The organism is Lichenicoccus roseus (assembly GCF_005844085.1).
Classification (GTDB): domain Bacteria; phylum Pseudomonadota; class Alphaproteobacteria; order Acetobacterales; family Acetobacteraceae; genus Lichenicoccus; species Lichenicoccus roseus.
On the sequence record NZ_VCDI01000010.1, the window covers coordinates 56,161 to 113,831 of the forward strand.

Consider the following 57,671-nt stretch of genomic DNA (forward strand, 5'->3'; position numbering starts at 1 on the left):
TTCGAGGAACTGAACGGGATATTGTTCTATCCGGTGCAGTACGAAGGTCAGGAATGCAGCCGCAACGTGTTCTACACCGGGGCCGCGCCCAACCAGCAGGCAATTCCCGCCGTCGACTACCTGATGAGCGAGGAGAAGGTGCAGCGCTGGGTGCTGGCCGGCACCGACTACGTGTATCCGCGCACCACCAACCAGATCCTGCAGGCCTACCTCGCGACCAAGGGCGTCGCACCCGCCGACATCATGGTGAACTACACGCCGTTCGGCCAGTCCGACTGGCAGAACATCGTCGCCAGCATCAAGAACTTCGGCTCATCGGGCAAGAAGACCGCGGTGGTGTCCACCATCAACGGCGACGCCAACGTTCCGTTCTACAAGGAGCTCGGCAACCAGGGCATCAAGGCGACCGACATTCCGGTGGTGGCCTTCAGCGTCGGCGAGGAGGAGCTTGCCGGCATGGATACGCATCCCCTGGTCGGGCAGCTCGCCGCCTGGAATTATTTCGAGAGCATCGACACGCCGGCGAACAAGGCGTTCATCGAATCCTGGCACAAATTCACCGGCAATTCGAAGCGCACCACCAACGACCCGATGGAGGCGCACTATATCGGCTTCAACATGTGGGTGCAGGCGGTCGAGAAGACGAAGTCCGTCGACCACGACACCATCATCGACGCGATGATCGGGATAAGGCAGCCGAACCTCACCGGCAGCATCGCCACCCTGCTCCCGAACCACCATCTCACCAAGCCGGTTTTCATCGGCGAGATCCAGGACGACGGCCAGTTCAACGTGGTGTGGAACTCGCCGGCGCCGATTCCCGCGCAGGCCTGGTCGCCCTATGTCGCCGAGACACGCAACCTGATCGGCGACTGGAGCAAGCCGATCTCGTGCGGCAACTTCAACACCGTCACCAAGAGCTGCGTCGGCCAGCGGCATGCCTGACATCCCGGCATGGCTGCGTCGGGTGGCAGCCGGTCTGGTAGTGGCCTGCTGCCTGCTGGGAGCAAGCGCTTCGGCGCAGGTTCCGGATCCCTTCGCCGGCCTGTCGCAGACCAGCTTCAATGCGGTGGCGGCTTCGGTCACCACGCTTGCCGCCTCCGGTGCGCCGCGTGCGCAGGCGGTGATCACCGCACTCGGCGAACGGCGCCTCTACGCCGCGCGCACCGGCGACGCGCTGTATATCCGCAACGGCAGCGATTACGTCGATGCGCGCAGCGGCGCGCCCGCCAGGCCCGATCCGGATACGATCCGCTCCGTGCGGGTCAACAACCGCATCCGGGAGGCCGTCGCCGGGGCGCTCGCCCTGTTCGGCCTGACCTCGTCCGATCCGGCGATACGTCTTCGATCCGCCGATGCCGCCTACGATTCGCACGATCCCGCCGCCCTGCCGGTGCTCGACCGCGCGCTGGCGCACGAGGCGGATGCAGGCGTCGTCCACCGCTTGCGCGAGGCACGCGCGGCGGCCCTGCTGTCGGCTCCGGGGCAGGCTGGCAAGCCCGGCGATGCCGGCGCGGTGCAGGAGCGGATCGATGCCGTCCGCATTCTTGCCGCCAGTGGCGGCCTCCCGGCGCGCGCCATCCTCGCCGGCCTGCACGACCAGCCCGCCGCGGTGCAGGCCGCGGTGGCGCAGGCACTGTCCTCGATCGACCTGCGGCTGCGTCTGTGGAGCGTCGCGCAGGACCTGTTCTACGGCCTCAGCCTGGGCTCGGTCCTGCTGCTCGCGGCCATGGGCCTCGCCATCACCTTCGGCGTCATGGGCGTCATCAACATGGCGCATGGCGAGGTCATGATGATCGGCGCCTACACCACCTGGATGGTGCAGCAGGCGGTCGCCGCCGCCATGCCCGCGCTGGCTCCGGTCAGTATCCTGCTCGCCATACCGGCCGCCTTTCTCGTGTGCGGCGCCATCGGGGTGGCCATCGAGCGCGGCCTGATCCGCTTCCTGTACGGCCGCCCGCTGGAGACCCTGCTCGCCACCTGGGGCCTGTCGCTGGTGCTGCAGCAGGCGATCCGCTCGCTGTTCGGTCCGACCAACATCTCCGTCGTCACCCCCGGCTGGCTCTCCGGCTCGCTGCACTGGGGCGGGCTGGTGATCACGCTGAACCGGCTCGCCATCATGATCTTCGCGGTGCTGGTGATGGGTGCGTTGAGCCTGGTGCTGCGCCGCACGTCGCTGGGCCTGGAGATGCGCGCAGTGACGCAGAACCGGCGCATGGCGGCGCTGATGGGCATACGCACGCCACGCGTGGATGCGCTCACCTTCGGGCTCGGCTCGGGTGTTGCCGGCCTGGCCGGTGTTGCGATCAGCCAGATCGACAATGTCAGTCCCAATCTCGGCCAGGGCTACATCATCGACAGCTTCATGGTGGTGGTGTTCGGCGGCGTCGGCAACCTGTGGGGGACGCTGGCGGGCGCCACCACCCTGGGGATCGCCAACAAGATCCTGGAGCCGGTGGCGGGCGCCGTGCTCGGCAAGATCGTGGTGCTGGTGCTGCTGATCCTGTTCATCCAGCGACGGCCGCGCGGCATGTTCCCGCTCAAGGGCCGCGGGGTGGAGTCTTGAGGCTCCCGGCCTACCTGCCCGGCACCGTCGTCACCGCGGCGATCGTCGTGGCCGGCGCGCTGCTGATGGCGCTGCTGAACCTGCTGCCGGCCTCGTTCCCGCTGCACGTGCCCGATTTCGCCGTCTCGCTCACCGCGAAATACCTGTCCTACGCGCTGCTCGCGCTGGCGGTCGATCTGGTCTGGGGATTTGCCGGCATCCTGACGCTCGGCCACGCCGCCTTCTTCGCGCTCGGCGGCTACGCGATGGGCATGTACCTGATGCGCGAGATCGGCACCCGCGGCGTGTATGCCAATGCCGACCTGCCGGACTTCATGGTGTTCCTGTCCTGGACCCACCTGCCCTGGTACTGGTACGGGTTCTCGTTCTTCCCCTTCGCGCTGCTGATGGCCCTGCTCGTGCCTGGCGCGCTGGCCGCCGGGTTCGGCGCGCTGACCTTCCGCTCGCGCGTATCGGGCGTGTATCTCTCGATCATCACCCAGGCGCTGACCTACGCGCTGATGCTGGCGTTCTTCCGCAACGACATGGGCTTCGGCGGCAATAACGGCCTCACCGACTTCAAGGACATCCTCGGCGCCGACCTGCACGCACCGCTCACCCACGCGGTGCTGCTGCTGGTCACCGCGCTCAGCGTCGCCGGCGCCCTGCTGCTGACACGCGCGGTACTGGCGGGCCGGTTCGGGCGGCTGCTTACGGCCGTGCGCGACGCCGAGAACCGCACCCGGTTCCTCGGCTACCGGCCGGAACATGCCAAGCTGCTGGTCTGGGTGCTGTCGGCGCTGATCGCAGGGCTCGGCGGCGCGCTCTATGTCATCCAGGTCGGCATCATCAATCCGGGCGAGTTCGCGCCCGGCAACTCCATCGAGGCGGTGATCTGGGTCGCCGTCGGCGGTCGCGGCACGCTGTCCGGGGCGGTGCTTGGCGCGGTGCTGGTCAATCTCGGCAAGACGCTGTTCACCGGGCTGCTGCCCGAGCTCTGGCTGTATGCCCTCGGCGCGCTGTTCATCCTGACCACGCTGTTCCTGCCGCGCGGCCTGATGGGCCTGAGGCGCGCGCCGGAGGCCGCCGCCATCGCCGGCGAGCCGGCACCGGTGACACCCGAGATGGCGGTGCCGGAAGACGCCTCATGAGCACGCCGAGCCTGCTCTATCTCGACAACGTCACCGTCAGCTTCGACGGCTTCCGGGCCCTGAACGAGTTGTCGCTGCTGCTGGTGCCAGGAGAGATGCGCGCCATCATCGGCCCGAACGGCGCCGGCAAGACCACCATGATGGACGTCATCACCGGCAAGACCCGCCCGGACAAGGGCGACGTGCTGTTCCACAACACCATCGACCTGACCAGACTGGACGAGCCGTCGATCGCCCGCCTCGGCATCGGCCGCAAGTTCCAGAAACCGACGGTGTTCGAGCAGCTCAGCGTCCGCGACAACCTGCTGCTCTCGCTTGCCGGCCACCGCCGCCCGTTCGGCGTGCTGTTCGCGCGCCAGACCGGCGAGGAACGCGACCGCATCGAGGGTATCCTGCGCACCACACGCCTCGGGCAGCATGCCGACCGCCTGGCCGGAGCGCTCAGCCACGGCCAGAAGCAGTGGCTGGAAATCGGCATGCTGCTCGGCCAGGAGCCGGAACTGCTGCTGGTGGACGAGCCGGTGGCCGGCATGACCGATGCCGAGACCGCGCAGACCGCCGACCTGCTGCGCGACATCAACCGCACCCGCAGCGTGGTGGTGGTCGAGCACGACATGGAATTCGTGCGGGCACTCGGCGTCGGGGTGACGGTGCTGCACGAGGGCAGCGTGCTGGCCGAGGGCAGCCTCGACGATGTCAGCCGCGACCCGAGCGTGATCGAGGTCTATCTCGGCCGGTGAGGACATAGCCATGCTCGATGTCGAGACCATCGACCTGCACTACGGCGCCGCCATCGCGTTGCGCGGGGTGTCGATCAATGCGCGCGCCGGCGACGTGACCTGCCTGCTCGGGCGCAACGGCGTCGGCAAGACCAGCCTGCTGCGCGCGGTGACCGGCGTGCATCCGGTGACGCGCGGCACGATACGCTGGAACGGCGACGACATCACCCGGCTGCCGGCCTACGAGCGGGCGCGGCGCGGCATCGCCTCGGTGCCGCAGGGGCGCGACATCTTCCCGCTGCTGACCGTGCGCGACAACCTGGAAACCGGCTTCGGGCTCCTGCCACGACGGCAGCGCCGCATCCCGGACGAGATCTTCGAGCTGTTCCCGATCCTGGGCAGCATGCTCAGGCGCCGCGGCGGCGACCTGTCCGGCGGCCAGCAGCAGCAGCTCGCGATCGGGCGCGCCCTGGTCACGCGGCCGAAGCTGCTGGTGCTGGACGAGCCGACCGAGGGCATCCAGCCCAGCATCATCAAGGATATCGGCCGCGTGATCGAGTTGCTGCGCAGCCGCGGCGAGATGGCGATCCTGCTGGTCGAGCAGTACTACGAGTTCGCCCGCTCGCTCGCCCAGCAGATCACCGTGCTCGATCGCGGCCAGGTGGTGATGGCGGGCGCTGCCGAGACGCTGGACGAAACCGTCCTGCGCGGACACGTCACGATCTGACGGACCCGCCAGCCGGTCACAAGCCATAGGCTGCGACCGGCAGAGACCGCTGCGCGTCCGGCAGCGCCGTGCCCGATCAGGCAATATGGCGGCCGAAGCGGCGTGCGACCGCTTCCCTTGACAGTCCGCCGATAGCAGACTTCAGCGCATCACGCCGGAGCCGGGTGCCGGGTGCCGACGGCACGACCCCGAGCCGGCGCAGGTGCCGGTTGACCCTGCAGATCCGGGCGCGCCTGGCTACCGACTTGAGGTCGAAGTTCAGGCTGAGGGCGATCGAGACCTCGCTGCCATTCTCCGCCCAGTGCGGCGCGAAGCAGGGGACGTGGATGCCCTGGCCCGGCTTGAACGCATGCACCGTCGCCCTGTCGTAGAACTCCGGCTTGTGGCGCATCGCGCTCGGCTCCCCGGCCAGCAGGTGCTCGATCTCGGTTTCCGGAACCACGTCGCGGTCGGTCTGGCCAAGAACGCCGAACCGCTTGTCGCCGGCGATCTGCATCAGGAAGTTGGTGTCGAGGTCGGCGTGATAAGGCGTCAGCCGCCCGGGCGACGCGATCAGGATGGTGGCCCGCGCTTCCAGCATATCGTCGCGCAGCGGAGCCCCGCATAGTGCCACGATCTGCCGAACGACGCCGCTGAACAGGGACCCGAACAGCGGGTCGTGAATGACGTTCCTAAGCATGATGAGGGAACTGCTCCCGGCGATCGACGCGACCGCGTCGGCGAGGCCACGATGGCGGGAGCGGCCCGCTCCCCACCCATCGCCGATCGCTGCGGCATCTTCCGACCAGTAGTAGCTGCCGAGCGGCTCGAGCCGCTCGGCCAGCGCAGCCAGGCTCGGCAGCGACAGCAATGGCTCGCGGTCAAGGTCGTGCGCGAACAGGAAGCTCTGCTGGTTGTAGCTAAGCTTGAACACCTCGTCGCAACTGTGACCGACATGCTCGAACGCGGTTACGTTTTGTGAACTTTGCTTCAGTAACGCAATGCTGGACATGGTCATGCCGCTTTGTTCTGAGCCCGGCGCTGATACAAATCCCGTTGTCGGCAACACGCAAGTGCACGTCTGTGTGTTGTCGATCCACCTCCGTCGGGAGGACGCCGATCAGGGTGCCGACACGCGCCCGGATCGATCCGGGCGCGTTGCGCGCCGGTAGCGATGCGGGGAAACACCGAAACGCCGGCGGAACGCCTCATGAAAACGCGATACCGAGCCGAAGCCCGACTCGAAGGCGATCGAAGCGACATCGCGCGTGCCGCCCAGCAGCATGGATTGCGCGAGATGCAGCCGGTAGCGCGTCAGGTAGTCTCCGAGCGTCATGCCAAGAGCGTTCTTGAACAGCGACATGGCGTAGTTCGGATGCAGTCCCACCGCACCGGCGACCTGGCCGGCGCTGACCCGCCCGGTGGCGTTCGAGGTCAGGAACTGGGCCATGGCGCACACCTTGGCATGCCGCCCGGCGCCACCCGGCGGCACTGCCTGGGATGCGGCGCGGTTTATCCAGCCGGTCACGTCCAGGCGGCGCAGGCGGAGCTCGATCTCCAGACGGTCAAGCTCCGCCAGCCCAGGGTCGCCGGACATCAACTCCCGGTGCAGCCGCATCGGCCAATCCAGCTCGATAGGGTCGCGCGCCGCGATCATGCCGCCGCCGAGCACGGTCTCGCGCAGGGCGGCAGAGAGCGGCAGGGCGAGGAACATCTCGATCGGGACGTAAAGGCAAACGAAATTTGTCGCCGGCGCCACCTCCATGGTGCGGTGCGGCACAGCACCCCAGAACAGCAGGAACTCGCCCGCCCGGGCCTCGATCTCCAGCCCGCCGAACGAATAGATGGCGGCCCCCTCCAGCATCAGGTTGAGCTCGACCTGGCTGTGCGCATGCACCGCCGCCATCGGCAGCATCGTGGTGCTGCGTCCCGCCCAGAAGACGTGGAGCGGCGGCTCGGACGCACCCTGGGTAATCAAGCTCTGGGTCATGAAGCCTTCGGCACTCGTTCCTGCTCGCCGATCTTAGGATCCAGGAGATTGCTATCGTCAAACCGGACGACAGGCCAGCCCGGCGGGGCCATAGTCGCCTGCAACGGCCTCGACACCATGAAGGCCAGGCGAACGTTCGGGAGTGATCGAGGAATGTCCATGTCAGCCAGGCTCGGCAGCCTGTCGTCGACGGTTGCGGTTGCGGCTGCATCTGCCCTACTGGCGGCCATGCTGGCCACCGCCGGGCCGGCGAAGGCCGACAGCATCACGGTCAACTCCGACCAGTCCGACCCGCAACCGAAGGCCGCGATCCAGGAGGCGGTGCATCGCTTCGAGGCCGCGAACCCCGGCACCCAGGTGACGCTGAACACCTACGACCACGAGAGCTACAAGCAGTCGATCCGCAACTGGCTGACCTCCGAGCCGCCGGACGTGGTGCTCTGGTATACCGGCACCCGGCTGCGCCAGTTCGTGCAGCCCGGACTGCTCGCCGATGTCAGCGCGATCTGGACGGCGCCAATGAAGCAGGCGTTCGGCACCACCGCGGTCGACCTGGTCACCGATGGCGGCAAGCAATACGCGGTGCCGTATACCCAGTACCAGTGGGGCCTCTACCTCCGCAGCGACATCCTGCGGAAGGCCGGGGTCGGCCCGGTCAAGACCTTCGACGACCTGCTCGGCGCCTGCGACAAGCTGAACGCGGCAGGCGTGGCGCCGATCGCGCTGGGTTCGAAGGATCTGTGGCCGACCGCTGCGTGGTTCGACTATCTCGACCTGCGCATCAACGGATACGCCTCGCACATGCAGCTGATGTCGGGAAAGGTGCCCTACACAGACGCCAAGGTGCACGCCGTGTTCGCGCACTGGAAGCAGCTGCTCGACCATAAATGCTTCAATGCCAACCACACCGAGCTGAGCATGCAGGAGAGCCAGTCGGTGATGTACCAGGGCCGCGCCGGCATGATGCTGATGGGCAACTTCATCACCGCGAACTTCTCGCCCGAGATGCAGAAGGTGATGGTGTTCGAGCCGTTCCCGACCGTCACCGCAGGCGTCGCGCGGGCCGAGGACGCGCCGATGGACAGCGTGGCCATCCCGCAGGGCGCCCACAACAAGGCCGGCGCGATGAAATTCCTCGCCTTCATGATGCAGCCGGACATCCAGGCGATGATCAACGCCGGCGAGAAGCAGATCCCCGCCAACTCGCAGGCCAAGCTGATCGACGACCCCTACCTGATCGCGGGCCGTTCCCTCCTTGCGGCGACACCGGATCACTCGCAGTTCTTCGACCGCGACACCAACGAGGCGCTGGCGACGTTGGCGATGAAGGGCTTCCAGGAATTCATGGTGCAGCCGCAGCGGCTCGACCGCATCCTTGCCGGCATCGACCGCGCACGCCTGCGCATCTACGCCAACACGAACTGACACCGGATACCGGGCGTGTCCACGACAGTGCAGGCGGCGCCCCGCCGGACGCGCCATGCCGGCAGCCTGGCGCCGCTGGCGTTCATCGCCCCCGCCGCGCTGTTCTTCGCGGTGTTCGTGCTCTGGCCGATCGCCGACAGCATCTGGGTCTCCCTGCACGACTGGGACGGCGTGCATCCGATGCGCTGGGTCGGGATCGGCAACTATGTCGAGCTGTTCACCGACGACGTGTTCTGGACCGCGCTGGTCAACAATATCTGGTGGCTGCTCGCCTACATGCTGGCCCCGATCGGCGGCCTCGCCATCGCGCTGTTCCTCAACCAGAACGTGCTCGGAATGCGGCTCTACAAGTCGCTGTTCTTCTTTCCGTTCGTGCTCTCCCAGGTCGTCGTCGGCCTGGTGTTCTCCTGGTTCTTCAACGGCGATTTCGGCCTGCTCAATCTCGGCCTGCGCGCCATCGGGCTGCACGGCGTGTCGCTGCTCGGTGACGCCAACTGGTCGACACCGGCCACCATCGTCGCCGGGCTGTGGCCGCAGACCGCCTACTGCATGATCCTTTATCTCACCGGCCTGACCGCGGTGAACGGCGAGGTGGTCGAGGCGGCGCGCATGGACGGCGCGCGCGGCTGGGGCATGTTCTGGAACATCATCCTCCCGCAACTGCGTCCGGCAACCTTCATCGCCGTGGTGGTCTCGGTGGTGGGCGCGCTGCGCTCGTTCGACCTGGTCTCGATCATGACCAGGGGCGGCCCGTACGACAGCTCGGCGGTGCTCGCCTACTACATGTACGAGCAGACCTTCCTGTCGTTCCGCTACGGCTACGGCGCCGCCATCGCGGTGGTGCTGTTCGCCATCATGGACGTGTACATCGCCTTCTTCCTGGTCACCATGCTGCGGCGGGAGCGGCGCTGATGTTCCCGCGCCCGATCCAGACCGCCTCCCCCGGCGCGCAGGCGCTGTACCGGGTCGCGCTGCCGGTCAGCCTGGTGATCTGGCTGCTGCCGCTGGTGGCGATCTTCCTGACCTCGGCACGCACCGCGCAGGATCTCGCCGCCGGCAACTACTGGGGCTGGCCGCACGGCAGCCACCTGATCGGCAACTACGAGGCGGTCTTCACCAGCTCGCCGATGGGCCGCTATCTGCTGAACTCGGTGATGATCACCCTGCCGGCGGTGGCCGCCACGCTGGCCCTGTCCACCCTCGCCGGCTTCGGCCTGGCAAAATTCCGCTTCCCCGGCAACACGCTCGTCCTCGCGATCTTCATCGCCGGCAATTTCGTGCCGTTCCAGATCCTGATGATCCCGGTGCGGGACCTGATGATCCATGTGTTCCCGCTCTACAACACCATCTGGGCACTCGTGGTGTTCCACGCCGCCTTCCAGACCGGCTTCTGCACCCTGTTCATGCGCAACTTCATGCGCGAGCTGCCGGACAGCCTGATCGAGGCGGCGCGCATGGACGGCGCCGGCGAATTCTCGGTATTCTCGCTGATCGTGCTGCCGCTGATCCGGCCGGCCCTGGCGGCCCTCGCGGTGCTGGAATTCACCTTCATCTGGAACGACTATTTCTGGGCGCTGGTGCTGGTGCAGTCCGATAGCGCACGCCCGATCACCGCCGGGCTGCAGGCGCTGCAGGGCATGTGGCTGGCCTCGTGGCAGCTGATGTCGGCCGGCGCGATCGTCGCCGCCGCACCCTCGGTTGCGATCTTCTTCCTCATGCAGCGCCACTTCATCTCCGGACTAACCCTGGGAGCGGTCAAGGAATGAACACCCATCGCCTGGATGGCCGCGACACCACCCTGCTGCTGCTGCAGCGGGACGCCGGACTTCCGGAGATCGTCTACTGGGGCACCCGCCTGCCATCCGGCATCACGCTCGACGCGGTGGCTTCCCTGCGCGATCGCGCGACCCGGCGTAACGGTCTCGACGAGGATCATGTCGAGGCGGTGCTGATGCCGACAATCGGCACCGGGGCACTCCGGTCGCCCGGCCTGGTCGCCAGCCGCGGTGCGCTCGACTGGACCGCCGAGTTCGACGGCGTCCTGGTGCGGCAGGCGCCCGGGCAGCTGCGCGTGGTCGCGATCGACAAGGTGGCGGCCCTGCGGCTCGAGATCGTGCTCGACCTGCCGCCGGATGGCGACCTGCTGTCCATGCACTCCATCCTGCACAACCAGGGTGCGGCGCCACTTCAGGTCGACCGGCTCGCCGCCGGGGTGTTCCTGGTGCCGGCGGCGTCGGACGAATTGCTCGTGTTCGACGGCCGCTGGGGCCGCGAATTTGCCGAGCAGCGCATCCGGCTGACCAGCGGCAACTGGACCTCCGAGAACCGTCGCGGCCGCTCGCACGACCGCACACCGGGCCTGATCCTCGGCGAGCCGGGTTTCGACGAGGATCGCGCCCTGGTGCATGGCGTCCATTTCGGCTGGAGCGGCAATCACCGCACCACCGCCGAGCGGCTGGAGGACGGTCGCATCCTGGTTTCCACCGGCGAGTGGCTGCATCCCGGCGAGCTGGTGCTGGCGCCGGGGCAGTCGGCGCAGACGCCGGTCGCCTATGCCGCGGTCTCGCAAAACGGTCTGCGCGGCCTGTCGCAGCATTTCCATGCCGGGGTCCGGAGCGGCGTGCTGGAATGGCCCGGAGGGGCGATGCGCCCGCGCCCGGTGACGCTGAACAGCTGGGAGGGCAACTATTTCTCGCACGACCATGACCGGCTGGTGGCGCAGGCGACCGCAGGCGCACGCATCGGCATCGAGCGTTTCGTGCTCGACGATGGCTGGATGGCCGGTCGCGACAACGACCGCGCCGGCCTCGGCGACTGGTGGCCCGATCCGCTCAAGTATCCCGATGGGCTCGGCAGGCTGATCGACGCGATCACCGGCCTCGGGCTGGAGTTCGGCCTCTGGGTCGAGCCGGAGATGGTCAACCCGGACAGCGATCTCTATCGCGCGCATCCGGACGCGGTGCTGCAGGTCGCCGGCCGCCCGCTGCGGACCTCGCGGCACCAGCTCATCCTCGACCTCACCCGGCCGGACATCGCCGGGCTGATCTTCGACCAGCTCGCCGCCCTGCTCCGCGCACACCCGATTGCCTACCTGAAATGGGACATGAACCGCGATTTCGTCGCGGCCGGCGATAGCGACGGGCGTCCGGCCTACCGCAGCCATCTGCTCGCCACCTACGCCCTGCTGGAACGGTTGCGCGAGGCGTTTCCCGCCGTCGAGATCGAGAGTTGCGCCTCGGGCGGCGGCCGTCCCGATCTCGGCATCCTGCGCCACACCCACCGGGTCTGGACCTCGGACTGCACCGATGCGCTGGAACGGCTCCCGATCCAGCGCGGGTTCTCGCGGTTCCTGCCGCCCGAACTGATGGGCGCCCACGTCGCCGCCTCGCCGAACCACCAGACCGGGCGGCGTCATACGCTGGGCTTCCGCGCCGCGGTGGCGCTGCTCGGCCACATGGGCGTCGAGCTCGACCCGACCACGCTGGCCACCGACGAGCAGGACGAGCTGGCGGGCTGGATCGCGCTGCACAAGCGGCTGCGTCCGCTGCTGCACGCCGGACTGCACCAGGCCGGCCCGATGCTGGCGGGGCGGTCGCTGCGCGGCGTGGTGGCGCCGGACCGCAGCCATGCGGTGTTCCTGGTGGCGCAGGAGCGCACCGAGGCACACCGGCCGCCGCCGCTCACCCTGCCCGGCCTCGACGCGGAACGGCACTACCGGCTGCAGGCGCCGCCGCCGCAGCGTCTCGACATCCGGCTCTCTCCGTCGCAGCGTTCGCTGTTCGAGGCGGGACTGGTCGTGTCCGGCGCGCTGCTGGCGCAGGCCGGCATTGCGCTGCCGGAGCTGCAGCCGGAAACCGCCCTGGTGCTGGAGCTGATCGGCCTTGACTGAAATCGCGACTGAAGCAGCCGCCCGGGCCCTCGGCGTCTGCTACTACCCGGAGCACTGGCCCGAGGCCTGGTGGGAAGACGATGCGCGGCAGATGCGCGAGGCCGGCATCACCTATGTCCGCATCGCCGAGTTCGCCTGGAGCCGGATCGAGCCGGAGGACGGACGCTTCGACTGGGACTGGCTCGACCGCGCCCTCGCCGTGCTGGGGGGGGCCGGCCTGCGGGTCGTGCTGTGCACGCCGACCGCGACGCCACCGAAATGGCTGATCGACCGCGAGCCGTCCATCCTGCCGGTGGCCGCGGATGGCAGCACGCGCGGCTTCGGCTCGCGCCGGCACTACAGCTTCTCGTCGGCTGCCTGGCTGCGCGAGAGCCGGCGCATCGCCGCGGCGGTGGCGGCCCGCTATGGCGCCTCCCCGCATGTCGCCGGCTGGCAGATCGACAACGAGTTCGGCTGCCATGACACGGTGACGTCATACGGCCCGGAGGATCTCGCCGCCTTCCGGGACTGGCTGCGCTCGCGCTACGGCAACGTAGACAGCCTCAACGCCGCCTGGGGCAGCGTGTTCTGGTCCGCCGAACTGCGCTCCTTCGACGAGGTGGCGTTGCCGGTCGGCGCCGTCACCGAGACCCTGCCGTCGGCGAGGCTGGATTTCCAGCGCTTCTCGTCCGACCAGGTCGCGTCCTACTGCCGGATGCAGGCGGAAATCCTGCGCCAGCACTCCCCTGGCCGCTTCGTGACGCACAACTTCATGGGCCGGTTCGTCGACTTCGACCATCACGCGGCGGCAGAGCCGCTCGATCTGGCCAGCTGGGATTCCTATCCGCTCGGCTTCACCGAGCAGTTCCCGCTCGATCCCGAGGAACGCGCGCTGTTCGCCGAGACCGCGCACCCGGACATCGCCGCCTTCCACCACGACCTGTATCGCGGTGTCGGGCGAGGTCGGTTCTGGATCATGGAGCAGCAGCCGGGACCGGTGAACTGGGCCCCGTGGAATCCGGTGCCGAAGCCCGGCATGGTGCGGCTGTGGAGCTGGGAGGCGTTCGCGCACGGCGCCGAGGTGGTCAGCTACTTCCGCTGGCGGCAGTGTCCGTTCGGCCAGGAGCAGCTGCATGCCGGGTTGCAGCGCCCGGATCGCTCGCTGTCGGCCGGAGGCGCGGAGGCGCTCCGGGTCGCCAGCGAGTTGCGCGCGCTGAGCCTGCCGGGCCCCGCCAGGCAGGCCGAAGTGGCGCTGGTGTTCGACTACGAGGCTGCCTGGATGCTGCGGATCCAGCCGCAAGGCGCCGATTTCAACTATGTCGAGCTCTGCCTGCGCTGGTACGAGGCGGCACGCCGGCTCGGCCAGGATATCGACATCGTGCCGCCAGGGCATTCGCTCGATGGCTATCGCGCGGTCCTGGTGCCGTCGCTGCCGCACATCACGAAACCGGCGCTGGCAGCCCTGCGGGCGACCCCGGCGGCAACCCTGATCGGACCACGATCCGGCTCCAGGCTGGCCGATTTCGCCATCCCCCCGACCTTGCCGCCCGGCCCGCTGCAGGCACTGCTGCCGGTGCGCGTCACCCAGGTCGCATCGCTGCGACCGGGGCTCTCGCATGCGGTGACCGGTGCGCTGCAAGGTGCCGCCTTGCGCTGGCGCGAGTGGCTGGAGGGCGAGGGCGAGGTGCTGGCACGCTTCGACGACGCGACCCCGGCTGCCATCGCCGCGCATCGCCGCGTCTACCTTGCCTGCTGGCCGGACCGGGCGCTGCTGGATGCAGCGGTGCGGCACGTGCTCGAGGCCGCCCGCCTGGACATCGTCGAGCTGCCGCCCGGCGTGCGGCTGCGGCGCTGCGGCGACCGGCGCTTCGCCTTCAACTACGGACCGTCGCCCTGGACGCTGCCTGGACCGGCGGACCGGCACTTCCATCTCGGCGGCGCGACCGTCGCGCCGCAGGACCTGGCGTGCTGGAACGCGTGACGACACCCCTCCCGTCGACCCGCCCGCCACGTCTCAGGCGCATCCAGACCACTGGACTGGTGCTGCTGGTCGCCAGCGGCGCCTTGAACTATGTCGACCGCGCGACGCTCTCGGTGGCCAATCCGCTGGTGCGGCACGATCTCGGCCTCTCCGTGCAGGGGATGGGCCTGCTGCTGTCGGCCTTCCTGTGGTCCTATGCTTTCGCGCAGTTGCCGGCCGGCATCCTGATCGACCGGCTCGGGCCGCGCCGCATGCTCTCGGCCGGGCTCGCACTCTGGTCGGTAGCGCAGGCGCTTGGCGGTCTGGTCGCAGGCTTCGGGCAGTTCTTCGCCGCACGCATGCTGCTGGGCATCGGCGAGGCGCCGCAATCGCCGGCGAGTGCCCGCATCGTGCGCGACTGGTTCCCGGTCGGCTCGCGCGGCACCGCCACCGGGATCTGGAACTGCTCGTCCACCCTTGGCTCGGCGATCGCGGTCCCGCTGCTGACGGTGCTGATGCTGCATCTCGGCTGGCGGTGGATGTTCATCTGCATGGGGCTTGCCGGCCTGTCGCTGGCAGCATTGTTCTACGCCCTGCACCGCGATCCGGCCGACCTCGTGCTGGACGAAGCGGAACGCGCCCATCTCGGTGACGCCGCCGACGCCGGCGGCCCGGTCACGCTGCGCGCCTGGCGCCGGCTGTTCGCCTATCGCACCAGCTGGGGCATGATCGCCGGGTTCTTCGGCTGCATCTACGTGCTGTGGATCTACAACGCCTGGCTGCCGGCCTACCTGGAGAGCGACCGGCACATGAGCATCGCACGCACCGGATGGGTGGCGGCGATCCCGTTCCTGTTCGGCGTGGTGGGCAGCCTGGTTGGTGGCCGGCTGGTCGACTGGCTGGTAGCGCGCGGCGTATCGCCGATCGACAGCCGGAAATACCCGATGGCGGCGTCCCTGCTCGGCACCGCCCTGTTCACCGTGCTGGCCGCGATGGTCGGCAGCAACACCGTCGCGATCCTGTGCATCTCGGTCGCGATGTTCCTGATCTATGTCTCAACCGCCACCGCCTGGGCGATGGCGCCGGTGGCGGCACCCGGCAACTGCACCGCCTCGCTGGGGGCGATGCAGAACTTCGGCGGCTATGTCGGCGGTGCGCTGGCGCCTCTGGTGACCGGTGCGATCGCACAGCGGACCGGGTCGTTCGAGGCGGCGCTGCTCACCGGGGCAGCCGTCGCGGCGGTGGCGGCATTGGCTTACGCCCTGGTCATCCGCGACCCGATCCCGCCGGATGCCGCAGACTTCCCGGCATCGTAACATTCCGAGTCAAATCGGGCTCCGCGGCAACGGTAGAGATGCTAAGCCCTGTGCATGGCATCAACACGCAGCGGCGCCTGGAAGCAGGCAATGTCGCGGAGCGAGGCGATCCTCCTCGGATCCGGCATCGGAATGCTGCAATGCCTGAGCCCGTTCCAGGCCTCCAATCTAGGGGGCTGGGTCGGACGAACGTTGGGTCCGCACCTGCGCGCCTCGCGCACCGCCGACCGCAACCTGCGTCGCGCGCTGCCAGCGCTGGATGCAGAGGCGCGCGCCAGGATCATCACCGCGGTGTGGGACAATCTCGGTCGCAACATCGCCGAGTTGCCGCATCTTGCCGTCCTCGGTGGCGCGACCGCGGCGGCTGGCTGGGATATCGAGGGCGAGCAGCATCTCGCCCCATGCCGCGGCGGCAAGCAGGCGCTGTTCTTCTCGGGGCATTTTGGCAACTGGGAACTGGTGCTGCCGATTGCTGCCAGCCTCGGCCTGCCGGTATCCGGGTTCTACCGGGCGGCAGCCAACCCGCGCATCGACCGCCTGATCCAGTCGCTGCGCAACGGTCCCGGGTCCGTCTCGATGTTCCCCAAGGGGGCGGCGGGTGCGCGAGCCGCCATCGCGCACCTGCAGCATGGCGGCTCGCTCGGCATGCTTGTCGACCAGAAGATGAACGATGGCATCGCCGTGCCATTCTTTGGAGAGCCGGCGATGACCGCGCCGGCGCTGGCGCAGTTCGCGCTGCGTTACAGGGTTCCGCTGATCCCGATCCGGGTCGCCCGGCTTGGCCCGGCCCGGTGCCGCATGATCGTCGAGGCGCCGCTCGAGGTGGCCGTCACCGGGCGGCGGCACGAAGACATCTATGCACTCAGCCTGGCCATCAACCAGCGGCTGGAGCAGTGGATCCGTCAGGATCCTGGTAGCTGGCTCTGGCTGCACCGACGATGGCCAGCGGAAGCCCGCAGTGGATAGACGCGCCTATTGACGTTTTCTTTATGCATCCACGGCATCCGCGCTCCCGTAGCCAAATGAGCATGGCGAAGGGACTTTGACCGATGGACGATGAGGCCTGGCACTGGCTCGCCGTCACCCAGGATGGCCGCTACTTCATCCTCGACCCGGCATCCCTGGAAGGCGACGGCTCGTTCCGTGAGTTCGTGCGCCGGCTCGAGGCCCAGCAGATCCCCGGCTGGCTGGCCACGACCGACCAGCCGCCGGATAGCGAGCGAGCGCTGACCCTCAATCTCATCTGCAAGCTGACCGAGTGCGAGGGCGACTGGAAGGCAGCCAGCGCCGCCTTCGCCCGCGAGCGTGGCCGAAGCCTGGTCAGCAGCTGATTGCGGGTCGGTCAGGCGCTACGGCGAAAAAGTCAGCCTGACCTCGGGATACGGGGAGCGCGGCTCGGCAAGCAGCTCGGAGGCCTTCCCGGTAAGCTCTCTTGCGAAGTAGGCCTCGGCATATCTGCGGATCAACGCCGAGATACGCAGCGACTGCACCGGCCCGGGCAGGCTGTGCCCGCGCAGCGAGAAGTGCGCCGGGGTATCCGAGAAGCTCTCATGGCCGGTGCCTTCGATGATCATCATGATGGCGTCGGGCCGCTGGAGCCTGCCCCGTATGCGCCGCAGGTCGTGCTCGGTAAGTCGCGCCGACTCCCGGGTAGCAGCATCCGGCGATGCCAGTTCCGCCGCGGTCGGATCCGCCTCGTCGTCGCTCATCAGGAAATATGACTGCGGGAAGTCGAGCTCGGCGCCCGGGCCGAAAAGCCAGCCGTCCATGTTGAGTACCGCCCGGAAACGACGGTCGGTGCTGGCCGCCTGGGTGGCGATCGCGCCGCCGAACGAGAAACCGAGGATGCCAACGCGGCTTGTGTCGATACGCGCGAACCGCGGGTCGCTGCCTGTAGCCAGGCGCTGCAGGGCATCGAGCAGCGCCACAGCATCCTGCGCCTGCAGCCTGACCTTGGCGTCGGCCTTCCACAGCGTGGCCTTCACCGTCGTATCGGTGGAGAGATCCATCTCCCCGGTGAGGCGAGGGTCTTCCTGCACGATCCTCACCTGCACGACGCAGAAGCCGTGGCTGGCGAGATCCTGCAGCAGTCGCGGGTTGTCGGCACGGGTGCCCGGCCAGCCCGGGAAATACAGCAGCAGCGGCACCGCGGAACCGGTCGCCGGAATGAAGAATTCCGTGCGCATGATCCGGCGATGACCGGCGGCACCCGGGCCGGCGGCCGCAGCAGGCAGTTGCGCCGCCGCCATGCCGAGCGACGCCGGATCCAGGCTGAACTGGCTTACCTTGCGGTCGCCGGCGGTCCGGTACACGTGCGGATGCGTCAGTTCGAGCCAGGACCCGACGGCGAACGCCAGCACGCCATGGAGATGGGCCAGCAGCCAGGCGCGCAAAGGCTAGGCCCGCGCCGCCCTGAGAAGATCGTCGACGATCCTCGCCATCGTCGTCACGCCCGGCTCGCGGAACATGCTGAAATGGTCTCCCGGCAGCGGATGCACCTCGATCCCGCCGGCGGCCAGATCGTCCCAGCCGAGCTGCGGATCGAGGAACCGTCCCGATGGCATTGTGTCGCGGTGGAACAGGCAGATCCGCCCGGTGAATGGACGCTGCGTGGACGTGCTCGCCGCCGCGTTGAGCAGGGCGACGCGATCCACGCTGCCCTCATGCTCGAGCATCACCGGCGCCCGGCTGACCATCCGGCCGAGACGGCCGATCCGCCGCCCGATGAAATCCTGCAGCCGGGTGCCGATGAAGGACAGCGTGCTGCCGAACGAGCCGGTGTTGTTGCGCCGGAAATCGGTTGTCAGCGTCTGCCAGCGGTAGGACCAGTCCGCCAGCCGGGCCTGCGCCGGCGGCTGGCGACGCAGGTAGCCTGGAGACCATGTATCGATCATCACCAGCAGGGGCACCTGCTCCCCCTGGTCCTGCAGCTGCTGTGCGATCTCGAAGGCCAGCACACCGGCAGTACATAGCCCGAGCAGGACATACGGACCGTCCGGCTGCTGGCGGCGGATGATCCTGATCTGGTCGGCTGCCATCTGCTGCAGCGTGAGGGTGTCGCCCTCCCGGCCGAGCTTGGCTGGCAACGCAAAGAAGGGCCGGTCCGGGCCGAGCTGCCGGGCCAGGTTGTCGTAGATCCAGGTGTGGTCGATGGCGAACACCGGCGGCAGGGTTCCCGCCGGATGCACCGCCACGATCTGCCCGTCATCCTCGCGGTCGCGATCCTCCACCAGCAGGCGGCTCAGCTCGCGCACCGTGGGGGCATGGAACAGGGTGGCGAAATCGATCTTGCGGCCGAATTCGCGCGCGATACCGGCCAGCAGCCGCGCGGCAAGCAGGGAGTGCCCGCCGAGGGCAAAGAAATCATCCGCAGGCGCGATGTCGGCACGACCGAGCAGCGCGCTCCACAAGACGATCAGCCGGTCCTCCACCGCCGCCACGTCCGGCGTACGGCCCGGGCCGGCCTCCGCCGCGGCATCGGTCCCAGCCGCTTCACCAAGACGGCTGCGATCGAAATGCCCGTCCGGCGTGAGCGGCATCTCCGGCAGCAGCGCGATGGCGTCGGGCTGCATGTAGCGCGGGAAGGCGCGCGCCAGACGGATGCGCAACGCCTCGGTCAGCAGATCCGTATCCGGCCCGGAGATGTCGCGACCGATCGGCACGACGAAGGCGGTCAGCACGTCCTGCCCGGTGTCGTCCCGGATCATCACGACACAGGCCTCGGCGACCCCTGAATGACGCAGGATCTCATCCTCGATCCAGCTCGGCTCGATCCGGAAGCCACGGGCGCGCATCGGCCGGCCCGGATGGCCACCCAGGCGCTCGATCCGGCCATCGTCACGCCACCGCACCAGCTCGCCGGTGCGACGCATCGTCCGACCCTCGCCACCGGCGGCAAGTTCGCCCACCGCCCCGATCGGCAGCAGGGCGCCATGCTGGTCGATCACCTGAAGCGCACTTCCTGGCACCGGCTGGCCAAGCGGTGGCCGGTCCGATCCCGGCTCGACACGGGCCACCGCAGTCCAGATGCTGCCAGGCTCGCCGAACAGGCTCCAGACCGGTCCCCCGGTCGCCAGCAGCCGGTCTGCCAGCGCACGGGTCATGCTCTCGTTGCCGCTGCACAGCATCTTCAGGCGTGGTTGGCCGGTCCAGCCAGCCTGCAGCAGACGCAGCCATAGAGCAGGCCGGCCCAGCAGGATCGTCGCCTTGACGTCGCGCAGCAGGCCGAGCAGCGCAGGGCCATCCGCCGTCTCCGCAGCGCCGGGCAGCACCAGCCGCGCGCCGGTCGTCAGCGGCAGCAGCATCTCGATCAGCACAGGCTCGCCATCGAGGGGACTTGCGGAGACAAGCCGGTCGGCGGCCTCGCACGGCAGCATGCCGGCCATGGTGCCGAGCAGACGAACCAGCTGGCGATGGCTTATGTTCACGAAGCTCTGGCGCTCGTTCCGCCCGGGGACATAAACCGCGCAGGCAACGGCTGCTTCCGTCTCCTCGACCTCCAGGGGCGCCGCGGACTCGTGCATGAAGGTCTTGCGCACGGCGTGCAGCGCAATCACGCGCTCAGCCTTGTCGAGGAGTTCCGAGCGGACGCCCTGGGTCAGGATGAGCGGCAGGCGGGCCTCGCGCAGCATGCGCTCCCGCTGCTCGGCTGGCGCCAGCGGATCGAACAGCACGAAGCTGGCGCCGGCCTTCAGGACAGCCAGCACGCTGACCAGCAGGTCTGCCTCGCGCGGCAGCACCAGGCCCACCCGCATGCCCTGGATCAAGCCGTTCCGGCGCAGATAGCGCGCCAGGCGGTTCGCCATGCGGTCGAGCTCGCCATAGGTCAGGCTACGGCCGGCTTGCACCAGAGCCGGCGCACGCGGATCCCGCGAGGCCTGCCGCTCGAACAGCGCATGCAAAGAGGCGCGTGGAACCGGTGCGGCACTGGCGGGGGCGCCGAGCCGTGCGATCCTGGCCTGCTCCGCGTCATCGAGGAGCGGCAGCTCGGCGATGGGATGGTCGGGATGGCGAAGGAATGCCGACAACAGGCAGCGCAGGGCTTCCAGCTGATGCAGGACAGACTCGCGCCGGTACAGGTCGCTGCTGTATTCGCAGGACAGGCGCCAACCCTCGGGGCGCTCCACCATGAAGAAGTTGAGGTCGTACAGGCCGCCGGGTGAATGTGACGGCAGGTCGACGAGGTTGAACTCCGACCGGCTCTCGTTGCTGATGAACGAGCGCTGATAGATGAAATTCACCGAGAAGAACGGGTTGCGGGTCAGGTCGCGCTTCGGCTGCAGGACCTGGATCAGCTGCTCCATCGGCAGGTTCTGATGGTCCAGCGCCGCCTGCACCATGTCCTGGGTGCGGAGCAGGAGCTCTGGCAGCGTGGGCTGGTCGGAGACGTCCTGGCGCAGCACGAGCGTGTTGATGAAGACGCCGACCATGTCCTCCAGCTCGACCTCGTCACGGCCGATCACCTGCGTGCCGATGGCGATGTCAGTCTCGCCGGACGTGCGGTTGAGCAGGATGGTGAGCGCCGCGAGCGCGGTGACGAACAGGGTGTTGCCGTGCTGCCGGCTGAACGCCTGCAGGTTGTCGGTCAAGGTGCGGTCGAGCAGCAGCCCGACGATGTCTGCACCGGTCGCCGCGGTCGGCGGATGCGGCCGATCCGGCGGAACCTCGAGATAGGCCATTCCGGCCAGCTGGCGTTGCCACCAGGCAGCATCCGACTTGAATTCGCCGCCGCGGATCCGCTCGCCATGCCAGCGCGCGTAGTCGCCATACTGGATCGGCAGCTCCGGCAATCCGGCATCCCTGCCGAAGCGGGCTGCGTCGTAGTGGAGCCCGAACTCGCGCGCGAGCACACCGATCGACCAGCCGTCGGCGACCATGTGGTGCACCGTCAGCAGCAGCAGGGTGCACTGCTCGGCGACCCGGATCAGGGTGACGCGCAGCAGCGGCGGAACCGACAGGTCGAAGCGCGTCTGGGCCTCGATCCTGCCGATCCGTTCAGCCTCCTGCAGCGCCTGGTCGGACGGCAGCGTGGTGAGGTCGAGGCTGGCAACACGGAAAGCCACCGACGGCGCGACCATCTGCATCAGCGACCCGTCGATCTCCTCGAACGACGTGCGCAGTATCTCGTGCCGCCTGATGATTGCCTCGAAGGTCCGTTCCGCCAGCTCCGCCGACACCCGCCCCTCGAGCTGCCAGCGTACGGCGATGTTCAGCGACGGGCTGCCAGGCTCAAGGCGGTCGATCGCCCAGAACCGCTCCTGCGCGATCGAGGCCGGAAACCGTAGGGGTTCCGGCGCCGACGGCGCAGCCGATCCGATCAGGACCGGCTCCTGGGTGGGGTGCTGTACGGCGGACACGAGTGGGTTTCCCTCAAGCTTAGGCGGAGCGTCCGTCCGGGCCGCCTGGCGGACGGACGCGTGCGAACTGGCTGAGCTGAGGTTTCACATAGACTGGTGCGGCCGCCGCGTCAGCCTCCGCCTCTTGCGCATAGGCTGCGCAGATCCGCGCGACCGTTCGCAGCCGGAGGAGATCCTTGGCCGCAACCGGCAGGCCCTCGCGGTTCGCACGCGCGGTGATCTGGAAGATGTGGATGGAGTCCGCGCCCAGGTCGAACAGGTCGTCATCCACGCCCACCTGATCACGCTTGAGCACCTCGGCCCAGATATCGGCCAGGAGGGTCTCGCTCGCGGTGCGCGGCGGCGCCGAGGTGCGCGAGGCAAGACGCACCGCAGGCGCCTGGTGCTGGCCGGCCATCGAGACCAGCGCCTTGCGGTCGAGCTTGCCATTGGCGGTGGTCGGCATCTCCGGCAGCCGCACCCACGCGGTCGGGATCATGTAGTCTGGCAGGTATGGTGTCAGCAGCGCGCGCAGCTGCGCGGGCGAATGCTCGTGTCCCTCGCGTTCGACATAGCAGCCGACCAGCTGAGCCATATCCTGCTCCTCGCGCAGCACCACCGCGGAGGCTTGCAGAAGCGCGTGACGGGCCAGCACCGCCTCGATCTCGCCGATCTCGATGCGGAAGCCGCGCAGCTTGACCTGCAGGTCGATCCGCCCGAGCAGCTCAACCTCGCCATCTGAGCGGTGCCTGGCCAGATCGCCGGTCCGGTACAGGCGCGCGCCAGGATGCGCCGGGTTGAAGCGATCGGGGACGAACTTCTCCTCGGTCAGCTCCGGCCGCTTGTGGTAGCCGTCGGCGACGCCGTCACCGCCGATCCACAGTTCGCCAGGCACGCCGATCGGCGCCGGCTGGCCGTGACGGTCCACGATGAAGAAACTGGTATTGTCGATCGGACCGCCGATCGTGATCACACCGGTTCCGGTGACGACCGGATGGGCTGCCGACCAGATCGTGGTCTCGGTCGGACCATACATGTTCCAAAGCTCGCCACCGCCGGTCAGCAGCTGATCGGCCAGCAGGCGCGGCAGCGGCTCGCCGCCGGCGAGCATGCGTAGGCCAGGCGATGGCTTGAAGCCGGACTCCAGCAGCATCCGCCAGGTGGTCGGCGTCGCCTGCACGAGGGTCGCGCCACAGCGCCGCATGCGCGCCAGCAGGGCATGGCCGTCCATCGCCTCCGCGGTCTCGACGATCACAGTGCGGGCGCCGACGCAGAGCGGGAGGAACAACTCCAGCACCGCGATGTCGAACGATACGGTGGTGATTGCCGGCACCACGTCGCGCGACGTGAGACCGGGCCGCCTTGCCATCGCGGTCAGCAGGTTGACGACCGAACGGTGGGTAACGCGGACGCCCTTCGGAAGCCCTGTCGAGCCGGAGGTATAGGCGATGTAGGCAAGACGGCCGGCATCGAAGCGGTCGTCCGGCAGGGCTTCTGGCTCCCGCGAGATCGCCGCCTCGTCGATGGCCGGGTTGCAGACCAGGTCGAAGGTGTGCTGGCCATCGACCGCGAACGGCCCGGAGACCAGCAGCCCCGCCGCCTCGCTGTCACGCAGGATATGCTGCAGCCGCGCGCGCGGATGGCGCGGATCAACCGGGACATAGGTGTAGCCGGCCTTCAGCACCGCGAGCAGCCCGACCAGCATGTCGATCGAGCGGTCGAGCATGATGACGACGCGCGCGCTGTCCTGTCCGATATGCCGGCGCAGATAATGCGCGAGCTGGTTGGCGCGGCGGTCGAGGGCGCCGTAGGTGATGGTACGATCGCCGAAGCTCGCGGCGATGGCCTCGGGCGTTCGCGCGGCCTGCATGCCGAACAGGGTGTGTACCCCCTGCTCGCGCGGATAGTCCCGTGCGGTCTCGTTCAGCGCCAGCAGGGTCTGGCGCCGCTCCGCCTCGGGCAGCATCGGCACCGTGCACAGCGGCTGGGCCGCACGGACGGTCATCTGCTCGAGCAGGGTCTCGAACAGGCCAAGCCAGCGGGCCACGGTGGCGCCGTCGAACAGGTCGCTGTTGTAATCGCACTCGATCGCCAGGCCGCCGACGGACTCCACGATGTTGCAGAACAGGTCGAAATTCACGAACTGCTTGGCATTCGCCTCGACCGCCACGTCGAGGCCGGAGAAGTGCAGCCCGTCGCCGAGCCGTTCCAGATTGAACTGCACCTCGGCCAGCGGCAGCCGGTTCGGGTCGCGCGGCAGCGCAAGGCGGCGGACAATGCGGCCAAGCGTAGTGTCCTGGTGGTCGTACGCATCCAGCACCACTCGCCGGGTCGCCGCCAGATGCTCGGCGACGGTGGTGCCGTCGGTCCAGCTTCCGCGCAGGGGCAGGAAGTTGACGCAGTGCCCGACCAGGATCTCGTCTTCAAGCGCCGACTGGCCGGCGGTTGGCACGCCGACCACGACCTCGTCGGTGTCCGCCAGACGGCCAACGAGGGCCTGGAAGGTTGCCAGCAGGGTCACGAACAGCGTGCAGCCATGCTCGGCGCCAAGACGCTTGGCGGCGCGATACAGGTCGGGACCGATCCGGCGACGCTCGGTGGCGCCGCGGAAGCTCTTGATCGCCGGGCGTGGACGGTCCGACGGCAACTCAAGTGGCTGTACGGGTGTGGCGAAGCTCCTGTCCCAGAAGGCGTCCGTCTCTGCGACGGCGGCCGCCGGTCGTATCGACTGGTCGCCTGCATAACGGCTGAACGGAAACGGCGCCGGCAGGCCATGAGGGCGCCCCTCGCGCCGGGCCGCGTAGCACTCCGCCATTTCGCCCACGATCACGTTGATCGACCAGCCGTCACTGACGATGTGATGCGCCGTCAATACCAGCACCGAGCGCGTCGGCGCCTGCCGGAGCAGGGTCGCCCGCAGCAAGGGGCCGCGGACCAGGTCGAACGGAAGCCGGGCGTCGCGGCCGATCAGATCGCCAAGCGTCCCGTCGGCCAAAGCCAGCCTGATCGGCAAGGCGGGCTCGATCCAAAGGCTGGAGCCGGCATTGTCGAAATGCGCCCGCAAGGCATCGTGCCGGTCGACGACATCGGCCAGCGCACCTTCCAGCGCCGCGACGTCGAGTTCGCCGTCCAGGGTCAGGCTGACAGATTCGTTGAAGGCGCAGGACGCCTCGTCGCCCATCTGCGCCGACAGCCAGATCTCGGTCTGCGGCTCGGTCAGCGGCACCTGGAAGGCGGTGGCGGGACGCTCGTCGCGGTCGGCCGGGCGATGCACCGGCTTGCCCGCGCCGGGCTCCGGGGACGGCAGGATGCCGGCCTGCTGCGCCCGCAGCACGGCGCCCTTGAGGGCTTCGGCAATGCGCGACAGGTCGGCGTCGGTATGCGCCGTGGTCAGGAAGCACGGGAAACCTTCCTGGATGTGGATGCCGGCGTCGCGCAGGTCGTAATAGAGCAGGCTGGCAAGTCCGCTTTCGGCGGCGAAACTGAAATAGAACCAGCTCGCGAACGTCTCGAGGCGCGTCGCCAGACCGCGCTGCTGCAGGAAGCCGTTGATGTCGTCGATCATGCGCCGGGTGCGCTGCTCCAGCCCCTGCTGCATCCCGGGGCCGGCCTGCTTGATGTGCTGCAGCACCGCCTGCGCAGAGGCGAGCACCAGCGGATGCCTGACGAAGGTACCGGCGAAGAAGGTCACCGCGACTTCGGGCACGCTGTCGTCGCCATACTGCCAGTCGCCACCATCGAGCGCGTCCATGAACGCCGCCTTGCCGGCCAGCACGCCGATCGGTAGTCCGCCGCCGACAACCTTGCCGTACGTTGCAAGATCGGCACGGATGCCGAACACCGCCTGCATGCCGCCGGGATGCACCCGGAAGCCTGTCACCACCTCGTCGAACACGAAGCAGGTGCCGGAGGCTGCGGTGATCTCGCGCAGCGCGCGCAGGAACTCGACCGGACGCAGCGCCGGATGACGGCTCTGCACCGGCTCGACGATGACGGCCGCAAGCTCGCTCGCATTGTCCCGTATCCACTGCAGCGATTCCGGGGATGCATAGTCGAGGACTACCATGTTGCCGACGGAGCCGCTGGGGATACCTGCTGCGACCGGCGTTGCGATCGGCGTCGTCTTCGAGCGGCCGCCCTTGATGAGCACTTCGTCGAATTGGCCGTGATAGGAGCCCGCGAACATCACGACACGGCTGCGCCCGGTGACGGTGCGGGCGATGCGCATCGCCGCCATCACCGCCTCCGAGCCGGTGTTGCAGAACGTCGCGCGCTCGTTGCCGGTGAGTTCGCAGAACAGCTCTGCGACCTTGCCGGCGAGGTCGGCCTGCGGCCCGATCGCGAAACCCGCCTCCAGCTGCCTGCTGACCGCCTCGACCACGAAGTCGGGACTATGGCCGAAGGCGGTCTGGCCGAAGCCGTTGACGAGATCGATATACTCGTTGCCATCGACGTCCCAGATGCGCGAGCCCTTCGCGCGGTCGCTGACGATCGGGTAGACCATCTCCTTCCAGATATCGCGGAACCCGGCTGCCACGCGCGGATCGGCGAGCGTTGCGCGATGCGCCGCGGTGTATTCCTTCGAGCCGCGCGTCCGGCGCACATAGCGCTCGGTGAGCGACGCGATGTACTGCTGCTGGGTGGCGTCGAGATGGGTTCCCGAAATCGTCCGCGCCGGCCCGAAATTCTCGAACCGGGCGGTTGCCGCGGCATCGGCGGCTGCAGCCGGCTTGTCCGCCACAGTCGGCCCGGGCTGCGGCATCGGCGTTGCTGCGACCGGAGTTGGAGCCGGAGGGGGAGCGGAAGCAGCCGGAAGCGCCTGTCCTCGAAGCAGATCGAGCTGACGCCCCATCAGCTGCGACATTGCCGCGAGCTGGTCGCGCAGGATCGCTTCCAGGCCAGCACCGGGCGCCGGGACCGGCGGAATAGTATCATACGCTTGCGCCGGCACGGTGACGGCGATCGGGGCGTGGACGCGGGCCTGCGCATCATTCGCGGCCGGGGCCTGGACCAGCAGCGCAGCTGGTGCCGCCGCCACCGGCTCGGGCGCAACCTGACCCGCGATGAAGTGCGACAGCGCCGGGATCGTTGCAAGATCGCCGAGCAGCTGCCGGAACTTTATCTTGAGTCCGAAACGGTTCTCCAGCCGCTGCGTCACCTGGCTCAGGAACAGCGAGTCGAAGCCAAGCTCCAGGAACGTCTTGCCGGCTTCCTCGGGTGCGATCCCCTCACCCGACAGGTCCTCGATGATCGCGGTGACGGCAGCAACGACCCCGGCCAGGTGGTGCGCGCCGTCGACGGCAGTCCCGGAGCCGGGCGGCACCTGATCTGGAGACGCGAGCGCTGATGTCGGGACGATGTGCTGCATTTCGATCTCGGGCATACGAGGCAAGGAAGGAGGCACGACAGCAGCCGACGTGACCGCAGGCGCGGACGCCGGCTCGTCGATCCAGTAGCGGCTACGCTGGAAGGGATAGGTCGGCAGGGACACGCGACCGGCCGGTACATCGTCCTGCAGGGCAGCCCAGTCGGGGCTGCAACCGGCGGTCCATAGGCTGCCCAGCGAGGCCAGCATGCAGGCCAGATCCGGCGTCTCGCGGGCCTGGTCCGGCAGCGATGCCAGCACCCGGTCGCGGCGGCCTTTCGCGGCGCCCTGCAGCGCCAGCGTCTGCAACGTGTTGCCCGGTCCGACCTCGATCAGGATCGGCTGATCGCGCCCGTCGGCGGATGCAGCACCCGCCATCAAGGTCGCCAGCGCCTCGGCGAACCGCACCGGCTCGCGGCAATGCCGTGCCCAGTAATCGGCCGACCGCGCCTCGGTATCGGTAATCCAGGTCCCGCTGACGCAGGACACGTACGGTATGGCGGGCGCGGCAAGCGCTAGACCCGCCACGCGCTCCGCAAGCGGCGCCACCACCGGATCTACCATCGCGGAGTGGAAGGCGTGCGACGTGTGCAGGCGACGGCAGCCATCGCCACGCTGCTGCAGCGTCACCTCGAGGGCGGCAACCGCCGCGTAGGGTCCCGACACCACGCAGAGACGCGGACCGTTCACCGCGGCAATATCCAGCCCGGCGTCCAGCAGCGGCAGCAGATCCGCCTCGGGCAGCCGCACCGCCAGCATCGCGCCACCGGGCAGCGCCTGCATCAGCCGGCCACGCTCGGCGACCAGACCGAGCGCTTCCTCGAGACCGAACACGCCCGCGAGGCAGGCGGCGACCAGTTCGCCGACGCTGTGACCGATCATCATGGCGGGCACGATGCCCCAATGCATCCAGAGCTGGGCCAGCGCGTACTGCACGGCGAAGATTGCCGGCTGCGCCGAAGTCGTTTCCATCAGCCGGCGGTCGCTGTCGGCGTCGCGCTGCGACGGATAGAGCAGCGCGATCAGGTCGATGCCGAAACCGGATCGCAGGATCTCGGCGCACCGGTCGATGTGGCGGTGGAACTCGGGCTGCTCCCGGTAGAGGTCCAGCCCCATCAGCGGATACTGGGCGCCCTGCCCGGGAAACATGAAGGCGACCGGTGGAGGCGATGCGGCCGCGAGCGTGCCCACCGCCGTACCCGTCGCGGTCATGGCGCGCAGCCGGGCCACCGCGTCATCGGTCGCGCCACAGACCAGCGCGGCGCGGTGCTCGAACGGCCTGCGGCCGAGCTGGAGCGTATGGGCGACCGCCCCGAGCGGACGAGCAGGATGCGTCTGCAGATCGTCCGCCAGGCGGCCGCACGCCTGCTTCAGCGCAACCTCGCCGCGGGCGGACAGCACCAGCAGGGATTGCGACCGCTCGCCCGGGATCGCCGTGACCAGGGGGGCTTCCTGCAGCACGACATGGGCGTTGGTGCCGCCGACACCGAATGCACTGACGGCAGCCCGACGCGGGCCGGCTTCCTGCCGCCAGGGCTGCGTCGCCGCCTGGACGAAGAACGGGCTGCTGGCGAAGTCGATTGAAGGGTTTGGCGCCCGATAATGCAAAGTGCCGGGCAGGATACGATGATGCAGCGACAGCGTCGCCTTGATCAGGCCGGTCACACCGGCGGCCGCGTCCAGGTGGCCGACGTTCGGCTTGGCCGAACCGACGGCGCAGAACTGGCGGTCCGCCGTCTGCTGGCGGAAGGCCTTGGTCAGCGCGGCGATCTCGATCGGGTCGCCGAGCGGGGTCGCGGTGCCATGGCATTCGATGTATGAGATCGACCGCGCGTCGACCCCGGCTGCCTGCTGGGCGGCGACGATCACCGCCGCCTGACCGTCTACGCTCGGCGCGGTGAAGCCGACCTTCGAGGCGCCGTCGTTGTTGACGGCGGACCCCTTGATCAACGCATAGATGTGGTCGCCGTCGGCCAGCGCATCCGACAGGCGCTTGAGCAGCACGATGCCGGCGCCGCTGCCGAACACCGTTCCGTTCGCCTCGGCATCGAAGGTGCGGCAGGTCCCGTCCGGCGAGACCATTCCACCTTCCTGGTAGTGGTAGCCACGCTTCTGCGGCAGCGTGATCGAGACGCCGCCGGCAAGCGCCATGTCGCAGGCGTAGCAGAGCAGACTCTGGCAGGCCTGGACGATGGCCACCAGCGAGGTCGAGCAGGCGGTCTGCAGGCTCAGGCAAGGGCCACGGACGTCGAGCTTGTACGCGATCCGTGTTGCAACGAAATCCAGTCCTGCGCCTAGCAGGACCGGATAGTCGCTGACCTGGTAGGTACTGGTGAAGCGGCGCAATCCGTCCCGATTACCGGCAACGTTGTTGAGGAAATAGCTGTTCGGTGAGCTGCCGGCGAACACGCCAATGGTTCCATCGTAACGGGCTGTGTCGTAGCCGGCATCCTCGATCGCCTCCCAGGCGCATTCGAGCAGGACCCGCTGCTGCGGATCAACCAGCCTCGCCTCGCCGGCATGCATGCCGAAGAACGACGCGTCGAATTGGTCGACATCGTCGATGACGGCACGGGCGCGCACGAAGTTCGGCGCGGCACGCTCCTCCGCAGTAAAGGTGTCCTCGAGTTCATGCTCCGCAAAGTGCGTGATGGCATCGACGCCCTCGCAGAGATTGCTCCAGAACTGCCGCACCGACGGCGCACCCGGGAAACGCCCCGCCATGCCGACGATTGCGATGGCGTCTGCATCCTCGTCGGGACGGTCGCTGTTGTCGTCACGCATCTTCTGGCTTTCAGGCGCGCGTGCGTCGGAGGCGGGCGAAGGCGTCGCGTTGCCGTGCGCCGCGATCGCGTGCGGCCAGCACCTCGACCGGAGCGGACTGGTCCTGCGACGGACCGGCCTTCTTCGACAGATGAGCCGCCAGGGCGGCAATGGTCGGACGGGCGAACAGGTCGGTCATGTCGAGATCGCTCCGCAGGCGGATCCTGAGTTCGGCGTGGATCGCCATGAGCTGCAGCGAGGTGCCGCCCAGGTCGAAGAAGTTCCGGTCGCGCGGCGGATCGGAGATGCCGAGCGCGCGCCCCCAGACCTCGGCGACGACCGTCTCCAGGCTGCCGGTGGTGGTTGCCGGTGCTGGACCGGCCGTCCCCTGGCCGTTACGGGAGGCGAAGGCGGCGTTGAGCGCAACCCGGTCGATCTTGCCGTTCACGGTCAGCGGGAAGCTTGCATGCGAGAGGAAGGCGGATGGAACCATATAGGCCGGCAGCAGGCCGCGCAGCGCCGATCGGAGGGCGTCGTCCCGTTCCCGACCAGACGCTTCGGTGCTCTCCTCCGGCTGCAGCAGATGCGCCACGATGCGCCTGCCGGCCGGCTCGCCAGCCACGGTGACCACCACGTCGCGCGCCGCGGCAACCTCCCGAAGCGCCGCCTCGATTGCCGACAGCTCTACCCGCTTGCCGTCGAGCTTGACCTGTCCGTCCTGCCGTCCGTGGAATTCGAGGGCACCGTCCGGCCGCTGCCTGACCATGTCCCCGGTCCGGTACAGCCGGGCGCCCGGGTTCATCGGGTCGGCGACAAAGCGGGTCGCGGTTAGCTCGGGCAGGCCGAGATAGCCCAGGGCGACGCCTTGGCCGCCTGCATACAGCTCGCCAACCGTGCCCGGCGGCACCGCCATCAGCTCGGGATCGAGGAGGCGTATCTCGGTCCCTGCGATCGGCGTCCCGATCGGGATCGGGCCGGCTTCGTCACCGGGCCGGATCGTGTGGCAGCAGGTGAAGGTGGTGTTCTCGGTTGGGCCGTAGCCGTTGATGAGCCGGCAGCCGGGCAACGCCCGCATTGCCCTTCCGACATGCGCCGGCGACAGCACGTCGCCGCCCGCCAGCAGTTGGCGAAGCGGACGCAGCGCCTCCAGCCGTGTGTCGATCATGAGGTGGAAGAGGCCGGCGGTGAGCCAGAGCGTTGTCACGCCGGCGCCCTGGATGAGCCCGGCGATATCGTCCAGCGATGGCTGCGCCATGGTCGGCAGGACCAGCCGGCCGCCATTCAGCAGGGCGCCCCAGATCTCGAAGGTCGATGCGTCGAAGGCGAGCGGCGCCAGTTGCAGGAACACCTCGTCAGGTCCGAAGGACGCGTAGTCCGCGCCCACGACCAGGCGTACGACGCCACGATGTGGCACCACCACCGGCTTGGGACGGCCGGTGGAGCCGGAGGTGAACATGACATAAGCGGGGCTGTCCGGGCCGACGGTTGCCGGGTCAACCAAGACGGGTTCAACCAGGAAGGGGCCGACGCCGGTCGCTGACGGGTTACCGCCAGGGGGAAGCGTAATGGTTGCGGCCTCCCAGAAGCGATCACTACCGACCCCGCCGTCCGCATCAACCAGCATGGCGGCGATCTCGCTGTCAGCGGCCATGCCCGACAGGGTCGGCCGCGGATTGCCAAGATCGAAGGGCACGTAGGCGGCGCCCGCCCGCAGGATGCCGAGCATGGCGACGATCTGGGCGATCCGGTCGGCGAGCACGAAGCCCACATGCGACCCGGCGCCGATGCCCTGACGACGCAACACGCCGGCCAGCTCCGCGGAGCGCCGGTCGAGCTCGCGATACGTGAGGCGGTCCCCGCCACGCTGAACGGCGACGGCCCCGGGACAAAGATCAGCCTGACGCTGGAAGATCTTGGTGATCGTAGAAATGGTCCGCTCCGATTATGTTCAGCACGCCAAACCGGGCGGGCCATTGTCGCTATCCCGCCTTCGAGAATATCTCCGCCCGCAGCACCCGCTGGAGTCGGTGCCATGCGGATGTCGTCACCCGTTGACCGAACAGCCCCCGCCTGGCCCGCCCGCATCGCTTCCCGCACAGCCCGCGCAGGCTGCTGCCCACCATCCTGTCAGCAAGGCATTGTGGTGAATTTTGCGTAGATCCGCTAACAAAAATCTTCAGCCGCCAGCCTTTTGTCGGCTTGGTGCAGCACGCCAGTCGCAGTTGCGGACAAATCCGGAAGCGTCTTGCACCATGATTGCAGCGGCACTGTGGCGCATAATGCTTTCTGGACGATGAACGAGTTGCTCATGCGACTAACCGGGAACGGCGCGAGATATTAATCGTTGCAACAGCCTTATAACCTCTGCAGAGCGGGAACGGGCGCATAGCAGCAGCACACCAGCGTAGATGGCTGCCGCAACGCTGCCTTCCGCCAACAGCATGAGCAGTCCCGGCCAGTCGGCTGGAATGATCTGCTCGACAGCCAGGACGGCCAACCTTGCCGCGACACCTCCTGCGATCGGGACGATGAGGCTGCTCAACAACGGCGCCACGGAATGTCCCAGGACGGATCGGATCAGCGGCGCCATCAGCAGGATGGCCAGGAAGCCGCGCACCACCAGGGCGGCGGCGAGGGCGGTCAGCCCGTATGGGACGGCGAGATAGGCGACCACTCCGGTGGTCAGGGCATTGAGCGCCGAAACCCACAGCATCTGTCCTCGCCGTCCGGCCGAGACCAGCAGGGGCCGCAGGAAGGCGTTGACGACGATGTAGGGGCCGAGTGCCGACAGGACCGTGAAGACCGGCGCCGCCGGCTGCAGGCGCAGGCCGAACATGGTGTCGATCAGGGGTGTCGCCGCAGCGCCGGCGACTGCAAAACAGCCGATCACCGTGAGCGCCATCATGCCCATGATCCGCTTCGCGACCTCGTAGCGGCGCGCTGGATCGGACCGGATGGAGACGAAGAGGGGCAGGAAGATACGGCTGATCGATGTCACGACCACTTCCTGCAGCACCTCAAGCAGTCGCTGCGCCACCCGCAGGTAGCCGATCGAGACGACATCGAGCCTGAGACCGGCGATGAGCGCAAAGCCGGTCCTGGCAAGGTATTCGACCAGGTTGGTGCCGATCAGCGGCAGACTGAAGCGTAACGCCGAGCGCAGTTCGGCAAGATCGATGCGGGCACGCGGACGCCAGCGCGCCACCGCGGTGACCGCGACGACGAAGAACAGCACGCCCGCCAGACGCTGCACCACCAGCGCCAGCGCGCCGTGGCCGTGTATCGCAAGCGGCAACGCACTGATCGCGCCGGTCAGCGTAGCGCCAAGCGACATCAATCCGACGGCGCGGAAGCGGAAGTCGCGGGTCAGGGTCGCAAGCGGCACCACCACCAGCACGTTCAGCAAGATCATTGCAGAGAGCGATCGGACGACCCACACCAGCCGCGGCTCGCCATACAGTCCCGCGGCAAACGGGGCGCCGAGCCAGAGCAGCGTGGCCAGCATCAAGGCGATCAGCAGCTGCGCCCAGAAAGAACCGGCCTCGCTGCGTGTATCGCCGCGGTCGGCGGCGATCACCCGCTCGGCGGCACCGCCGATGGCAACCGTGTTGGCGAGTTCGACAAGCATGGAGCCGAGCGCCACCAGCCCAACGTCCCCGACCGGTACGAAATGCAGGATGACCGCGAAGATGACGAAACCCACCGCACGTTCGGCGCTGGTAGCACCGAACGACCAGAAGGCGCCCGCGGCGGCGCGACGCTCGATACTCATCGTCCAGATCCCCCGTAGCCGGCGCGCCTGGAGCGTCAACATCAGGCTCGTCAGCCGGAGGGTGCCATTACCTCACCTTGCTCCGGCTCTACAACCTTTACGCGAGCTGAAGGGCAAGCATCGTGCGTCGCGATCGATGTCGCGCTGACGACCATGGCCGATCCGTGGCCTGCTTGCGCTCGGATCGGGGACGCCGGAGGGAGGTTCGGGACGACCTGGACCGGGCTAGTGACTGACCCGGTGCCTGGCGCTCTTGATGACGCTCCGCAAGGGCCGGACAAACTTCACGGCGGTCGACTTCAGAACGTCTCGTGCCGGCGCTGCGCCCGGCAGGGACGGGTCCAGGCCGAGATGGCGCAGCATGTGGTTGAAGGAGCGCGCGCGACCGATCGCCCTGCTGCTCTCCGTCTCGAAGACGAACGCGTAGGAGACCGAGCGGCCGACGCCGGTCTGCACCCAGTGTGGCGCATTCTGCGGCTGATGCAGTCCGAGACCGGGACGCAGCTCGAACACGGTCTCAGCCGCCGGGTCGCGGCCGGCGAGGTCGACCTGGCCGATATTGACCATGTTGCGCCGATAGAAATTCTCGAGTTCGCGCTCGGTCAGGACCTGAGGATCGTAGACGTGGTAGGTTTTTTCACCCTCGATCTGTGCGAAGAAGTTGATTTCCGGATCGAAATGGAACGGCGTTGTTGTAGCGGCCGAGGTGATGAATATCGCGGACTCCAGACGTACGATGCGCTCGCCGGCAAGATGCGGTTGCATGGAGACAATCTGGCCGAACAGCGTATCGAGCAGCGAGCGGAAACGCTGATCGTGATTTTCCGGCCGCTTGAACAGCAAGCGCGCCGGCCGGCGGTCGAGGTAGTCCAGGGTCTCGACAGGCCCGCTCATGCTGTGGGCCACGGAGTAGAACTCGGAGCCCGGCGCCGGCGCGCTGGCGGCGACGAAGTAGTCACCAGGATGACCCTCGTAGCGGGTCGACAAGGAGCGGAGGCTCTCGGTCGTGAACAGGTCGATCTCGTGCAGATTGTGCCGCATCCCGACCGGCCGGACATCGAAGTCGGCCTTGAACCTGAGCGGGTCCGGCGTCAGGCGCGGGCGCGGGGGCCGCGCGGTGGAAAGAGCAGTCACTCGGTCGAGAACGTCGAGATCGCTCATGATGGATCGCCTTGGCGAAGTGTTAGCAAAACTGCTGATAAGAACGGAGTTCGCAACGATTAGTTAAGGCCATTGTTCGGCCCTGCGCAAATACATACGTAACCGCGAACTGTTAATTGATCGTCATTCCATTTACTTAAAGATGATAAAAATGACGTTAATGCAGTGGTTCTAGGGCGAACGGCACGCAGTCCAGCGTGGTCTCCACGGATACAGCGCCATAACACCTCGCGATGCGGCCGAGACTGGCAGTTCGCCAGACCCGGGGCGCTGCCGCGACGGCCGCCGCGACGGGCCCCAGCAGCGTCACGTGACCCGATCGGCTCACCACGTCGAAGCTGTCGAACGGCAGCGACATGCCGAGGCCGGTGGCCTTGGCGAAAGCCTCTTTCCGGGTCCAGCAGTCGAAGAAGGCGGCCGCTTGATCCAAGCCGTCCAGCAAGGCGATCGCCGCGGCCTCGGCCGGGGCCAGCATCGCCAGCAGTTCGAGCGGCACCTGAGCGGCCTGCTCGACATCGACACCGATGCGCCCATGTTCACTGATGCCGAGCAGGGCGAGACCGCCGGAGTGGCTCAGGTTGAACTGTATCCCGCCTCCTGCGAGCAAAGGTTTGCCGAACGAGGTGGTTACGAAACGCAGGCTCGCAGGTGCCGCGCCGAGATGGCGCCCGAGGGCCTGGCGCATGCCGCCTCGTGCAGCAATGGCGCGCGCCTGCAACCGCGGGGTTGCCAGCCGCTCGATGCGCGCCCGCTCATCGGCACTCAGGGTCTCGTGCAGGAACTCCAGCCGGTCCTCTGGCATGTCGAGATCCCAATGGCAGAGCCTCAGGATCTCGCCGGATGCTGCCATGGCTCAGGGCCCGGCACGGCCTGCGACGCACGCGCCGCGCCGGTCCAAACCGCCTGAGCGCGTTACGGGGTCCAGGTCGCGGCCGTGCCCGTCTCGTTCGGCACGCGCAGCAGCCGTGAAGCGGCTGCGAGCTTGAGCTTGTCGCGCCAGGCCGACACGCCCGGCGCTGTCGGCGCCGCGCCGTAGCGACGGATGCGGTTGTTGAACCGGTAGATGCGAGACACCCGGTCGATCGAGTTCAGTTCGTAGTTGATGCTGAGCGCGATCGACACGTTGTTGCCGTTCTGCACCCAGTGCGGTGCGCCGGTCGGGATATGCACGCCGTGGCCCGCACGCAGGTCGTAGGTCTGCGCATCCGACTGCCGCTCGGGCTTGTAGACGGCACCATTGTAGTCGCCGTCGTGGAAGCGCTCGAGCTCCTCGTGCGTGACCAGGCTGCGATCGGACGGGTCGAACACGTTCAGCGTCTTGTCGCCGACCAGCTGCACCAGATAGTTTGCTTCGGCATCGATATGGTAGGAGGTGATGCGGTTGGGCGACGCGATCAGCACCAGCGCCTCGCCGACCACGACATCGTCGCGCATCTGCTGGCCGGAGCGCTCGACCACCTCGGCCAGGAACTGGCGCAGGATCGGACCGAGCACCGGATCCTGCTCGGTGTGCTTCAGGATCACGATCGAGTTGTTGCTGGCGATATTACGGATGGTGTCCTGTAGCGAATGCTTCTCCGCCCGCCCGTCCTCCCAGCGCGCCGTCACGTCGATCGGGCCGTTCGACCAATAGACATATTCATCCGTCTGCGGCAGGCGGGACGCCAGCGCCGCCACTCCCTCGACGGTGAAGCCGTCCGCCGCCCCGATCGAGTGCGGGAACATGAAGCTGTTGCGGTTGTAGTGGCGGGGGAACAGGCCATCCGGATCGGTGATCAGCGTCCGCGCCGGGACCGGCGCCGGAGAGCGCTCGAGGAGCCCGTCGAGGTCAGTGTCGGTGGCCTGCATATGGATCCGTTCCCGCCTGGCTCGCACGTCCGGGCGATCCCGGACTGCCATCGCCCTAACATTCTGCGCTTGTTGCCAAATTCGGCGGACGCCGTCTAGCAAATGTTGCGCGCCAGCCCCGAGAGAACTTCAGGGCCATGTCGTAACAGGACGTTAGCCTGGTTGCCGAGCAGGCTTTATCGAACGCGGCGCCGATCGGCGCGTAGGCAGGTTACCACCAGCAGGATATTCCGATGATCCACGAATTACGCATCTACACGGCCGCCGCCGGCCGCCTGCCGGATGTGATCGCCCGCTTCCGCGACCATACGATCAGGATCTGGGAGCGTCACGGCATACGCCAGGCGGGCTTCTGGACCACCCTCGTCGGCGGCGACAGCAACGAGCTCACCTACCTGCTCGCCTGGGACAGCATGGCCGACCGGGAAACCCGTTGGGCCGCCTTCATGGCCGATCCGGAATGGATCAAGGTCAAGGGCGAGACGGAGGCGAACGGCGTCATCGTCGCCCGGGTGGCGAATTCGTTCCTGGCGCCGACCGCCTTCTCGTCGGTGCGCTGACCGGGTCAGGTCGCCTGGCCATCCTGCTTCTGGCCGCGTGCGACCACGACGAGGGCATCGTCGGCGAGCGGCCGCTGCAGGACGAGCGCCTCGGAGGCCGGCGCGGTCAGCCACAGCTCGATCTCCTCGGCCGTGGTGAGGATCACCGGCATCGCCTTCGGGTGATAGGCACCCACCAGGGCGTTCGGCCCGGTGGTCAGGAAGGCGAACAGGTCGTTGGTGGTCTCGCCCTCACGCACCTTGCGGACCGAGGTCCAGCGCGTCCAGATGCCGGCGAAGCAGGCCAGCGGACGGCTCTCGTCGAGGGCGAACCAGATCGGCGGCCGGGTGCCGTCGGCGAGCTGCTCGTTCTCCGAGAAGCTGGTGAACGGCACCACGCAACGGCTCTCGACGCCGAGCCAGCGCCGCCAGTGCGGTGAGGCGACGTTGCGCACATTGGTGACACCCGGATCGGAGTTGCGGCCCTTCAGCGCGAACGCCGGCGATGGCATGCCCCAGCGCGCCAGGGTGAGCTGTCGGCCGCCCTCGTGGTTCCGTACGACCGGCGCCGGGTAGTCCGGAAAGATGCCAGGCATCGGCGGCAGGTTGCCGGTGCTGTCGGTCATCGCCCGGGTCAGCTCGCGGATCGCCTGCTGGCCCTTGGTGACGGCGTAGAGGTTGCACATCAGCTCCACATGCTCCGCATCGCGGCGGCCACATCGACCCGATGCTGTCGCGCTGCCACTGCCGCCGGTTCGGCCGCGGCGTCCGGCCAGGTCGTCGCCTCGAACAGCGGCAGCAGGGCGGCCGGAATGAAGCGCGTCCGGGTGGCGTAAACATGGCGGTCGCCTTGCCGGTTCTGGCCATGGGTGAAGAAGCGCTGCGGCGTGACCAGGTGCAGGCTCTGCCGTGCCCGCGTCATGGCGACATAGAGCAGCCGGCGCTCCTCCTCGAGATCGGCGGTGGTGCCGGTGCCGAGGTCGGACGGCATGCAGCCATCGACCACGTTCAGCACGAACACCGTGTTCCACTCCTGGCCCTTGGCGGAATGGATCGTCGACAGCACCAGATAATCGTCGTCGAGCAACGGCACCCCGGCCTCGTCGCTGACGGCGTCGGGCGGATCCAGCGTGAGGTCGGTCAGGAACTGGCGGCGCGAGGCCGAGCCGGACGCGATCTGCTCCAGCTGCAGCAGGTCGGCATGGCGCTGGGCGGCGTCCTCGTGGATGCGCTCGAGATGTGGCGCATACCACAGCCGCGCGCAGGCGAAGTCGGCCGGCCACCCGGTGGCGCCCCAGCGCAGAAGCTGCAGCGCCTGCACCAGATCGGGCCAGGCCTCGCCCGAGCGGGGCGGCGGCGCGATGGCCGCCATCGCCGCAACCGGATCGGGCGCGCCGGTCATCTGGTCCAGCACGCGCTGCGCCGCCGCCGGCCCGACCGCGGGCAGCAATTGCAGGATGCGGAAGCCGGCCACCCGGTCGCGCGGGTTCTCGGCGAAGCGCAGCACCGCCAGCAGGTCCTTGACATGCGCGGTGTCGAGGAACTTCAGGCCGCCGAATTTCACGAACGGGATGCGTCGTTGCGTCAGCTCGATCTCCAGCGGGCCGCTGTGGTGCGAGGTGCGGAACAGCACGGCCTGCTGCCTGAGCGGAATACCGACCTCGCGCTGTTCCAGCACGCGTGTGGCGATGTAGCGCGCCTGGTCGGCCTCGTCGCGCACAGCGACCAGGGCGGGACGTTCCGCGGAAGGACGGTCGGTCCACAGCGTCTTGGCGTAGCGCTCGCTGGCAAGCTCGATCACGCCGTTGGCGGCGGCAAGGATCGGGCGGGTCGAGCGGTAGTTGCGATCGAGCGTGACGATGGCGGCCGGCGGGCTGAACTGGTGCGGGAAATCCAGGATGTTGCGCACGGTCGCGGCCCGGAACGCGTAGATCGACTGCGCGTCGTCGCCGACCACGGTCAGGCCGGCGCCGCGCGGCTTCATCGCCAGCAGGATGCTGGCCTGCAGGCGGTTGGTGTCCTGGTATTCGTCGACCAGCACATGATCGAAGCGGTTGCCGATGTCGGCGGCAAGCACCGGGTCGGCCATGACCTGCGCCCAGTACAGCAGCAGGTCGTCGTAATCGAGCACGCCCTGCGCCTGCTTGGCCTGCACGTAGGCACCGAACAGCGCCCGCAGTTCGTCATGCCAGCCGCCGCACCAGGGGAAGTGCGCGTGCAGCACCTCCTCGAGCGGCATTTCCGCATTCACCGCACGCGAGTAGATGGCGAGGCAGGTACCCTTGGTGGGAAAGCGGTTCGTGGTTCTGGAATAGCCCAGCTCGTGCCGGACCAGGTTCATCAGGTCGGCGGAATCTTCCCTGTCGTGGATGGTGAAGTCCGGCGCGAGGCCGATCTGCTCGGCATGGTCGCGCAGCAGGCGCGCGCCGATGGCGTGGAAGGTGCCGGCCCAGGCCAGCGCATCGGCGCCGAAGCTGTGCAGACCGATGCGTGCGACCCGACGGGTCATCTCGCTGGCGGCGCGGCGCGAGAAGGTCATCAGCAGGATGCGGCGCGGATCGACGCCGTGCGCGATCAGTTGCGCCACCCGGTGCGCCAGCGTGTTGGTCTTGCCCGAACCGGCGCCGGCGATGATCAGCAGCGGACCGCATCCGCCCTCGACCGCATGCCCGCCGTACAGGCCATGCTCGACCGCCAGTCGCTGTCCCGGGTTCAATGTCTCGAGCGAGTCGGTCGGCACCATGATCCGAGTTGACCACGATTCCCGTTTTGTTCGCAAATACCCACCAGGTTGCTTGTGCCACCGGAGGCATCGCGTGGCGGACCGGCCAGTACTCTGACACCGGCACCCTTATTGAAGAATCGGCAGACAAAGCCTGAAGCATTGGCGACAGCGACGATCTAATATATAGGCTGGAAGGCCTGAGGATCGCGGCACCCGGCTGATCCGGCGCTGCTGTCCGGGTCAGGTGCCGGCGGCCGATGGCTGCAGTTCTTGGAGGGTGAGCCGCCATGCCGCCGGAACGCGAAGCCGCCACCCTCGTCGTGCTCGCAGAGCGACTGCCGGACGAGCGCCGTGTCGCCATGGTGCCGCGCGAGATCGCCAGGCTGTCTGCCAAGGTCCGCGTGATGGTCGAAACCGGCGCGGGCGCGGAGGCCGGTTTCTCCGACGATGACTATCGCGCAGCCGGCGCGATGGTCGGGGGTCGCGACCAGCTGCTTGCCGCGGCCGACATCGTCGTCGCGGTGCGCGCACCCGAGCAGCTTGCAGGGCTGCGCGCCGGCGCGACGCTGGTATCGCTGGGCGCCCACGACAGGGAACTTGCCGCGATCCTGCTCGCGCAGGAGATCAACCATCTCGGGCTCGAACGACTGCCGCGCATTACCAGGGCGCAGAGCATGGACGTGCTGTCGTCACAGGCGACCGTCGCCGGATATGCCGCCGTCATCGCCGGCGCCCAGGCGCTCGACACGCTCATGCCGATGCTGACCACGGCGGCAGGCAGCATCAAGCCCGCCAGGATGATCGCGCTCGGCGCCGGTGTCGCCGGCCTGCAGGCGATCGCGACCGCGCGCCGGCTGGGCGCGGTGGCGCACGGCTTCGATGTGCGCGCCGCCGCGCGCGAGCAGGTGGAGAGCCTGGGAGCGAAGTTCGTCTTTCCCGATACCAGTGGCCCCAGCTCCGGCGTTCCAGGTTCCGGCCAGCCCCCCTCCGGCCTGACGGTCGCCGAGGCGGCGGGCGGCTATGCAAGCGACCAGACCGTGGACCAGCAGGCGGTCCTGCGCCGCGCCCTCACCCCGGCTCTGGCGGACATGCAGCTCGTGGTCACCAGCGCGCAGATCCCGGGCCGTCCGGCGCCGATCCTGATCGATGACGAGACGCTCGCCGCCATGACACCGGGCGCGGTGATCGTCGACCTGGCGGCCGAGACCGGCGGCAACACCACCCGGACCAGGGCCGACAGCGTCGTCACCGTCGGCAGGATCCGGATCCTGGGCTCGACGCATCTGCCGAGCCTGATGGCGACGGACGCCAGCCGCCTGTTCAGCAACAACCTGCGTGCCCTGCTCGAACACCTTCTGGACGAGGATGGCCGCCTTCGGCTCTCCCGCGACGACGCCATCACCGACGCCCTGCTGGGCGCCCCGCCCATCGTCAAGGCGGCGTAGGAGATCCGCCGGCCATGCCCGATGCCGGACGGGAGTGCGGCAGCGGGCAACGCGTGGCGAAGGGTTGCGAAGCGGAACGACGTGGCGACCGCATCCCCGATATCAGGGCCGCAAGCCCGGGAGGTTTGCGAAGGCCCGCTTAGGTACCGGCATGGCAGCACTTCACACGGATCCTGGGGACTTTCAGATGCCCTCCACAACCATCATCCAGATGTTCGTCTTCCTCCTTGCGGGTTTCGTCGGCTTCCAGACGATCAGCCGCATCCCGCCTCTGCTGCACACCCCGCTGATGGCGGCGACCAATGCCATCAGCGGCATCTCCCTGGTCGGGTCGCTGGTCCTGTCCGGCGCCCATGACGGCATGCTGGCGACGGTCCTGGGCACCATCGCCGTCGCCAGCGCCATGGCCAACGTGGTCGGCGGCTTCCTGATCACCGACCGCATGCTGGCGATGTTCAAGCGCACCCGTGTCGCGGCAGGGGAAGAGGGCGCCGCCGGCGCAGGCCGGTCGTGAGGGAAACATCGATCCAGCTCGCTTATCTGGTCGCCACCTTCCTGTTCGTCGTGGCGCTGCGGTCGCTGGGCCGGCCCGACACCGCGAGGCGGGGCATGCAGCTCGCCGCAATCGGCATGGCGGTGGCCATAGTCGCAACGCTCTTCAACGCCCACATCCTCTCCTACGAGTGGATCGTCGTCGGATGCGTGGTCGGCGCGGTCGCGGGCTATCCGCTCGGCATGTGGGTGCCGATGACGGCGATGCCGCAACGCATCGCGCTCAGCCACGCCTTCGGGGCGCTGGCCGCTACACTGGTCGGCGTCGGCGAATACAGCCGCGGCTTCGCAGTCGGCGACATCGGCCGCGGCCACGTCGTGGCACTCGGCCTGGAGGTGCTGTTCGGCGGCCTGACCGTCACCGGCAGCCTGATGGCGTTCGGCAAGCTCCAGGAGATCCTGCCCGGCCGGCCGATGACCTTCCGGTTCCAGCATGGCTTCAACCTCGCCCTGATGGCCTGCGCGGTCTGCGGACTGCTCTGGCTGATCATCGACCCCACCAATCTCGCCGTGGCGATCGCCATGCTGTCGATCAGCCTGGTGCTCGGGGTCCTGTTCGTGCTGCCGATCGGCGGCGCGGACATGCCGGTGGTGGTGAGCCTGCTCAACTCCTACGCGGGCCTGGCGGCGGTCGCGACCGGGTTTGCCATCGACAACAACATCCTGATCGTCGTCGGAGCCCTCGACGGCCTGTCCGGACTGATCCTGTCGGTGGCGATGAGCAAGGCCATGAACCGCTCGTTCTCCAACGTCCTGTTCGGCGCCTTCGGCTCGCCGGTGGCGTCGGCGGAGGGTGCAGCCGCCGCCGGCGGCGAGATGACCGCGATCGCCGCCGAGGACGTGGCGTTGCGGATCGCCTACAGCGACCGGGCGATCATCGTGCCGGGATACGGGCTCGCCGTGGCGCAGGCCCAGCACCAGGTCCGGGAACTGGCGGACCTGGTGGACAAGCGCGGCGGCGACGTCCGCTTCGCCATCCATCCGGTGGCAGGCCGCATGCCCGGGCACATGAACGTGCTGCTGGCCGAAGCCGGCGTGCCGTACGACAAGCTCGTCGAGATGGAGGACATCAACGAGCGCTTCGCCGAGACCGACATCGTCCTGGTGGTGGGCGCCAACGACGTCGTCAACCCGGCTGCCAGGACCAATCCGAACTCGCCCATCTTCGGCATGCCGATCCTGAAGGTCGCCGACGCCAAGAGCGTCGTGGTTTTGAAGCGGGGACGCGGCACCGGATTTTCCGGAGTGGAGAACGACCTCTTCGTCGACCCGAAGACCTCGATGCTGTTCGGTGACGCCAAGCAGTCGTTGCTGAACCTGGTTGTCGAGGTGAAGAACGTCTGACCGGGGCTTCAGCGTTCCCGAGGCAGGGAGGTGGCGGGCAGCCCGCTACCGGAAGTCACGGGTCGGCACCTTGATGCCCGATCCGAGCCGCAGATCCGGCACGTAGATATCGCGCGGCTTGCGCCCTACCGGCGACTTGTCGTCGCGGACATCCGGCGCGCCGGGATGGGTGACCGCATCGCCGCGGCCGTGCTGGATCGGAAAGCTGCCATCCTGCTGCCCGACGCTACGCAACAGGCCGGTCAGGTCTTCCAGCCGGTCGGTCACCACGTGGATCACCTCGCCCTCGCGCTGCACCTTGCCGTGGCAGGCGATCATGCCGGCCGACAGCACCAGGCGACGCTGCTTCTCGAAGCGGTCCGGCCACAGGATCAGGTTGGCGACGCCGGTCTCGTCCTCGATAGTGATGAACATCACGCCCTTGGCCGAGCCGGGCTTCTGCCGCACCAGCACGATGCCGGGCACCACCACCCGCCTGCCGTCGCGGATATGTGCGAGGTCGCCGCACGCGATCATGCCGACCTTCCGCAGCGTGGCGCGCAGGAACGAGACCGGATGCCGGCGCAGGCTTAGCCCGACGCTGCGGTAATCCTCCACCACCTCGCGCCCGTCGGTCATCGGCGCCAGCTTCATCACCGGCTCGACAAGCTCCGGCTCGGGACGGCGCCCGGCATCGGCGGCGGCGAACAGCGGCAGCACGCTGTCGGCCAGCCCCTTGACCTGCCAGAGCGCCTGCCGCCGGTCGAGCCCGAGCGCCTGATACGCATCCGCCTCGGCGAGCCGCTCGAGACCGGCCGCCGGAATGTCCGCCCGCCGCCAGATCTCCTCGACGCTGCGGTACGGGCTGTCACCCCGGTTCGCCACCAGTTGCGCGCCATGCTGGTTGGCCAGCCCCTTGGCCATGCGCAGGCCCAGCCGCACCGCCATGTATTTCCCGCGCGTGGGCTCCAGGGTGCAATCCCAGCGCGACGCATTCACGCACACCGGCCGTATCTCGACGCCATGCTCGCGCGCGTCGCGCACCACCTGCGCCGGGGCATAGAACCCCATCGGCTGGCTGTTCAGCAGCGCCGCGCAGAACGCATCCGGATGGTGGCATTTCATCCAGGACGAGGCATACGCGATCAGCGCGAACGAGGCCGCGTGGCTTTCCGGAAACCCGTACGAGCCGAACCCCTCGAGCTGGCTGAAGGTGCGCTCCGCGAACTCCCGCTCGTAGCCCTTGTGCACCATGCCGCCGATCAGCTTGTCGCGGAAATGGCTGACCCCGCCGGTGAACTTGAAGGTCGCCATCGAACGGCGCAACTGGTCCGCCTCACCCGGCGTGAAGCCGGCGCAGTGGATCGCCACCTGCATCGCCTGCTCCTGGAACAGCGGCACGCCGAGCGTCTTGCCGAGCACCCGGCGCAGTTCCTCCTTGGGATAGGTCACCGCCTCCTTGTTCTCGCGCCGGCGCAGGTACGGATGCACCATGTCGCCCTGGATCGGGCCGGGCCGCACGATCGCCACCTGCACCACGAGATCGTAGAAAGTCGTGGGCTTCAGCCGCGGCAGCATCGACATCTGCGCCCGGCTCTCGATCTGGAAGGTGCCGAGCGTGTCCGCGCGCCGGATCATCTCGTAGGTGGCCGGATCCTCGGCGGGGATGGTGGCGACGTCCAGGCTGATGCCGCGATGCTGCTCGATCAGCTCGAACGAACGCCGCATGCAGCCGAGCATGCCGAGGCCGAGCACATCGACCTTCATGAAGCGCAGCGCGTCGATATCGTCCTTGTCCCACTCGATCACCTGCCGGTCGGTCATCGCGGCAGGCTCGATCGGCACCAGGTCGGAGAGACAGTCCTGGGTCAGCACGAAGCCACCCGGATGGGTGCCGAGCTGGCGCGGAAACCCGATCAGCGTGCGGGCGATCTCCAGGGTGAGCTGCAGCCTGCGGTCGGACAGGTTGAGGTTGAGCTGGTCGGCATGCTCCTCGAGAACCGCATCTCCGGACCAGGCCGAGACCTGTCCGGCCAGCGCTCCGGTCAGATCCTCGGGCAGGCCCATCACCTTGCCGACGTCGCGTATGGCGCCGCGCGCGCGGAACCGCATGACGGTGGCGCACAACGCCGCGCGGCCGCGGCCGTAGCGGGCATACACCCACTGGATCACCTCCTCGCGCCGCTCGCTCTCGAAATCGACGTCTATATCCGGTGGCTCGCGGCGCTCGGCCGAGACGAAGCGCTCGAACAGCAGGCCGCTACGCACCGGATCGATCGATGTGATGCCGAGCACGTAGCAGACCGCCGAGTTCGCCGCCGACCCGCGGCCCTGGCACAATATGTCCTGCGAGCGCGCATAGCGGACGATGCTGTGCACGGTCAGGAAATACGGCGCGTAGTCGAGTTCCGCGATCAGCCGCAATTCGTGCTTCAGCTGTTTCTCTACATCGGCAGGCAGTCCGTCGGGATAACGCAACGGCAGGCTCGCCGTGACCTGTCGCTCCAGCGCCTGCTGCGGCGTCTCGCCCGTCACCTCGGCCTCGTCGGGATACTGGTAGCGCAGTTCCGACAGCGAGAACCGGCAGCGCTCGGCGATCTCTTGCGTGCGATCGAGGGCTTCCGGATACGCCGCGAACAGCCGCGCCATCTCGGCCGGCGCCTTCAGATGCCGGTCGGTGAACCGCTCGCGCCGGAACCCGGCCGCATCGATGGTGCAGCCCTCGCGTATGCAGGTCACCACGTCCTGCAGGATGCGGCGCTCGGGGATGTGGTGCAGCACGTCCCCGGTCACCACCGTCGGCACGCCGGCCGCCTGCCCCAGGTCGGCAAGCTGCCGCAGCCGCATCGCATCGCCCGGACGCCGGCGCAGGCCGAGCGAGAGATGGCAGCGCCCGTCGAAATCGCGGCGCATCCGGCGCAGCTCGTCCGCCAGCCGCTGGTCCGGCGCGTCCGGCAGCAGCACCAGCAGCAGCCCCTCGCCATGTGCCGCCAGATCCTTCCAGCCGATATCGCAGCCCCCCTTGCCGGTGCGACCCTTGCCCAGGGTCAGCAGCCGGCACAGGCGGCCATAGCCGGTGCGATCCAGCGGATAGGCCAGCACCGGCAGGCCATCGGACAAATCCAGCCGGCAGCCGACGATCAGCCGGATGCCGACCTCCTCGGCGCGGGCATGCGCACGGGCAATTCCAGCCAGCGTGTTGTGGTCGGTGATCGCGATCGCCTGCAGGCCGAGATCGCGGGCCTGCACGAACAGCTCCTCGACATGGCTGGCGCCGCGCAGGAACGAGTAGTTCGACGTCACCTGCAGTTCGACATAGCTCGCCATGACGCGTCAGTCCGAATGCGGATGCCGGTGCCGCGTGGTGGAGGGCGCGCTGGCATCGGGACGTTTCATCAGCACGTAGCCGGATCGTTCCAGATGCTGCACCAGCCGCTCGGCGGTGATGCGCGCCATCGCATCGTCGGCATGACGCACACGCTTGCGGCCATCGTAGCGCAACGCGAACGACAGGCTCTGCTCGATCTCCTCGTTGCTGGCAGGGCGCAGGTCGAGTTTGTCGTCTTCGCTCATGGTTCAGAACAATCCATGCAGGAACCACGCGAGTTCGCCGGTGGCGGGATCCACGCCGTCGCCCTGGCGGAACAGCCAGAAGCGCCGCCCGTGCTGGTTCTCGACGATCCAGTAGTCGCGCACCGCGGCGACCTCGTCCGGGCGATCCCACCATTCGCCGTGGATGCGCTCGGGGCCGTCGGCACGCGCGATGCGGTGACGCACCCGGCGCCAGGTGAAGGCGCGCGGCGGATGGTCGGGCATCATCGCCATCGCATCGACCGGCTCGGGCGGATCGAGCAGGCGCGCCGGCCTCGGCCAGGCGCAGACCGGCGGCCCGGGAGCCCCCTTCGCCATCAAAGCCAGGGCCGGCACCGCCTGCTGCGAGCGCTCCGGGATGTCGCTCTCGACCGGCTGCAGGCGGTAGACCTTGTCGGCGCCGAGCCGGTTCACCAGCCGGTCGATCAGCTCCGACAGGTCGGCCGCCTGCGTCGCATCGGGCGCCAGATCACCCGATCGCTGCGTGTAGGCAAGCGGTTCGACCGAAGGCAGCACCAGGCGCATCGCCTCCACGCCCAGCCCGGGATCGACCGTCTCGATGCGTTCGTCCAGCAGCCGTGCCAGGTGGCGCACGTCGCGCACAGGCCGCGCGGTGCCGATGCGCACCACCTGGATCGTCGCATCGACGCGCTCGAACACCAGGTCGAGCCGGCGCGCGCCCTCGCCACGCTGCTCGAGCTGCGCGCAGGCCTCGCCGACCAGGGTGAGGATGACGCCGGTGAAGGCCTCCGCGGTGGCGATCGGCTCGACGAAGGTCCGGCGCACCATGATCGTCTCCGGCGGCAGCACCGGCCGGATCGGCTCGCGGGCCCGTCCCGTCGCCTGGTCGAGCCGGGTCAGGGGGATGTCACCGAACCGGCGCGCCAGTGGTCCGCGCGCGGCCTCGGCCAATTGCCCGACCCGTTCCAGCCCGAGCCGGCGCAGGCCGTCCACCGTCTGCGCGTCGAGACGCAGCGCCTCTACCGGCAATGGCGCCAGCGCCTCCGCCTGCCCGCCGGGTTCGACCACGGCGATCGGCTTGCTGCCGAACCGCGCCATCGCATGGGCGGCCCCCGGCGTGTCGGCGATCGCCATCCGCCCGGCAAGCCGGTGCCGCGCCAGCTGACGTGCCAGCAGGGTCAGCATCGGGCGCTCGCCGCCATGCAGGTGGGCGCAGCCGGTGACGTCGATCCAGACGCCGTCCGGCGCGTCGGGTGCGGTCAGCGGCGACAGCCGCAGGCACCAGGCAGCAAGCCGCGCCAGCGCCTCTGCATCCTCGGCGGGTGTCGCATCCAGTACCGCGAGATCCGGCACCATCGCCTGCGCGTGCGCGAGCGGCATGCCGGCGCACAGGCCGAGAGCACGCGCAGCCTGGTCAGCGGCGGCGATCACCATGCGTCGTCCGTCATGGCCGCGTGTGACCAGCGGCGAGCCATCAGCCGGCGCGTCGCCATGCAGTTTCCGCAGCCGGTCGGTCGGCCAGAACGGGAGCCAGAGCGAGACGACCCTGCGCATCGCAGCCCTCCACGGTCCAGGTTGCAGATTCCGCACCACGGCAGCGGAGCAGTTCGAGATGCCAGACCGGCCGGCCGACGCCGGCCACCTCCGGCGCATGGGCGAGCGGCGGTGGTGACGGCAGGCCGGTGATGCGCCAGCGGCTCCAGGCGCCGGAGGGTGCCACCAGCGCCGGATCGTCGAAGCGGCGGCTGCGGCGCAGCACGATGCCAAGCACGTCGGATGCTTCGGCGGCGAGTTGCAGCCGGCGCGAGGCGACCAGGTCCAGCCTGCCCTCGACTTCGCAGACCACGCCGGCAAGATCGGGGTGACGCAGCCCCTCCTCCATCGCCGCCAGCGCGTCCCGGCGTGCCTGCACCAGCACCAGCCGGCCAGGATCGAGACCTGCCTGCAGCAGGCCCGCGGGGAACAGGTCGTGCCGGCCCAGGATCCACAGCACCGGCCCCGGATGCCGCGCCAGCAGCCCGGCTACGAACAGGGCGGCGGCGCCACCATGCTCGACCTCGGGGCCGCCGCCGGCGACCTCGTGCACCGCGCCGAGGGCCATGCCGCCGCCGGGCAGGTGCCGGTCGATGGCGTCGAGCCCGAACGGCAGCGCGGCGCGGGCCGACACACGGCCACCGCCATGCTCGAGGGCCGCGATCCGCGAGCGGAGGGCCATGATCGTATCGCTCTGCATGCCGCCCTCCCTCTCGTCCACACGGCCCGTCTGCCCTGGCCTGATTCGTCTCGATGACGAGAACGTATAGAGAACATGTGCCCGACGGGAAGCATGATTTCAGCTCGCTTGCGGCACTTTTTCGGGAAGCCGAACGAGGTCAGGGAGATAGACTGCGGCCTGCAGGCAAGGTCTCAGGAGGGCCGCTCGACAGATTGCGGTTTCGTATCGAAACCAGGCCCGGGGGTGCTAATGTCGAAACGATACCGGATCGAACGCTGCCTGTTCCCTTGGATCGAAGCCGATGCGCCTGCCCCCCCTGGTGAGGATCAGCCTTGCCTGCGCCACCCTGCTGCTTTCCAGCGCCGCGCCGGTCACGCAAGCCTTGGCGGACACCGCATGCCTGGACGCGGCGCGGGACGCCGAGCGCAGCGCCGGCCTGCCGTCGGGGCTGCTCTCGGCGATCGGCCATGTCGAGAGCGGCGGCCGCCCCTGGAGCGTCAATTCCGGCCAGCAGGGTGTGCGGTTCGGCACCCGCGACGAGGCGAGCAGCTACGTGCAGGGCCTGCTCGACCAGGGACGGCGGATCATCGATGTCGGCTGCTTCCAGGTCGATCTCTACTACCATCCGGAAGCGTTCGCGCGCTGGCAGGACGGGCTCGACCCGCAGATCAACGCGGCGGCCGCCTCGCGCATCCTGCAGGACCTGCACACCCGCACCGGCGACTGGAACCAGGCGGTGGCGCTGTACCATTCCGCCGACCCGCTACGCGGCACGCCCTACATGCAGGCGGTGCTGCGCTCCTGGACCGGGACCGGGGCCGACGCCTCGCCGCTGCCGGCCTGGTCGGACCCGTTCACCATCCTGGCCTCCGCGCAGGCCTCCGGCATCATGGTATGGACGCCCACCGGCTCCCAGTCCGGCAGCCGGACCCGGACCGGGCGGGCGTCTCACGGACTACCCAGGATCATCACGCCGTAACCGGCGACCCCACGACTTCCGGCACGGGCGCCGGCGCCTGATGCCGCACCGCATCGATGCGCCGGAGGATGACGCACACCACCGCGCACACCACCACGCTGCTGTTCCGGAACATCACCGGCGAGATGACGCACCACGGCAGCAGGAAACCCAGCACCAGGATGACGATCTCCAGGAAGCTGAAGCTGCCGCCCCGGCGCCACCGCTCGCTAGCCGTTATGATAACCGCCAGGTTGAAGACGGCGAGATCGTAGCCGAACGCGAACGGCGTCGCGAGGAAGGTGCCAGCCCCGACCAGGGCCGCGCCCAGCATGCAGACCCGCTCGCGAAAGCAGCGCCACACCAGCGTCACCATGGTCAGCGTGCTGACCGCCTGCACGATGTGGGCCTGCGTGGGCGTCGCGCCGAACATCAGCAGGTTGGCGGTGATGGTCGCCATCACCCGGCTCAACTCGACGGTCTTCCAGGCGATGGTGGTGCCGATCGTGGGCAGGTGATGCCACCAGCTCGTCCAGACGCCGACACCGAACGCTGCCGCACTGGCCGACAGGAACAACGCCGCGGTGATGCACGCCACCGCGATGGTGCGCCACTGCCGGGACGCGAGCAACGCCACCGGAACCAGCACGGCCAGCTGCGGCTTGTAGATCATCAGGCCGAACAGCACGCCGGCCAGCGCCGGCCGCCGTGGCAGCAGGAGGAAGCCGCCGAACATCAGCCCGGCCTGTACCATGCTGCTCTGGCCGTTGATCCAGATCAGCAGGGTGGACGGCCCGACCAGCACCGCGATGACGGCCAGCACGTTGCGCTCGGCGAACCAGAGCACGATCGCGCAGATCGTCATGCCGGGCAGCATCCAGAACGCGTAGCCCGGCACATAAGGCAGATGCGCCAGCGGCCACACCAGCAGCAGCATCTGCGGCTGATAGAAATACGGGAACGTCACCGTCGACGTGCCCTGGAATTTCTGCAGCAGGGGATAGTCGTAGATCATGCCGGGCGGATGCAGCTGCACGAAGCGCGCGAACGACCGGAACGCGAAGTAGTCGTTCTCGAAGCATTGCGGGAGGATGTGATACAGCGTGACCGGCGTCAGGAAGGTGAACAGGATCAGCAGCAGCCTGCAAAGCGTCCGGGCCGGGATGCCACGGGCCTGCCAGGGTTGTGTGAAGGGCGTCATGCGAATTCCATGGCGATGGGGATGGCTGGTCGGGGCTGCGTGTTCGTGGTGCAGGCCCTGACCTGGCGAACCACCAGCCAGAGCAGCGCCATCACCAGAACGCTGCTGATGCGGAAGAACGCGGTACAGAACGGCAGCAGGAACCCCGCCAGCAGGACCATGATTTCCCAGAAGGCAAAGCTGCCCGACCGCTTGTATCGATCGGTCGCCACCACGATGACGGCGCCGGTCAGCAGCGGCAGATCGTAGCCAAATGCATAAGGTGTCGTCAGGAAGGTCGCGATCGCCACCGCCGCCGCGCAGAGCATGCCGGCCCCGGAGCGGGCGCACCAGCAGACCGATGCACATGCCGCCAGCGCGACGACCAGCTGGACCATGTCGGCATCGGCCGCCGGCATTCCGAACGCCAGCAGGTTCGAAGTGACCGTCACCATCAGCGGGTACAGCACCAGCATGTTGTTCGAGACGGTCCGCGCCAGTGCCGGCAGGTCATGCAGCCAGGCTCCCCAGACCGCAACTCCATAGGCCGCGACGCTGGCAAGCATGAACAAGGCGGCGCACACGCCCATCGAGAACAGGCAGCGCCACTGCCGGCCGGCAACCAGGGCGATCGGCACCAGGAAGGCGAGCTGCGGCTTGTAGGTGAGCAGGCCGAACAGCAGACCTGCCAGCACCGGTTGCCGCGGCAGCAGCCGGAAACCACCGAACAGCAGGGCGGCGCCGAACAGCGCGGTCTGCCCGCACAGCGAGGTCCAGAGCGTCGACGGCGCGACCAGCGCCGCCACGATCGCCGCCTCGTTGCGATCCGCCAGGCCTATGGAGACGACGTATCCCAGCAGGCCGAGGCACAGGCATGCAACGAGGCCGACACCATAGGGCACCGTTGCCAGCGGCCAGATCAGCAGCATCATTGCAGGATGATAGAGGTACGGAAATACCACGCCGTGCAGGCTGTTCTGCAGATGCTCGAGCATCGGGTTGTCGTAGATCGAGGATGCCGGGTAGGCGTGGATGAACTTCGAGAACGACCAGAACGCGAAGTAGTCGTTGAGCGGCCAATGCTGCAGCACGATGTATTCAACGGCAACGAACGGCGACATTACGGAGAATAGAAGTAATACAAAATACAACGCGACTTGTGTGCGAGTGCCGCGAGCGAGCCAGCGCGGCGGTGCGGCATTCATGTCTGATCCCCGTAGCCATCACGCCGAGCGTACGTCATCAACGGTGGTGGGTTAGAGACAACCACGAAACATTTCAAGGAAGTTTTACCCCGCATCGAGCGGATCAGAAATCGCATTCGGAAACAAAAAAATAGACGTTCGCCGCGTTCTCTTTAATTGGTCCAGCGATACACTCGATGGTTTCGGTTGCGAGATACTTTTTGCTTGAGCTTAACGAAGAATTTATAGTTAGGTTGTGCCGCGGTTCAGCGCGCTCCGTTTCCGGCTTCCGGCGGACCGCCTCATGAAGGAAGACATCAAGATGATCCAGTTTGCCAAGACCTGGCTGCGCCTGAAGCAGGACGAGCGCGCGGTCACCGCTCTCGAATATGCCCTGATCGCCGGCCTCATCGCCGTCGTCATCATCGGTGCGGTGACCACGCTCGGCTCGACGCTGAGCGGCACGTTCACCAAGGTGAGCAGCAGCATCGCCTCCGCCTGACGCAAAAGCGAAAGCCGGGACCGCCGATGGAGCTGCAAGGTTCCATCGGCATGGTTCCAAGAAAGATCGTTACGACTACCTGGCCATGCATGCGATGATTTCGGATATCGCCATTGCTGTCGCGATCTTGTTGCTGATGGCCGCAGCGGCTGGCGACATCGCCACGCGGCGGGTTTCCAACCGGCTCTCGATCCTGCTGGCGATCGATGGGCTTTTGCTGCAGGCGGTGGCCGGCGTCGGCGTTGCCACCTTCATCGCGGCGATAGTGGTCTTCATGGTTGCCGCCTGCTGCTGGCGGGCCGGACTGATGGGTGGCGGCGACGTCAAGCTGCTGGCTGCAGCAGCGTTGCTGGTGCCGCCACGCATGGTGCCCGGGTTGGTGGTCTGCATTGCGTTTGCCGGGGGAATTCTGGGCCTGCTCTACCTCGGCCTGAGGGTGCTGGTCGGCACCCCATCCATCCGCCGCCCGCAACGGCTGCCCGGGCGCCTGCTGCGCATCGAGCAATACCGCATATCGCGGGGTTTCTCGCTGCCCTACGCGTCCGCCATCGCCGCCGGCGCCGCTTTCGTCCTGCTGGAGGGCTGAACCATGCTATTGCGTATCGCGCTGTTCGCCCTGATGGCGATCGGGCTGGCAGGGTTCGGCGCCGTCACCTGGCGGGCCACCCACCTGCCGCCACCACCGCCGCCGGTCATGGCCACCGCCCGCGTCGCGCCGCCACCGCCGCCGGTCACCGCCTCCGTGCTGGTCGCGGCAAGCAACCTGCAAGGCGGCAGCTTCCTCCACCCGGACGACGTCACCACCGCCACGCTGGAGAAGGCTACCCTGCCGGCTAACGTCGAACTCGACACCAAGGCCAACCGGGCGTCGCTGAACGGCGCCCTGGTGCGCCACTCGCTGACGGCGGCGCAGACCCTGACCTCGGCCGACGTCATCCTCCCCGGTGAGCACGGCTTCGTCGCCGCCATCCTCGCTCCCGGCATGCGCGCGATCATGGTGGGCTCCGAACAGATCGCGGGCGATACCGCGCTGCTGTCACCTGGCGACCGGGTCGACATCATCCTCACCGACGTGCAGGAAGAAATATCCGGCAGCAAGCTCGCGCTGGCCCGCAAGATCCTGGCGGAAACCGTGCTGACGAATGTCCGCATCCTGTCGGTCGACCAGCAGCTGGTGCAGCGCGCGACCGTCGACAAGAAAGCCTCGCAGCCTGGCCTGCCGGTGGGTCCCGGGGGGCTGACGCTGGAAGTCACCCCGCTGGAGGCCGAGCATCTCGTGCTGGCGCTCAAGATCGGCAAGATCGCCCTGGCGCTCCGGCCGGCGGAGACTTCGGCCGGCAGCGGCATCGCCCTGGCGCGTGCCGACCTCCCCGGCCGCGCACCACCGCCGCCGGTCCGGGCGGGGGATGTCATGCACAGCCTGAACGCCCCCACCGACCTGCACGGCGCGATAAGCGCGGTGCGTGTGTATGACTCCAGCGGCGAGAAGGATTTCCAGTTCTGATGGACCTTCGCAATGAAACCATCCGCCGCGGCGTTGCCGCCGCCGTCGGGCTCGTGGCGACCGGAATGCTGGCGCGTCCGGCTGCCGCCGACCCGCTTGATCTGGCGCCCGCCCGTCACGACGGATCCGGCAACATGGCGATGCCTTCCGACCAGGGCGGCCAGCCGGGACAGCACAGCATCTCCATCGAGGCCGGCACCGGGCGCGTCATGGCCATCGCCGGGATTGCCGCGAATGTCTTCGTAGCCGATCCGAAGATCTTGCAGGTACGCCCCGCGAGTGCGTCGGCCTTGTTCGTGTTCGGGCTGATCCCGGGCCGCACGACCGTCGCGGCACTCGATGCCTCCGGGCACCCGGTCGGCCAGTACGAGATCACCGTCGTGCCCGGCAGCTTTGGCGCCGCCAGCGCCCAGGCCGCCATCACGCGGGCCCTTCCCAATGCCCATCTCACCCTGACGCCGAGCCCCACCGGCGTCACCATCAGCGGCGACGTCGCCACCTCCGCCGATGCCCAGGAGGCACTGGATATCGCGCGCAGCTACGTCTCGGCCGGCCAGACCGTCAACAACCAGATGAACGTCGCCAGTTCCGTCACCGTCGGCCTGAAGGTTCGCATCACCGAGATGGACCGACAGGTCACACGTGAGCTCGGCATCGACTGGCAGGCGATGGGCCAGATCGGCAAGTACGCAATCAGTTTCGCGACCTCCAATGGCGTCGCCCCGACCCTCACGGGACTTTTCAGCGGCAGGCACCTCACCGTCGACACCGTGCTCGAGGCGCTGTCGCAGGATAACCTGGTGCGCGTGCTGGCGGAGCCGAACCTCACCGCGCGCAGCGGCGAGAGTGCGAGCTTCCTGGTCGGCGGCGAGTATCCGGTGCCGGTGGCGCAGGGCGGTTCGTCCAGCAACGCGATAACCATCACCTACCAGCAATACGGCGTCTCGCTCTCCTTCGTACCGACGGTGCTGAGCTCCGGGCGGATCAGCCTGCATGTGCGGCCCGAGGTCAGCGCCCTCGCCACAACCGCGGCAAACGGCGCCGTCACGCTCTCGCAGGGCTCCGGCAGCCTGCAGATCCCGGCCCTCACTGTGCGGCGCGCCGAGACCACGCTCGAGCTCGGCTCGGGCCAGAGCTTCGCCATCGCCGGGCTGTTGCAGGACAATACCACCCAGGCCAACAACGCGCTGCCCGGCCTCGGCGACGTGCCCGTCCTCGGCGCGCTGTTCCGCTCCGACAGCTACACGCACAACCAGACCGAGCTGGTGATCATCGTCACGCCGTACATCGTGGGCTCGGTGAACGACCCCGATGCGTTGCAGACCCCGGGCGCCCGCTACAAGCCGCCGAACGATATCGAGCGCGTCCTGCTGCTGCGCCAGCGTGGCGGCAGCTCCGATGTGACCGTTCCGGGCGATGCAGGATTTGTCGTGCAATGAGACCCTCCCGACATGCGCTTGCGCTCGCGCTCAACCTGGCACTCCTGGGGCTGCTGGCCGCCTGCGGCGACCCGTATCAGCGCCCCGGCACCTGGCAGGCCGAGGGAGTGAACGATGCCAACCTCAAGGTCGAGGCGACCAACAAGTCCGACTTCATCGCGGGCCACGGCGACGCCGGCTCCGACGGCACGCTGGACGCCGCCGCGGTCGACCGGCTGCACCAGGACAAGGCCAGGAAACTCACCATCGACCCGACCTCCAGCCTTGCCGGAGGCGGATCGTGAGCGGCGCCGGCTCCTCCGAACCAACCCGGCACGACCGTGCCGCGATGATCGCCTTCGTCACCGACGGCGATACCGAGAACGCGCTGCGCGAGGGCCTCGCGGAAGTGGTGGGCATGACGCTCGACGTCCGGCGCGGTGGCGTGAAGGGCGCAATGGCCGCGATGCGCAAGATCGCAACCCCGCGCACCCTGATCATCGACGTCTCCGGTGAAGCGCACCCGCTGACTGCGCTGGCGTCGCTTGCCGACATCATCGAGCCCGAGGTCCAGGTGCTGGTCACCGGCGACCCGCGCGACGTCGATTTCTACCGCCAGGTCACCCGCGGGCTGGGCAGCGCCGAATATCTGCCGAAGCCGCTCAGCCGCGACATGGTGTCGCGGCATTTCGCGCCGCTGCTGGCCGGCCAGACCGCCAATCACGAGATCATCCAGGGCGGCCGCATGGTCACGGTGACCGGCGTGCGCGGCGGCACCGGCGCGACCACGATCGCGGTGCATCTCGCCTGGCATTTCGCGGTCGACATGCGCCGCCATACCGCACTGCTCGATCCCGACCTGCACATGGGCAACATGGCCATGCTGCTGAACAGCAAGGCGACCGGCGGCCTGCGCACCGCGCTGGAAAATCCCGACCGGCTCGACGAGCTGTTCGTCGAGCGCGCCGCGCAGCCGATCGAGAATTCGCCGCAGGCCGAGCGCCTGCATGTGCTGGCCGGCGCCTGCCGCATGACCGATGACCTGAACTACTCGCCGAACGCCGCGACCCGCCTCACGCAGCTGCTGCAGCGGCGCTACGGCTTCGTGGTCGCGGACGTGCCGTTCCGGCCGTCGCCGCTCTATCGCGACCTGATGGCGCTGGCGCACCAGCGCATCCTGGTGATGGAGCCGAGCCTGAGCTCGATCCGCGACACGCTGCGCCTGATGTCGCTGCCGAACAGCCAGAACCAGTCGCGGCGCGCCATCGTCGTGCTGAACCGCCTGGGCCAGAATGGGGGCCTGACCCGGCGCCAGGTCGAGGACGCGCTGAAGATGGCGCCGGACGTGGTCATCAACGACCTGCCGAAGCAGATCTCCGCCGCCGCCACCATCGGCGAGCCGGCCTCCGCGATGAAGGGCGCTTTCCGGGCCGGCATCATCGAGCTGGCGCGGCAGGCGGCGTTCGAGCGCCTGCTCGACAGTTCCAAGGCCCGCGCATCGACGCAGACCGAGACCAAGCAGGGCATGCTGCCGAAGCTGCGGCTGTTCGGGCGGGCAGCATGAGCCTCGCGGCCCGCACCTTCGGACGACGCACCGGCCCGCTGCTGGAAGGACCGGCACCGGCCCCGCCTGCGGAGCAGCAGGATTAC

44 protein-coding genes (2 of these 44 only partly in view) are annotated in these 57,671 nt (G+C 68.2%); 25 read left to right on the top strand and 19 right to left on the bottom strand.

The features are described 5' to 3' along the window. From urtA to urtE, 5 genes are all read left to right on the top strand, one after another. Nucleotides 1-945: the 3' portion of an urea ABC transporter substrate-binding protein gene (gene urtA / locus FE263_RS19810; RefSeq protein ID WP_138327776.1), read on the top strand. Its footprint begins 390 nt before the window's first position; 945 of the gene's 1,335 nt are visible here — the last part of the coding sequence; its start codon lies beyond the left edge, outside the window; it ends in the stop codon at nucleotides 943-945. Then, complete coding sequence (gene urtB / locus FE263_RS22670; protein WP_138327777.1) at nucleotides 938-2,566, top strand: urea ABC transporter permease subunit UrtB; 1,629 nt, start codon at nucleotides 938-940, stop codon at nucleotides 2,564-2,566. The genes urtA and urtB overlap by 8 nt, the downstream gene beginning before the upstream one ends. A gap of 65 nt (nucleotides 2,567-2,631) precedes the next feature. Then, nucleotides 2,632-3,696, top strand: a complete 1,065-nt coding sequence (urtC, locus tag FE263_RS22675; protein ID WP_138327840.1) for an urea ABC transporter permease subunit UrtC — start codon at nucleotides 2,632-2,634, stop codon at nucleotides 3,694-3,696. After that, nucleotides 3,693-4,436 carry an urea ABC transporter ATP-binding protein UrtD gene (gene urtD / locus FE263_RS19825; protein ID WP_138327778.1) on the top strand — a complete coding sequence of 248 codons (744 nt, stop codon included), beginning with the start codon at nucleotides 3,693-3,695 and terminating at the stop codon, nucleotides 4,434-4,436. Before urtC ends, urtD begins: the two co-directional genes overlap by 4 nt. A gap of 10 nt (nucleotides 4,437-4,446) precedes the next feature. Then, nucleotides 4,447-5,142, top strand: a complete 696-nt coding sequence (urtE, locus tag FE263_RS19830) for an urea ABC transporter ATP-binding subunit UrtE (protein WP_138327779.1) — start codon at nucleotides 4,447-4,449, stop codon at nucleotides 5,140-5,142. Nucleotides 5,143-5,218: 76 nt separating this feature from the next. Here the strand turns inward: urtE and FE263_RS19835 are convergent, their stop codons facing one another. Together FE263_RS19835 and FE263_RS19840 are read right to left on the bottom strand one after the other, a co-directional pair. Further along, the gene (locus FE263_RS19835) at nucleotides 5,219-6,055 is read right to left on the bottom strand and encodes a hypothetical protein (protein WP_138327780.1); all 837 of its coding nucleotides are present in this window, start codon (nucleotides 6,053-6,055) and stop codon (nucleotides 5,219-5,221) included. 186 nt (nucleotides 6,056-6,241) lie between these two features. After that, nucleotides 6,242-7,111, bottom strand: coding sequence for a helix-turn-helix domain-containing protein (locus FE263_RS19840; protein ID WP_138327781.1), 870 nt, complete (start codon nucleotides 7,109-7,111; stop codon nucleotides 6,242-6,244). Nucleotides 7,112-7,270: 159 nt separating this feature from the next. Between FE263_RS19840 and FE263_RS19845 the strand changes: the two genes are divergently transcribed. The 8 genes from FE263_RS19845 to FE263_RS19880 all read left to right on the top strand — a co-directional run bounded on the left by FE263_RS19845 (nucleotide 7,271) and on the right by FE263_RS19880 (nucleotide 17,011). After that, complete coding sequence (locus FE263_RS19845) at nucleotides 7,271-8,536, top strand: ABC transporter substrate-binding protein (protein WP_138327782.1); 1,266 nt, start codon at nucleotides 7,271-7,273, stop codon at nucleotides 8,534-8,536. Between the two features lie 15 nt (nucleotides 8,537-8,551). Beyond that, nucleotides 8,552-9,448 (top strand): carbohydrate ABC transporter permease, encoded by an 897-nt coding sequence (locus FE263_RS19850; RefSeq protein ID WP_240759961.1) that lies wholly within the window; start codon nucleotides 8,552-8,554, stop codon nucleotides 9,446-9,448. After that, complete coding sequence (locus FE263_RS19855; protein ID WP_138327783.1) at nucleotides 9,448-10,302, top strand: carbohydrate ABC transporter permease; 855 nt, start codon at nucleotides 9,448-9,450, stop codon at nucleotides 10,300-10,302. The genes FE263_RS19850 and FE263_RS19855 overlap by 1 nt, the downstream gene beginning before the upstream one ends. After that, a complete protein-coding gene (locus FE263_RS19860; protein ID WP_138327784.1) occupies nucleotides 10,299-12,425 on the top strand; it encodes an alpha-galactosidase in 2,127 nt (708 codons plus the stop codon). The genes FE263_RS19855 and FE263_RS19860 overlap by 4 nt, the downstream gene beginning before the upstream one ends. Next, entirely contained in the window at nucleotides 12,418-14,385 is a 1,968-nt protein-coding gene (locus FE263_RS19865) for a beta-galactosidase (RefSeq protein ID WP_205880470.1), read from the top strand. The genes FE263_RS19860 and FE263_RS19865 overlap by 8 nt, the downstream gene beginning before the upstream one ends. Then, nucleotides 14,370-15,680, top strand: coding sequence for an MFS transporter (locus FE263_RS19870; protein ID WP_171034237.1), 1,311 nt, complete (start codon nucleotides 14,370-14,372; stop codon nucleotides 15,678-15,680). Before FE263_RS19865 ends, FE263_RS19870 begins: the two co-directional genes overlap by 16 nt. Nucleotides 15,681-15,770: 90 nt before the next feature. Continuing rightward, nucleotides 15,771-16,646 (top strand): lysophospholipid acyltransferase family protein, encoded by an 876-nt coding sequence (locus tag FE263_RS19875; protein ID WP_240759963.1) that lies wholly within the window; start codon nucleotides 15,771-15,773, stop codon nucleotides 16,644-16,646. An 83-nt stretch (nucleotides 16,647-16,729) separates the two neighbouring features. Continuing rightward, complete coding sequence (locus FE263_RS19880; RefSeq protein ID WP_138327786.1) at nucleotides 16,730-17,011, top strand: hypothetical protein; 282 nt, start codon at nucleotides 16,730-16,732, stop codon at nucleotides 17,009-17,011. Between the two features lie 18 nt (nucleotides 17,012-17,029). Here FE263_RS19880 and FE263_RS19885 read toward each other — a convergent pair whose 3' ends face one another. The 9 genes from FE263_RS19885 to FE263_RS19920 form a co-directional block, all read right to left on the bottom strand. Next, the gene (locus tag FE263_RS19885) at nucleotides 17,030-18,073 is read right to left on the bottom strand and encodes an alpha/beta hydrolase (RefSeq protein ID WP_138327787.1); all 1,044 of its coding nucleotides are present in this window, start codon (nucleotides 18,071-18,073) and stop codon (nucleotides 17,030-17,032) included. 3 nt (nucleotides 18,074-18,076) lie between these two features. Beyond that, on the bottom strand, nucleotides 18,077-22,036 hold the full coding sequence (locus FE263_RS19890; RefSeq protein ID WP_138327788.1) for a non-ribosomal peptide synthetase: 3,960 nt from the start codon (nucleotides 22,034-22,036) through the stop codon (nucleotides 18,077-18,079). Nucleotides 22,037-22,055: 19 nt separating this feature from the next. Continuing rightward, nucleotides 22,056-30,164, bottom strand: coding sequence for a non-ribosomal peptide synthetase/type I polyketide synthase (locus FE263_RS19895; RefSeq protein WP_138327789.1), 8,109 nt, complete (start codon nucleotides 30,162-30,164; stop codon nucleotides 22,056-22,058). 10 nt (nucleotides 30,165-30,174) lie between these two features. Then, nucleotides 30,175-32,073, bottom strand: coding sequence for an amino acid adenylation domain-containing protein (locus FE263_RS19900; RefSeq protein WP_338086749.1), 1,899 nt, complete (start codon nucleotides 32,071-32,073; stop codon nucleotides 30,175-30,177). A 233-nt stretch (nucleotides 32,074-32,306) separates the two neighbouring features. Continuing rightward, the gene (locus tag FE263_RS22280; protein ID WP_171034238.1) at nucleotides 32,307-32,453 is read right to left on the bottom strand and encodes a hypothetical protein; all 147 of its coding nucleotides are present in this window, start codon (nucleotides 32,451-32,453) and stop codon (nucleotides 32,307-32,309) included. Between the two features lie 4 nt (nucleotides 32,454-32,457). Continuing rightward, entirely contained in the window at nucleotides 32,458-33,915 is a 1,458-nt protein-coding gene (locus FE263_RS19905) for an oligosaccharide flippase family protein (RefSeq protein WP_171034239.1), read from the bottom strand. 225 nt (nucleotides 33,916-34,140) lie between these two features. Continuing rightward, on the bottom strand, nucleotides 34,141-35,076 hold the full coding sequence (locus FE263_RS19910; RefSeq protein WP_138327792.1) for a cupin-like domain-containing protein: 936 nt from the start codon (nucleotides 35,074-35,076) through the stop codon (nucleotides 34,141-34,143). A 157-nt stretch (nucleotides 35,077-35,233) separates the two neighbouring features. Beyond that, complete coding sequence (locus FE263_RS19915; RefSeq protein WP_171034240.1) at nucleotides 35,234-35,878, bottom strand: 4'-phosphopantetheinyl transferase family protein; 645 nt, start codon at nucleotides 35,876-35,878, stop codon at nucleotides 35,234-35,236. 110 nt (nucleotides 35,879-35,988) lie between these two features. Next, nucleotides 35,989-36,924 carry a hypothetical protein gene (locus tag FE263_RS19920; RefSeq protein WP_138327794.1) on the bottom strand — a complete coding sequence of 312 codons (936 nt, stop codon included), beginning with the start codon at nucleotides 36,922-36,924 and terminating at the stop codon, nucleotides 35,989-35,991. A 233-nt stretch (nucleotides 36,925-37,157) separates the two neighbouring features. Here FE263_RS19920 and FE263_RS19925 point away from each other — a divergent pair, with 233 nt between their 5' ends. Then, the gene (locus FE263_RS19925; protein WP_138327795.1) at nucleotides 37,158-37,484 is read left to right on the top strand and encodes an NIPSNAP family protein; all 327 of its coding nucleotides are present in this window, start codon (nucleotides 37,158-37,160) and stop codon (nucleotides 37,482-37,484) included. 5 nt (nucleotides 37,485-37,489) lie between these two features. Here FE263_RS19925 and FE263_RS19930 read toward each other — a convergent pair whose 3' ends face one another. Together FE263_RS19930 and FE263_RS19935 are read right to left on the bottom strand one after the other, a co-directional pair. Further along, the gene (locus FE263_RS19930; RefSeq protein WP_138327796.1) at nucleotides 37,490-38,149 is read right to left on the bottom strand and encodes an SOS response-associated peptidase; all 660 of its coding nucleotides are present in this window, start codon (nucleotides 38,147-38,149) and stop codon (nucleotides 37,490-37,492) included. Next, nucleotides 38,149-40,206 (bottom strand): ATP-dependent helicase, encoded by a 2,058-nt coding sequence (locus FE263_RS19935; protein ID WP_138327797.1) that lies wholly within the window; start codon nucleotides 40,204-40,206, stop codon nucleotides 38,149-38,151. The genes FE263_RS19930 and FE263_RS19935 overlap by 1 nt, the downstream gene beginning before the upstream one ends. Nucleotides 40,207-40,475: 269 nt before the next feature. Between FE263_RS19935 and FE263_RS19940 the strand changes: the two genes are divergently transcribed. The 3 genes from FE263_RS19940 to FE263_RS19950 all read left to right on the top strand — a co-directional run bounded on the left by FE263_RS19940 (nucleotide 40,476) and on the right by FE263_RS19950 (nucleotide 43,529). Further along, nucleotides 40,476-41,633: an NAD(P) transhydrogenase subunit alpha gene (locus tag FE263_RS19940; protein WP_138327798.1), complete on the top strand. Its 1,158-nt coding sequence runs from the start codon at nucleotides 40,476-40,478 to the stop codon at nucleotides 41,631-41,633. Between the two features lie 187 nt (nucleotides 41,634-41,820). Next, nucleotides 41,821-42,147 (top strand): NAD(P) transhydrogenase subunit alpha, encoded by a 327-nt coding sequence (locus tag FE263_RS19945; RefSeq protein WP_138327799.1) that lies wholly within the window; start codon nucleotides 41,821-41,823, stop codon nucleotides 42,145-42,147. Beyond that, complete coding sequence (locus tag FE263_RS19950) at nucleotides 42,144-43,529, top strand: NAD(P)(+) transhydrogenase (Re/Si-specific) subunit beta (protein WP_138327800.1); 1,386 nt, start codon at nucleotides 42,144-42,146, stop codon at nucleotides 43,527-43,529. The genes FE263_RS19945 and FE263_RS19950 overlap by 4 nt, the downstream gene beginning before the upstream one ends. Nucleotides 43,530-43,574: 45 nt before the next feature. Here FE263_RS19950 and FE263_RS19955 read toward each other — a convergent pair whose 3' ends face one another. From FE263_RS19955 to FE263_RS19970, 4 genes are read right to left on the bottom strand one after another with little or no spacing between them, the layout of a single operon-like run. Then, entirely contained in the window at nucleotides 43,575-46,835 is a 3,261-nt protein-coding gene (locus FE263_RS19955) for an error-prone DNA polymerase (RefSeq protein WP_138327801.1), read from the bottom strand. A 6-nt stretch (nucleotides 46,836-46,841) separates the two neighbouring features. Beyond that, nucleotides 46,842-47,081 (bottom strand): hypothetical protein, encoded by a 240-nt coding sequence (locus FE263_RS19960; RefSeq protein ID WP_138327802.1) that lies wholly within the window; start codon nucleotides 47,079-47,081, stop codon nucleotides 46,842-46,844. Nucleotides 47,082-47,084: 3 nt separating this feature from the next. Next, a complete protein-coding gene (locus FE263_RS19965) occupies nucleotides 47,085-48,614 on the bottom strand; it encodes a Y-family DNA polymerase (protein WP_138327803.1) in 1,530 nt (509 codons plus the stop codon). Beyond that, nucleotides 48,535-49,293: an ImuA family protein gene (locus tag FE263_RS19970; protein ID WP_138327804.1), complete on the bottom strand. Its 759-nt coding sequence runs from the start codon at nucleotides 49,291-49,293 to the stop codon at nucleotides 48,535-48,537. The genes FE263_RS19965 and FE263_RS19970 overlap by 80 nt, the downstream gene beginning before the upstream one ends. Nucleotides 49,294-49,576: 283 nt before the next feature. Here FE263_RS19970 and FE263_RS19975 point away from each other — a divergent pair, with 283 nt between their 5' ends. Further along, nucleotides 49,577-50,254: a transglycosylase SLT domain-containing protein gene (locus tag FE263_RS19975; RefSeq protein WP_138327805.1), complete on the top strand. Its 678-nt coding sequence runs from the start codon at nucleotides 49,577-49,579 to the stop codon at nucleotides 50,252-50,254. Here the strand turns inward: FE263_RS19975 and FE263_RS19980 are convergent. After that, on the bottom strand, nucleotides 50,244-51,434 hold the full coding sequence (locus FE263_RS19980; protein WP_171034241.1) for a glycosyltransferase family 87 protein: 1,191 nt from the start codon (nucleotides 51,432-51,434) through the stop codon (nucleotides 50,244-50,246). The two genes, FE263_RS19975 and FE263_RS19980, sit on opposite strands and share 11 nt — an antisense overlap. Further along, nucleotides 51,431-52,504, bottom strand: coding sequence for a glycosyltransferase family 87 protein (locus tag FE263_RS19985; protein ID WP_171034242.1), 1,074 nt, complete (start codon nucleotides 52,502-52,504; stop codon nucleotides 51,431-51,433). The genes FE263_RS19980 and FE263_RS19985 overlap by 4 nt, the downstream gene beginning before the upstream one ends. A gap of 397 nt (nucleotides 52,505-52,901) precedes the next feature. On the opposite strand from FE263_RS19985, the gene FE263_RS19990 reads away from it, so the two are divergent. The 7 genes from FE263_RS19990 to FE263_RS20015 all read left to right on the top strand — a co-directional run. Next, on the top strand, nucleotides 52,902-53,099 hold the full coding sequence (locus FE263_RS19990; protein ID WP_240759968.1) for a Flp family type IVb pilin: 198 nt from the start codon (nucleotides 52,902-52,904) through the stop codon (nucleotides 53,097-53,099). A 94-nt stretch (nucleotides 53,100-53,193) separates the two neighbouring features. Next, nucleotides 53,194-53,685, top strand: a complete 492-nt coding sequence (locus FE263_RS19995; protein ID WP_276611242.1) for a prepilin peptidase — start codon at nucleotides 53,194-53,196, stop codon at nucleotides 53,683-53,685. Nucleotides 53,686-53,688: 3 nt separating this feature from the next. Further along, complete coding sequence (cpaB, locus tag FE263_RS20000; RefSeq protein ID WP_138327809.1) at nucleotides 53,689-54,603, top strand: Flp pilus assembly protein CpaB; 915 nt, start codon at nucleotides 53,689-53,691, stop codon at nucleotides 54,601-54,603. Then, nucleotides 54,603-56,042: a type II and III secretion system protein family protein gene (locus FE263_RS20005; RefSeq protein ID WP_138327810.1), complete on the top strand. Its 1,440-nt coding sequence runs from the start codon at nucleotides 54,603-54,605 to the stop codon at nucleotides 56,040-56,042. The genes cpaB and FE263_RS20005 overlap by 1 nt, the downstream gene beginning before the upstream one ends. After that, nucleotides 56,039-56,326 (top strand): hypothetical protein, encoded by a 288-nt coding sequence (locus FE263_RS22285; RefSeq protein ID WP_171034244.1) that lies wholly within the window; start codon nucleotides 56,039-56,041, stop codon nucleotides 56,324-56,326. The genes FE263_RS20005 and FE263_RS22285 overlap by 4 nt, the downstream gene beginning before the upstream one ends. Beyond that, the gene (locus FE263_RS20010; protein WP_171034245.1) at nucleotides 56,323-57,585 is read left to right on the top strand and encodes an AAA family ATPase; all 1,263 of its coding nucleotides are present in this window, start codon (nucleotides 56,323-56,325) and stop codon (nucleotides 57,583-57,585) included. Before FE263_RS22285 ends, FE263_RS20010 begins: the two co-directional genes overlap by 4 nt. After that, nucleotides 57,582-57,671, top strand: partial view of a CpaF family protein gene (locus FE263_RS20015; protein WP_138327812.1) — the 5' end (the start) only. 1,479 nt of this gene lie beyond the right edge of the window; the window shows 90 of its 1,569 coding nt (coding positions 1-90); its start codon is at nucleotides 57,582-57,584; its stop codon lies beyond the right edge, outside the window. The genes FE263_RS20010 and FE263_RS20015 overlap by 4 nt, the downstream gene beginning before the upstream one ends.

What these genes read in the sequence shown, in the direction of transcription:
- FE263_RS19855 (WP_138327783.1), top strand. Translation starts at nt 9,448, where the DNA reads ATGTTCCCGCGCCCGATCCAGACCGCCTCCCCCGGCGCGCAGGCGCTG.
- FE263_RS19915 (WP_171034240.1), bottom strand. Translation starts at nt 35,878, where the DNA reads ATGCCAGAGGACCGGCTGGAGTTCCTGCACGAGACCCTGAGTGCCGAT.
- FE263_RS19860 (WP_138327784.1), top strand. Translation starts at nt 10,299, where the DNA reads ATGAACACCCATCGCCTGGATGGCCGCGACACCACCCTGCTGCTGCTG.
- FE263_RS19875 (WP_240759963.1), top strand. Translation starts at nt 15,771, where the DNA reads ATGTCGCGGAGCGAGGCGATCCTCCTCGGATCCGGCATCGGAATGCTG.
- urtC (WP_138327840.1), top strand. Translation starts at nt 2,632, where the DNA reads ATGGCGCTGCTGAACCTGCTGCCGGCCTCGTTCCCGCTGCACGTGCCC.
- FE263_RS19940 (WP_138327798.1), top strand. Translation starts at nt 40,476, where the DNA reads ATGCCGCCGGAACGCGAAGCCGCCACCCTCGTCGTGCTCGCAGAGCGA.
- FE263_RS20005 (WP_138327810.1), top strand. Translation starts at nt 54,603, where the DNA reads ATGGACCTTCGCAATGAAACCATCCGCCGCGGCGTTGCCGCCGCCGTC.
- FE263_RS19980 (WP_171034241.1), bottom strand. Translation starts at nt 51,434, where the DNA reads ATGACGCCCTTCACACAACCCTGGCAGGCCCGTGGCATCCCGGCCCGG.
- FE263_RS19910 (WP_138327792.1), bottom strand. Translation starts at nt 35,076, where the DNA reads ATGAGCGATCTCGACGTTCTCGACCGAGTGACTGCTCTTTCCACCGCG.
- FE263_RS19975 (WP_138327805.1), top strand. Translation starts at nt 49,577, where the DNA reads ATGCGCCTGCCCCCCCTGGTGAGGATCAGCCTTGCCTGCGCCACCCTG.
- FE263_RS19995 (WP_276611242.1), top strand. Translation starts at nt 53,194, where the DNA reads ATGATTTCGGATATCGCCATTGCTGTCGCGATCTTGTTGCTGATGGCC.
- cpaB (WP_138327809.1), top strand. Translation starts at nt 53,689, where the DNA reads ATGCTATTGCGTATCGCGCTGTTCGCCCTGATGGCGATCGGGCTGGCA.
- FE263_RS19945 (WP_138327799.1), top strand. Translation starts at nt 41,821, where the DNA reads ATGCCCTCCACAACCATCATCCAGATGTTCGTCTTCCTCCTTGCGGGT.
- FE263_RS19955 (WP_138327801.1), bottom strand. Translation starts at nt 46,835, where the DNA reads ATGGCGAGCTATGTCGAACTGCAGGTGACGTCGAACTACTCGTTCCTG.
- FE263_RS19930 (WP_138327796.1), bottom strand. Translation starts at nt 38,149, where the DNA reads ATGTGCAACCTCTACGCCGTCACCAAGGGCCAGCAGGCGATCCGCGAG.
- FE263_RS22280 (WP_171034238.1), bottom strand. Translation starts at nt 32,453, where the DNA reads ATGAGCAACTCGTTCATCGTCCAGAAAGCATTATGCGCCACAGTGCCG.
- FE263_RS19880 (WP_138327786.1), top strand. Translation starts at nt 16,730, where the DNA reads ATGGACGATGAGGCCTGGCACTGGCTCGCCGTCACCCAGGATGGCCGC.
- FE263_RS19840 (WP_138327781.1), bottom strand. Translation starts at nt 7,111, where the DNA reads ATGACCCAGAGCTTGATTACCCAGGGTGCGTCCGAGCCGCCGCTCCAC.
- FE263_RS19990 (WP_240759968.1), top strand. Translation starts at nt 52,902, where the DNA reads ATGAAGGAAGACATCAAGATGATCCAGTTTGCCAAGACCTGGCTGCGC.
- FE263_RS22285 (WP_171034244.1), top strand. Translation starts at nt 56,039, where the DNA reads ATGAGACCCTCCCGACATGCGCTTGCGCTCGCGCTCAACCTGGCACTC.
- FE263_RS19925 (WP_138327795.1), top strand. Translation starts at nt 37,158, where the DNA reads ATGATCCACGAATTACGCATCTACACGGCCGCCGCCGGCCGCCTGCCG.
- FE263_RS19895 (WP_138327789.1), bottom strand. Translation starts at nt 30,164, where the DNA reads ATGCGTGACGACAACAGCGACCGTCCCGACGAGGATGCAGACGCCATC.
- FE263_RS19905 (WP_171034239.1), bottom strand. Translation starts at nt 33,915, where the DNA reads ATGAGTATCGAGCGTCGCGCCGCCGCGGGCGCCTTCTGGTCGTTCGGT.
- FE263_RS19920 (WP_138327794.1), bottom strand. Translation starts at nt 36,924, where the DNA reads ATGCAGGCCACCGACACTGACCTCGACGGGCTCCTCGAGCGCTCTCCG.
- FE263_RS19970 (WP_138327804.1), bottom strand. Translation starts at nt 49,293, where the DNA reads ATGCAGAGCGATACGATCATGGCCCTCCGCTCGCGGATCGCGGCCCTC.
- urtD (WP_138327778.1), top strand. Translation starts at nt 3,693, where the DNA reads ATGAGCACGCCGAGCCTGCTCTATCTCGACAACGTCACCGTCAGCTTC.
- FE263_RS19960 (WP_138327802.1), bottom strand. Translation starts at nt 47,081, where the DNA reads ATGAGCGAAGACGACAAACTCGACCTGCGCCCTGCCAGCAACGAGGAG.
- urtE (WP_138327779.1), top strand. Translation starts at nt 4,447, where the DNA reads ATGCTCGATGTCGAGACCATCGACCTGCACTACGGCGCCGCCATCGCG.
- FE263_RS19965 (WP_138327803.1), bottom strand. Translation starts at nt 48,614, where the DNA reads ATGCGCAGGGTCGTCTCGCTCTGGCTCCCGTTCTGGCCGACCGACCGG.
- FE263_RS19935 (WP_138327797.1), bottom strand. Translation starts at nt 40,206, where the DNA reads ATGGTGCCGACCGACTCGCTCGAGACATTGAACCCGGGACAGCGACTG.
- urtB (WP_138327777.1), top strand. Translation starts at nt 938, where the DNA reads ATGCCTGACATCCCGGCATGGCTGCGTCGGGTGGCAGCCGGTCTGGTA.
- FE263_RS19845 (WP_138327782.1), top strand. Translation starts at nt 7,271, where the DNA reads ATGTCAGCCAGGCTCGGCAGCCTGTCGTCGACGGTTGCGGTTGCGGCT.